The sequence below is a fragment of the Saccharothrix carnea genome, assembly GCF_003014735.1.
Taxonomy (GTDB): Bacteria; Actinomycetota; Actinomycetes; order Mycobacteriales; family Pseudonocardiaceae; genus Actinosynnema; species Actinosynnema carneum.
Window position 1 is genome coordinate 342,163 of record NZ_PYAX01000008.1, and the last position, 57,671, is coordinate 399,833.

Sequence of the window (57,671 nt, forward strand, 5' to 3'; positions counted from 1 at the left end):
ACCCGGTGGCCACCAGTTGAAACGGGTCGTTGACGTGGCGTCACCGGTAATGCGATCGTAATTCTGGGAGCGCTCCCAGTCCGTGGTTTCACAGATCACCGTCGATCTGAAGGAGAAGGTCCTTGCGACTCAAGCGCTTTGGGGCGTTGGCCGTGGCCGCGCTCGGTATCGTCGGTGTGACCAGCGTTTTCGTCCAGAGCGGCGTAGCGGTGGCGCACGGGTCGATGACGTACCCCCCAAGCCGCACCTACGCCTGCTACGAAGACGGCAGGATCGGTGGCGGCGGCGGTGACCTGAACCCGACGAACCCGGCGTGCGTCGCCGCGGTGCAGCTCGGTGGCAAGCAGCCGCTGTGGGACTGGTACGGCAACCTGATCAGCCAGGCGGCCGGCAAGCACCGCGAGATCATCGCCGACGGCGACCTGTGCGGGCCCACCACCAAGTACGACGCCTACAACCTGGCCCGCAACGACTGGCCGGTGACCACGCTGCAGGCCGGCGCGCGGATCAACTTCAAGTACAACGCCTGGGCTCCCCACCCGGGTCGCTGGGACCAGTACGTGACCCGGGACGGCTTCGACGTCACGCAGCCGCTGAAGTGGTCCGACCTGGAGCCGGTGCCGTTCGACAGCATCACCAACCCGCCGCTGGGCAGCGGCGAGTACTCCTGGACCGGCACCCTGCCCAACAAGTCCGGCCGCCACATCATCTACTCGATCTGGCAGCGCAACGACAGCCCCGAGGCGTTCTACAGCTGCTCGGACGTGGTCTTCAGCGGCGGCAACACCGGCGGTGACACCCAGGCGCCCACGGCACCGGGCACGCCCACCGCGACCGCCACGGCCACCTCGGTGTCGTTGAGCTGGGCCGCGGCTTCGGACAACACCGGCGTCAGCGGCTACACGGTCTACCGGGAGGCGGGCGCCACCGACGTGTCGGTCGCGACCTCCACCGGCACCACGGCGACCGTCACCGGGCTGACCGCGGACACCGCGTACCAGTTCTACGTGGTGGCGCGGGACGCGGCGGGCAACACCTCGGCGCCGTCCGCGGTGGTGTCGGTGCGCACCAGCACGGGTGGCGGCACGACGCCGGGCGCCTGCGCGGTGACCTACAGCGTGCCCAGCCAGTGGTCCGGCGGCTTCACCGCGAACGTGTCGGTGAAGAACACGGGCACCAGCGCGGTCAGCGCGTGGCAGCTGGCCTGGGACGTCCCCGCGGGTCAGGGGATCAGCCAGGCGTGGTCGGCCGAGGTCGCCGTCGCGGCGGGCAAGGCGACCGCGAAGGGTGCGAGCTGGAACCAGAACATCCAGCCGGGCCAGACGGTGAGCTTCGGGTTCAACGGCACGTCGCAGGGGACGCCCGCGAACCCGACGTCGTTCGCCCTCAACGGCGCAGCCTGCGCCGCGGCCTGATGTTGGGTCGAAGCGCGGCCCTGGTCGCGCTCCTGGTGGGGTCGGTCGCCTGCTCCTCGGCGGCGACCGACTCCACCGGCCTGGTCGGCTCCAACGGCCTGGGGGCCAACGCCCTCGGGCCGCCACTGGCCACCTCCGCCGAGGTCGGCGAGTGGGTCGAGGAGAAGACCGGGCAGTGCGACGACGTGGTGCCGCGGACGGCGGAGGAGTTCGCGGATTTCGTCGGCCCGTTGCGGGCGAAGCTCTACGCGCCGTACGTGGCGGAGTGGGCGACGTGCGAGGCGGGTCCGTACGAGCGGCTCGGGCTGGTGGTGTTCCAGCGGGAGAAGCTGGCGGACTTCCAGAACTCGTGGAAGGGCGCGATGTCGAGCGGCGAGGTCTCGGACAACCCGGACTTCGGGTTCGGCAACGGCTTCGCGTTGAGCGGCACGCTCGGCCTGGAGCTGCTCGGACTGCACGAACTGCGTTGCACACCGGTGGTGCCCGGTGCGGACGTGGGGCACACCCTGCCCGCGGAGGCGGAGGGGTGCACCTACGTTCAGAAGCCGGGCCACCACCACTAGAGGCGGCTCGTCAGCGCGGCGCGGCGGTGCTCTGACGCACCACCAGCGTGGTGGCAAGCTCGATTCGGCGGTGTTCGGGCTCTTCACCACGTGCCAGCGTGATGGCGAGACGGGTGCCCGCCGCGGCCATGTCCTGCAGCGGCTGCCGGACCGTGGTCAGCGGCGGGCCCACCCACTGGGCGACCGGGAGGTCGTCGAAGCCGATGACGCTGAGGTCTTCCGGGATGCGCAGACCGGCGGCGCGTGCGGCCTCGTAGACGCCGAGGGCCTGCAGGTCCGACCCGGCGAAGACGGCCGTGGGCGGGTCCGGCAGGTCGAGCAGCGGCGCGAACTGGGCGCGGCCGGACTCGACGTGGAAGTCGCCGTAGCGGACCAGGGCGGGGTCGAAGGCCAGGCCCGCGGTCTCCAGCGCGGCGCGGTAGCCGTCCACGCGGGCGCGGCTGCACAGGACCCGTTCCGGGCCGCCGATCATGGCGATGCGGCGGTGGCCGAGTTCGATGAGGTGGCGGGTGGCGGTGAGGCCGCCGTTCCAGTTGGTGGCTCCTATGGAGGGCGTCTCCAGCTGGGGCTCGCCGATCGGGTCGACCACGACGACCGGGATGTCCCGGGCGCGCAGCTTCGCCAGCTGCTGCGAGGTGAGGTCGGAGAAGACCGAGATCACGGCCAGGGGCTTGCGCGCGATGACGCCTTCGAGCCAGCCGTGGCCGGGCGTGAGCCTGCCCTGGGACTCCGAGAGCACGAGCGCGAGACCCTGCTCGGCGGCCACCTGCTCGGCGCCGCGGATGATCTCCAGCGCCCAGGCGCTCTCCAGCTCGTGGAACATCAGTTCCACCAGGTTGGACCGCCGCGACCGCTCGTCCGCCCGTCGCTGGTAGCCGTGCCGCCGGATGATCGCCTCGACCCGTTCCCGGGTGTGCGGAGCCACGTCCGCGCGACCGTTCATTACCTTCGAAACAGTCGGAACCGAGACCCCGGCCTCCGCCGCGATGGCGGCGATGGTGATCTTGCCCGAGGCTGTGCCATCCGAGGGTGACGGGTCGGCTTTGGTCGGCATGGGGGCAGTCTACGGCAGCGCAGCCCAGTTCCAGCCGCTGGACGAGGGTTCACGGCGGTGGGTTGTTCATCACTTGGGACGCGCGTAACCCGTTCGAAACAATCGCCGTTCGGGTCGAAACTGTCGAACGCCCAGTGATTGAGACGCTGCGCAACCCTAAGGTTACCGCAACGTAGTCGGCGTCCGGCGGCGAATTGAGACGTACCGGACACGTGCGCGGACGTGGGGGAGGCTCGGGCCCGCTGGGAGAGGTGTGACGGGCCCGAGCCAGGTCGGGTCAGCCCCGGCGGCGGACGCCGCCGAACGAGAGGTCCTCGCGCAACGCCCGGTGAGCGGGCTTGGGCGCGAAGTTCTCGTCGAGGATGGTGGCCGCACCGTCACCCTCGAACCACCCGGGCACCCAGGAGTACCTGTCCGTGTACCCCCAGACCGTGAACGACAGGCAGCCCGGCGTCACCAGGCAGGCCCGCAGCGCCGTGCGGTACACGTTCGCCTGGGCCTGGAGCTTGACCGGGTCGGCCGGCAGCGCCATCCGCACGTCCGCCTCCGTCACCGCCGTGCGCAGGCCCAAGGCGTCGAACCGCCCGAGGTTCTCCCGCATCGTCAGCGGCGCGTGGTCGGCCGTGAGGTGGCCCTGCAGGCCGACGCCGTGGATCGGCACGCCCTGTCGCAGGAGGTCGCGCACGAGGTCGTACACGCCGTCGCTCTTGGCGTTGACCTCTTCGACCTCGTAGTCGTTGTAGAACAGCAGCGCGTCGGGGTCGGCCTCGTGCGCCCACCGGAACGCGTCCGCGAGGTAGCCGGGACCGAGCGCCCGCAGCCAGACGGTGTCGCGCGGCGACCCGTCGTCCTCGAACACCTCGTTCACCACGTCCCACTGCCAGATCCGGCCCTTGAAGCGCCGCACGGTGGTCTGGACGTGGGTCTTCAGCACCGCGCCCAGCTCGTCCGGCGGCACGTCCGTCAGCCACGCCGGGTTCTGGTTGTGCCAGACCAGCGTGTGGCCGCGCACGCGCTGCCCGTTGGCCTGCGCGAACGCGACCAGAGCGTCCGCCGGACCCCACTCGTACCGCCCGCGGGTGGGCTCCAGCGCGTCCCACTTCATCGCGTTCTCGGCGGTGACGGTGTCGAACTGCGCCGCCACCCACGCCCGGTACTCCGCGTCCCCGGCCAAGGTCGGCAGGTCGACGGCGGTGCCGAACGCGAGTCCGTGGCGAGCCGCCAGCTCCCGCAGGGTCGGCTCCGCTGCCGCCGCGGGTGCGACGGCAGCGGAACCCGCGGCCGGAACGGGTGCGACGTCCCGCATGAACGGTCCTCCAGCCGCGAGTGGACTACTTGCCGAAACCGGCCGTGAGGCCGCTGAGCAGGAACCGCCGCCCGATCAGGTACACCACGAAGATCGGCAGCACGGACAGCGTCACGGCGGCGAGCAGCGCGGGCACGTTCGTGCCGAACTGCCCCTGGAAGTCCCACAACCCCAGGGTGAGCACCCGCGACGATTCCGACTGGGTGAGCACCAGGGGGAACAGGAACCCGTTCCACGCGTTGAGCGCCGTGTAGACGACGACCGTCATGATCGCGGGCCGGGCCAGCGGCAGGACCAGCGACACGAGCACCCGCATCGGTCCGGCACCGTCGATCGCCTGCGCCTCGTACAGCTCACGCGGCACGTCGCGCAGGCTGTTGACCAGCACCAGCATCGCCACCGGCAGCGCGAACGCCGCCGTGGGCAGGATGATCGCGGTCAACGTGTCGTACAGCTGCATCCGGGTGATCATCAGGTACACCGGGATGATCGTGGCCTGCGCGGGGATCGCCAGCCCCATCAGGAGCAGGGTGAACCCCTTCTGCACGAACGGGCTGGTGTTGCGCACCACCGCGTACGCGGCGGGCACCGTCACCAGCACCACGATCGCCACCGTCGCGACGGTCACGATCACGTTGTTCAGCAGGTACTGGCCGAAGCCGCCGGTCAGCACGGTGACGTAGTTGTCCGGCGTCAACGCGTCCGGCAGCGCCCACACGCTCTTGCCGAGGTACTCGGCACGCGTGCGCAGCGATACCGTGACCAGGTAGAGCAGCGGTCCGACGACGATCGCCAGCCACACCAGGGCGAACAGCCCGGCGGGCCAGTTGGGACGAGACTTCACGACCCCTCCTGCTGGCTGCTCATCTGGCGGAACCCGCTCCAGCGCATCACCGCGAGCGACAGCGCGGTGCCGAGCACGACCAGCACGACCGCGATCGCGCTCGCGTAGCCCATCTCGAACCCGCTGAAACCGGTGATGTACATGTGCAGCGGCAGGATGCGGGTCGCGGTGCCCGGCCCGCCGTTGGTCAGGATCAGCACGGTGTCGAACGTGGTCAGCGAGCCGACCAGCATCAGCACCGACGACGTGACGACGGTGTAGCGCAGCTGCGGCAGCGTGATGTGCAGGAACTTGCTCACCCGCGAGGCGCCGTCGATGGTGGCCGCCTCGTACAGCGACGGCGGCACCGCCCGTGCCGCGCCCTGGTAGAGCAGGGTGTGGAACGGGATGAACTGCCACGAGATCACGAGCACCACCGTGTAGAGCGCGATGTCGGGGTCGCCCAGGAACAGCGGGCCGCCGACGAACGCGCCGAAGTTCGGCTCGAGCAGCGCCTGCCACAACAACGCGATGGCGGCCGTGGACAGCAGCAGCGGCAGGAAGAAGATCGAGCTGAGCACCGCCCGGGACCGCTGCTTGCCTGCCGCCCAGACCCCGATCAGCAACGCGATCGGGGTCTGGACGAGCCACGACACGACCATCAGCACCAGGGTCCGCCACACCGAGGCACGCGCCTCGGCGTCGTCGAGCAGCCGGGACCAGTTCTCACCGCCGTTGAGCGCCGGCGTGCCCAGCCCGTCCCAAGCGGTGAAGCTCAGGTAGATCACGAGCAGCATGGGCAACGCCGCGAACAGGGCGAAGAACGTGAACGCCGGCACGGCATACCAGGCCGAAGGCCGCTGGGACGACATCAGCGCGCGGCCACCGCGTCGACGAACTGCTGCGGCGAGACCTTGCCCAGGAAGAACTCCTGGAGCTGCGTGAGCATGAACGTCGCGTCATCGGCGGGCAGGTCCTGGTCCCAGGACAGCTGGAAGTTCTTCGAGTCCAGCACCAGCTCGTAGATGAACGACGCGTACTCCGGGTTCGGCGACTTCTTCAGCTTCTCCTCGGCGCCCACCACCGGCGGGACGTCACCGGCGGCGACCAGCGCCTCGATGTAGGAGTCCTTGTGCAGCTCGGTGGTGACGAACTTCTTCGCCGCGTCCAGGCTCTTCGAGTCCTGGGTCGCCGAGTAGAAGTTGCTCACGTTGCCGACCAGGTTGCCCGGGTCGCCCTTGCCGCCGGGGATCGACGGGAACGCCACCCAGCCCAGGTCGCCGTTCTTCACGAAGTCCGGGCTCTGGTCGAGCTGGTTGGTGTACTCCCACGTGCCCATGAGGTGCATGGCGGCCTTGCCCTGCGCCAGGATGGTCGACGCGCCACCGGCGTCGTAGCCGACGGAGGCGAAGCTGCTGCCGAACGCGCCGCGGTCGATGAGCTCCTTGAGCTTGGTCATGGCCTCGACGACGGCCGGGTCCTTCCAGCCCTCCGGGCCCTTGTCCCGGATGTTCTGGAACACCTCGTGACCGGCCCAGCGGTCGAGCACGTACTCGGCCCACATCAGCTCGGTCCACGCCTGGGTGCCGGCGAGGGCGATCGGCGTGATGCCCTTGGCCTTGAAGGTGTCGACCAGCGTGAGCAGCTCGTCCCACGTGGTCGGCGGCTGGGCGCCGGCCTCGGTGAAGACCTTCTTGTTGAAGAACAGCAGCACCGGCTGCATACCGCGCATCGGCACGCCGTAGTACTTGTCACCGAGCTTCGCGCCGTTGAGGACGCTGGGGATGAACGCGTCCTTGGCGGCCTTGTTCTCCTCGAGCACGGCCGTCAGGTCGGCGACCTTGCCCGCGTCGACGTACTCCTTGAGGTTGCCGCCGCCCCAGTTGAAGAACAGATCGGGGGCCTGCGGCGACCCGATGGCGACCCGGAGCCGCTGCTTGTACGGGTCGTTGCCGAACGTCTCCAGCGAGGCGTTGCCGCCGGCCGCCTTGAACGAGTCGATCGACAGGTTCTCGATCTTGTTGAGCACCGGGTCCTCGAGCGCCCAGATCTTCAGGGCACCTGCGTTGGTCTCGCCCGGACCGGACGTGCCACACGCGGACACCACTGCTGTCACGGCGACCAGCCCCATCGCGATGAGGGGACGCACCCATGAACGGCGGGACATGCGACCGCCACCCTTCTGCCACGCTGCGGATTTGTTCGTGGCATCGAAATATTTCGAAACATCCACGACTTGCGCAGACCTTAGGCGCGTGTCCAACCGGTGTCAAGCATCACCAATCGGCGCGTCTCAGTGATGTTTCTGCACGTCAGGAGGTCACTCTTGTGTTTCGATCGAGTTTCGATACTATCGGCGCATGCGTCGAGCCACGTTGGCCACGATTGCCGCAGCAGCGGGGGTGTCTCTCCCGACGGTGTCCAAAGTCCTCAACGGGAAGGACGACGTCGGCGCGGAGACCAGGGCTCGTGTGCGGCAGCTGCTCGCCGAGTACGACTACGTGCCGGTGGGGTCCCGTCGAGCCTCCGGCCACCTGCTGGTCGACCTCGTGTTCACCGCCCTGGACAGCCCCTGGGCGGTGGAGATCATCCGTGGTGTCGTCGACACCGGACTGCACGTCGTGGTGTCGTCCACCGACAAACCCCGTCAGCACACGTCCTGGGCGGCGTCGCTGGTCGAGGCCAGGCGCGCGGGCGCGCTCCTGGTCACCTCCCAGCTGACCGCCGCGGACCGCCGGGTGCTGGCCAACTCCCGCATCCCCGTCGTGGTCATCGACCCGGTCGACCTGCCGCAGCCGAACGTGCCCAGCGTGGGCGCCACCAACTGGGCGGGCGGCCTGGCCGCCACCGAACACCTCCTGCGCCTCGGCCACCGCCGGGTCGGCGTCATCGGCGGACCAGCCGGGATGCTGTGCAGCCGCGCGCGGGTCGACGGCTACCGCGCCGCGCTGGACCGCGCGGGCATCGCGTTCAACCCCGAGCTGGTCAAGCACGGGGACTTCAAGCACGAGGGCGGGTTCCGCCGCGCGGCCGAGCTCCTGGCGCTGCCGGACCGGCCGACGGCGATCTTCGCCGGCAACGACGAGCAGGCCTTGGGCGTGATCGAGGCGGCCCGGGTCGTGGGCCTGTCCGTGCCGCACGACCTGAGCGTGGTCGGTTTCGACGACCTGCCGGTCGCGGTGTGGTCCTCGCCCGCCCTCACCACCGTGCGCCAGCCGCTCACCGAAATGGGCCGCCACGCGGGCCGCATGCTCGCCGACCTGATCGCGGGTCGCCCCGTGGAGACCGAACGGGTGGAACTGGCCACCGAACTCGTCGTCCGATCGTCAACGAAGGAGCCGCCGTGCTGAACCCCTGGGCCGATCCCGGAAGGCCGACCGGTGAGCGGGTCGCCGCCCTGCTGGCCGAGCTGACCCTGGAGGAGAAGCTGGCCCAGCTGGTGGGCGTGTGGGTGGGTATCTCGGAGGGTGAGGAGGTCGCGCCCGCGCAGCACGAGTTCGCGGAGCCGCTGCCGCCGTGGGACGAGCTGACCAAGCCCGGCCTCGGCCAGCTGACCCGCGTGTTCGGCACCGGGCCGATCGACCCGCTGGTCGGCGCGAAGGTGCTGGCCGAGACCCAGCGCAAGCTGGTCGCCAACACCCGCTTCGGCATCCCGGCCATGGCGCACGAGGAGTGCCTGGCCGGGTTCACCGCGTGGCAGGCCACCGTGTTCCCCATCCCGCTCGCGTGGGGCGCCTCGTTCGACCCGGAGACGGTCGAGCGGATGGCACGCGAGGTGGGCCTGGTGATGCGCGACGTCGGTGTGCACCAGGGCCTGGCCCCGGTGCTGGACGTGACGCGCGACCCGAGGTGGGGACGCACCGAGGAGACCATCGGCGAGGACCCGTACCTCGTCGGTCTCCTCGGTGCCGCCTACACCAAGGGCCTGGAGTCCAGCGGGATCGTGGCCACGCTCAAGCACTTCGCGGGCTACTCGGCCTCGCGCGGCGGGCGCAACCACGCGCCGGTGCACATGGGACCGCGCGAGTTCGCCGACGTGGTGCTGCCGCCGTTCGAGATGGCGCTGCGGCTGGGCGGCGCCCGTTCGGTGATGAACTCCTACGCCGAGGTCGACGGCGTGCCGGCGGGCTCGGACCCGACCCTGTTCACCGACCTGCTGCGGGACAAGTGGGGCTTCGGCGGCGTGGTGGTCGCGGACTACTTCGCGGTGTCGTTCCTGGAGACCGCGCACGGCGTGGCCGGCTCGCCGGGTGAGGCCGCGGCGCTGGCCCTGGCCGCCGGCATCGACGTCGAGCTGCCCAGCGTGCGCTGCTACGGCGAGCCGCTGGCCGAGCTGGTGCGGTCCGGGCAGGTGGACGAGGCGCTGGTGGACCGCGCGGTGGTCCGCGTGCTGACCCAGAAGTGCGAGCTGGGCCTGCTGGACGAGGGCTGGCAGCCGGAGTCGCCCGCGGTGCTGCGCGGCGAGCCGGTCGACCTCGACCCGCCCGCGCTGCGCGACCTGGCCCGCACGATGGCCGAGCGCTCCGTGGTGCTGCTGGACAACGCCGCCGACGTGCTGCCGCTGCGTGACGCGGGCAAGCTCGCCGTGGTCGGCCCGTGCGCGGACGACCTGCTGGCGCTCATGGGCTGCTACGCCTTCCCGAACCACGTGGGCGTGCAGCACCCCGACGTGCCGCTCGGCGTCGAGATGGACACGATGCTGCAGGCCGTGCGCAAGGAGTTCCCGGGCGCGGCGGTCACCAGCGCCAAGGGCTGCGAGGTCGACGGCGACGACCGGTCGGGCATCGAGGACGCCGTCGCGGTCGCGCGCGAGGCCGACGTGGTGCTGGCCGTGCTGGGTGACCGGGCCGGGCTGTTCGGCCGCGGCACGTCCGGCGAGGGCTGCGACGCCGAGGACCTGAGCCTGCCCGGCGTGCAGGGCGAGCTGCTGGAGCAGCTGCTGGCGCTGGACGTCCCGGTGGTGCTGGTGCTGCTGACCGGCCGTCCGTACGCACTGGGCTCCTACCGGCCTGCCGCGATCGTCCAGGCTTTCTTCCCGGGCGAAGAGGGTGCGGGCGCGGTCGCGGGCGTGATCAGCGGGCGCGTCAACCCGTCCGGCAAGCTGCCGGTGCAGGTGCCGCGCGGTTCCGGCGGCCAGCCGACCACCTACCTGCACCCGCCGCTGGGCGGTCCGGGCGGGGTCAGCTCGGTCGACCCGTCGCCCGCCTACCCGTTCGGGCACGGCCTGTCGTACACGTCGTTCGAGCTGTCGGGGTTCACCGCGGGCGCGGAGTTCCCGGCGGACGGCGAGGTCGAGGTGTCGTGCCTGGTGCGCAACACCGGCGACCGGTCCGGCGCCGAGGTCGTGCAGCTGTACCTGCACGACCCGGTGGCGAGCGTGACCCGTCCGGTGCGCCAGCTCGTCGGCTTCGCGCGGGTGGAGCTGGCGGCGGGCGCGGCCACCGAGGTGACGTTCCGGCTGCACGCCGACCGCACCTCGTTCACCGGGCGCGACGGCAAGCGGGTTGTCGAGACCGGTGACGTCGTGCTGCAGGTCGGCTGTTCGAGCGAGGACATCCGCTGGGAGCACAAGGTGCCGGTCACCGGCGAGCCGCGCGTGGTCGGCCACGACCGGGTGCTGGTGACCCCGGTGACCGCCACCGCGCGTTGACCCGCTGACCACCACGTCACGATGAGGTGACCATGAGGTTGGTGCCCTGGCCGGTGCCGCCGGCGCGAGGAGCGCCGGCGGCACCGGCCACGGCGACCCCGAACGGCCCGTCCGAGGGGTACGTCGTCGTGGTCCAGGAGCTGGTCGTGGACGCAGGAGGTCCCAGGTCGAGCAACCTGGGCCCCTCGGAGAGCCGCCGAGTCCACTGACCGGGCTGGGCCGTGAGAGGGCTATGGCGGTGGCCCTCTCACGGCCCGCCACTTTCAGAGGTGAGCGCGCAGGTGGCGGAGCTTGCGCTCGTCGTGCACCCGGGGCGTGGTGTGGCCGCTGAACGGGAACACCGCCATCTCCTTCGGCGCGGTGATCTCGTTGTACGCGGCGTACACAGTGGACGGTGGGCACACCTCGTCCATCAGTCCGACGCTCAGCAGCGACGTCGCGGTGATCCGCTTGGCCAGCAGCGCGCCGTCGACGTACCGCAGCGTGTCGAGCGCGGCCGGGATCAGGTCGACGTGCTGGGCCAGGAACTTGGCGATCTCCGCGTACGGCTCCGAGTCGGTGATGGTGACGGCGCGCTGGAAGTCGCACAGGAAGGGCACGTCCGCGTGGCAGACCTTCACCGCCTCGCCGTTGAGCGCCGCGGCGGCCAGCGCCAGCCCGCCGCCCTGGCTGCCGCCGGACACCGCGATCCGGGTCTCGTCCACGCCGTCCAGGGAAGCGGCCACCTCGACGGCACGCGCGGCGTCCACCATGAGCCGCGTGACGTAGTAGGTCTCGGGGGCGGCGATGCCGCGCGTCATCACGCCGGGGTACTCGGGTCCCGCGAACCCTGAATCCGGGGTGGCGCCCAGCGTCCAGCGCCCGCCCTGGCCGCGAGTGTCCATCACGAACACCGCGTAGCCGACCGAAGGCAGCAGCGCGTGCTCCGAGGGCAGGCCGCGTCCGCCGCCGTACCCGATGTAGCAGACGACGGTCGGCAATGACTCGACACCGGCGCCCGCCGGGCGGATGTACCAGCCGCGGATGCGGTCGCCGCCGTACCCGGAGAACTCGACGTCCCAGACCGCGAGCGGCCCGTAGGCGTCGGCCGCGTACGGGGTGAGGACCGGCGGCAGCGCGGCGGCGCGGGCGTCCTCGAGGCGGGTCTTCCACCACAGGTCGAGGTTGTCCGGCTCGGCGGTGTCGGTCCGGTAGAGCGCCAACTCCCGCTCGGAGAGGTCGAACCAGGGCACGGCGGTCCCCTTTCACTTATCCGTTAAGCGCTTAATTACCCTACCGGGTCGGACCGTGCGTTCGGCGGTCTAGACTCGTTGATCACCGACCGAGGAGGCGCGGGTGGTAGGTGGTAAGCGTCCGACCATCTCGGACATCGCCAAGGCCGCGGGCGTGTCCACCGGCGCGGTGTCGTACGCGCTGAACAACCGGCCGGGCGTCTCCGAGCCGACGCGCCGCCGGATCATGGACATCGCCGACCGGCTCGGGTGGGTGCCCAGCAGCGCGGCGCGGTCGTTGAGCGACGGTCGGGCCAACGCGATCGGGCTGGTGGTGGACCGGCCGGCGCGGGTGATCGGCGTCGAGCCGTACTTCATGCAGCTGATCTCCGGGATCCAGGGCGCGCTGGCCGGCGGGCCGACGTCGTTGCTGCTCCAGGTGACGGACAACTCGGCGGCCGAGCTGGCGGCGTACCGGCGGTGGTGGGGCGAGCGGCGGGTGGACGGCGTGCTGCTGGTCGACCTGGTGCAGAACGATCCCCGGGTCGAGTTGGTGCGGGAGCTGCGGCTGCCCGCCGTGGTGCTGGGTGAGCCGGTCGTGCCGGACCTGCCGTGCGTGTGGACCGACGACGAGCTGGCCGTGACGGAGGTGCTGGAGTACCTGGTGGCGCTCGGGCACCGGCGCATCGTGCGGGTCGCGGGGCCGACGAAGTTCGTGCACACGCAGACCCGTTCGCGCGCGTTCACCACCGCCGCGGCCCGGTTGAACCTGCCCGACGCGCGGGTCGTGCACGCCGACTACTCCGACGAGGCCGCCGCCCGCGTGACCCGGCGGGTGCTGACCGGCGGCACCGCGCCCACCGCCCTCGTGTTCGACAACGACGTCATGGCCGTGTCCGCCCTGGGCGTCGCCCACGAACTGGGCCTCGCCGTTCCCGACCAGCTGTCCCTGGTCGCCTGGGACGACTCGGCCCTGTGCCGCCTGGTCCGCCCGGCCCTCTCGGCGGTCCGCCGCCCGATCGCCGAACGCGGCGCCGCCGCCGTGCGCCTCCTGCTGGACGTGATCAACGGCGCCCCACCGGAACAGGTGAAGACCTCGGACCCCGAACTGGTCCCCCGCTCCAGCACCGCCCACCCCCCTGCCTGACCCGCGAGAGTCGTACCTCCACGTCGCGTGAGTCCAACGCTCAGACCTCGAGAGTCCGACGTTCGCGCCGCGTGAGTCCAACGTTCGCGACCCGTGAATTCAACGCTCAGCCACGGACCGCCGCGCCCAACGCTCCAGGTCGGCGGCGTGAGCGTTGAATTCAGGTGTCCTGAACGTTGGACTCTCGCGCGCTGAAGGTTGGACTCTCGGGTGCTGAACGTACGACTCTCGCGCGTTGGGCGTTGGACTCTCGCGGTGGGGGAAGGTTGGGAGCGGTGCCAGAGTGTTGACACTTAAGCGGTTAATTGCTTTGGTGTGGAGGCCTGCCGCGGGCAGGCGCGCTGCCCTGCGCTCGCTACGTCAACGTCGACAACAACGCGAGGTACATCCATGCGCAAGCGATTCGCCTTGGTTGGCGCCGCTATCGCCGCCTTGGTCCTGTCACTGCTGACGGTGGTGCCGGCGCAAGCCGCGGCCGGGTTCACCGTCGGCAACGGGCGTCTGCTCGACGCCAACGGCAACGACTTCGTCATGCGTGGCGTCAACCACGCCCACACCTGGTACGCCGACCGCACCACCCAGGCGCTCAAGGACATCAAGGCCACGGGCGCCAACACCGTCCGCGTGGTCCTCAGCTCCGGCGACCGGTGGACGCTCAACAACGCCGCCGACGTCACCAACGTCATCAGCCAGTGCAAGGCCAACAAGCTCATCTGCGTGCTGGAGGTGCACGACACCACCGGCTACCAGGAGCAGAGCGGCGCGGTCAGCCTGGCCCGCGCCGTGGAGTACTGGAAGAGCATCCAGAGCGCCATGGCCGGCCAGGAGAAGTACGTCATCCTCAACATCGGCAACGAGCCGTGGGGCAACACCGGCTACACCGGGTGGACCCAGGCGACCAAGGACGCCATCACGTCGCTGCGCGCGGCGGGCTTCCAGCACACGATCATGGTCGACGCGCCGAACTGGGGCCAGGACTGGGCCTTCACCATGCGCGACAACGCCGCCTCGGTGTTCGCCGCCGACCCCCAGAAGAACACGGTCTTCTCCATCCACATGTACGGCGTGTTCGACACGGCGGCGGAGATCAACGACTACCTGAACCGCTTCGTCACGGCGAAGCTGCCGATCGTGGTCGGCGAGTTCGGCAACGACCACTCCGACGGCAACCCGGACGAGGACACGATCTTCGCCACCACCCAGTCGCTCAAGCTGGGCTACCTGGCGTGGTCGTGGTCGGGCAACGGCGGCGGCGTCGAGTACCTGGACATGGTCACCGGCTTCAACGCCGCCCAGCTGACCAGCTGGGGCCAGCGCGCGATCAACGGCGCGAACGGCATCAAGGCCACCTCCCGCCAGGCCACCGTCTACGACAGCGGCACCGGTCCGGACACCACCCCGCCGTCCGCGCCGGGCACCCCGTCCGCGTCCGGCGTCACGTCCACCAGCGCCACCCTGTCGTGGACCGCGTCCACCGACAACGTCGGCGTGAGCGGCTACGACGTGGTGCGCGTCAGCGGCACGACGGAGACCGCCGCGGGCAGCTCCGCCACGACGTCGACCACCGTCACAGGCCTGTCCGCCAACACCACCTACACGTTCGCCGTCTACGCGCGGGACGCGGCGGGCAACCGCTCCACCCGCTCCGGCACGGTCAACGTGACCACCCAGTCCGGCGGCGGCGGCCCCGCGTCCTGCGCGGTCACGTACAAGGTCGCCGGCCAGTGGCAGGGCGGCTTCCAGGGCGACGTCAAGATCGCCAACACCGGCACGGCCGCGGTGAACGGCTGGACGCTGCGCTGGACCTGGGCCAACGGCCAGACGGTCAGCCAGTCCTGGGGCGCCACCACGACCCAGTCCGGCGCCACGCTGAGCGCGACCAACGTGTCCTACACCGGCGCGATCCCGGTGAACGGCTCGGTCAGCTTCGGCTTCATCGGCTCGTGGAACGGCACGAACTCGGTACCCACCGCGTTCACCCTCAACGGCGCCGCCTGCACGACGGCCTAGGAGTCCGCGATGTCGAGGAAAACCGCTGTCGCGGCGCTCTTCGCCGCTTTGGTCACGCTCGTCGGTGTGCTGGTGGCCGCGCCCGGCCAGGCGGTCGAGGCCGCCGCGCCGACGCGGATCATGGCACTGGGCGACTCGATCACCGGGTCGCCGGGCTGCTGGCGCGCCCTGCTGGACCGCGACCTGCGTGCCGCCGGGCACACGAACATCGACTTCGTGGGCACCCGCGCCGGTGACGGTTGCGGCTTCGCCTACGACGGCGAGAACGAGGGTCACGGTGGCGCGCTGGTCACCGCGGTCGCCGACCAGAACCAGCTCGTGGGGTGGCTGAACGCCACCAACCCGAACGTGGTGCTCATGCACTTCGGGACCAACGACGTGTGGAGCAACCGGTCGACCGCGACCATCCTGGCGGCCTACGGCAAGCTGGTCGACCAGATGCGGGCCAACAACGCGACCATGAAGGTGGTCGTCGCCAAGATCATCCCGATGGCGGCGAGCGCCTGCGCGGAGTGCCCCCAGCGGGTGGCCGACCTGAACGCGGCGATCCCGGGCTGGGCGGCGGGCAAGTCCACCGCGCAGTCGCCGATCACCGTGGTCGACCAGTGGACCGGGTTCGCCACCGCGAGCGACACCTACGACGGCGTTCACCCGAACGCGTCCGGTGATCGCAAGATCGCGAACCGGTGGTTCCCGGCGGTGGTCTCGGCGCTCAACGGCACCACACCCACCTCGACCACGACCACGACCACGACCACTACGACGACCACGACGACGACCACCACGACCACCACGACCACCACGACCACCGTCCCCGGCGGCTCGTGCGACGTCGAGATCAAGGTCGTCAACAAGTGGCAGGGCGGGTTCCAGGTGGAGATCACCATCCGCAACTCCGGCGGCACGCCGAGCCGGACCTGGCGGGTCGGGTTCACGTTCCTGCCCGGCATGTCCCTCAGCCAGGGCTGGAACGGCACGTTCGTCCAGAGCGGCACGTCGATGACGGTGACCAACACGTCCTGGAACGGCGCCCTCCAGCCGGCCGGGACGACCAAGGTCGGGTTCACCGGCACCGGTGACGCGACGGGCTGGACGCCGACGCCGATCTGCGCGCTGTCCTGACCGGACCTCGCGGTTGTGCCTCCTCGCGAACCGAGCGGGAGGCACAACCGCGAGCGTGACTCAGGTCACATTCCACCGTGTAGAGAACGCCGTGCCGGCTCCGTCCGGAGGTTGCACGCGCCAAGATGGGCGCGAACGAAGACCTAGGAGTCCGACATGGCGAAGTTCCTGCTCCTCATGAACTACGGCCCGGCCGCCAACTGCGACCTCCCGATGGACCAGTGGGCGCCCGGGGACATCGCCGCGCACATCGAGTTCCAGCGAGACCTGGGTCGGGAACTGGCCGACAACGGCGAGCTGGTCGACACCCAGGGCCTGGCGACCCCGGAGCTGGCCAAGACGGTGACGTTCACCGGCACGGGCGCGCCCGTCATCACCGACGGCCCGTTCCCCGAGACCAAGGAGCTGCTGGCGGGCTACTGGATGGTCGACACGACGCTGGAGCGCGCGCTGGAGATCGCGGCGAAGGCCTCGGCCGCGCCCGGTCCGAACGGCGTGCCGATCGGCCAGCCGATCGAGGTGCGCGAGGTGATGTCGGCGCCCACGACGACCTCCGACCTCTGACCCGTGGACCGCACCGTCGAGGACCTGCTGCGCGAGTGCGCGCCGCAGGTCCTCGGCACGGTCGCGCGCCGGTTCGGCGACTTCGCGCAGGCCGAGGACGCCGTGCAGGAGGCGTTGCTGGCCGCCGCACGGCACTGGCCCGTCGACGGCGTGCCGGACAACCCGCGCGGCTGGCTCGTGCAGACCGCCGTGCGCAGGATGACCGACCTGATCCGCAGCGAGGCCGCGCGCCGCCGCCGTGAGGCCGAGGTGTCCCGCGAACCGGCGACCGGCGACGTGGCGGACCGGGACGACACGCTGGTGGTGCTGTTCCTGTGCTGCCACCCGGAGCTGACGCCCGCGTCCGCGATCGCGCTGACGTTGCGCGCGGTGGGCGGGCTGACCACGGCGGAGATCGCCAACGCGTTCCTGGTGCCCGAGGCGACCATGGCCCAGCGGATCAGCCGGGCCAAGCAGAAGCTGCGCGGCGCGAACTTCGCCCTGCCCGGCCCGGACGAGTTCGCGGCCCGGCTGCGGTCCGTGCTGCACGTGCTGTACCTGATCTTCAACGAGGGCTACACCAGCAGCGTCGGCGGTTCGCTGCACCGCACCGAGCTGTCCGGCGAGGCGATCCGGCTGGCCAGGGCCGTGCACGCCCGCCTGCCGTCCGACCCGGAGGTCACGGGCCTGCTGGCGCTGATGCTGCTCACCGACGCCCGCAGGCCCGCGCGCACCGGCCCGGACGGCGCCCTCGTCCCGCTGGCCGAGCAGGACCGGTCGAAGTGGGACCAGGCGCTGATCGTGGAGGGCGTCGACCTGATCATGGCGGCGGTGGAGCGGGGCGCCATCGGCGAGTACCAGCTCCAGGCGTCGATCGCGGCCCTCCACGACGACGCGCGGCGCGCGGAGGACACCGACTGGCCGCAGATCCTGGGCCTGTACGGGCTGCTGGAGCGGATGACCGGCAACCCGGTGGTGTCGCTCAACCGGGCGATCGCGGTGGCCATGGTGCACGGCCCGGCGGAGGGCCTGGAGCTGGTCGACGCCCTGGCCGACCGCCTGCCCGGCCACTACCGCGTCGACGCCGTCCGGGCCCACCTGCACGAGATGTCCGGCGACGCACCGCGGGCCGTGGCGCACTACCGCACGGCCGCCGCCCGCACCACCAGCGTCCCCGAGCAGCGTTACCTGATGGACAAGGCCGCCCGCCTGGCCCGCTGACCGCCGGTAGCCTGGGTGGGGGGGTGGTGAGTCGTGACCCAGCGCAAACCGGCCGGTGTCGGCTTCGAGACCTGGATCGAGCGGCAGATCCGCGAGGCGCAGGACCGGGGCGAGTTCGACGACCTGCCCGGCGCGGGCAAGCCGTTGGCCGGGCTGCACGAGCCGCACGACGAGCTGTGGTGGGTGAAGGAGAAGCTGCGCCGCGAAGAGGGCACGGCGCTGCCTCCGACGTTGCTGCTCCGCAAGGAGGCAGCCGCCGCGCGCGAGGCCGCCGGGCGGGCGCGCACCGAGGCCGAGGTGCGGTCCATCCTGGCCGCGATCAACGCCCGGATCGAGGACGCCATCCGCAAGCCGATGTCCGGCCCGCCGCTGAACCTGATGCCGTTCGACGTCGAGCACGTGGTCGCGCGGTGGCGGGCCGACCGGTCCGGGGGCTGACGCCGCGGTGGGAGGAATCCATCGCCGATGCGGCGCCATCGGCAGAACGGCGCGGTGCTTATCACTCCGACAGGTCCCTAGTGCGGACGTTCGGAGCGGGAATTCTCCGTGATGAGGAAAGCGCTGATCAGATCGAATCGGCCCGAGACGGTATTGCACACCATCGAGGTACGCATTGTGCGGACCTGTCGGCTCCGACATAGGTGACCATTGGCCTGTGCATGAGAACGCAGTGTCCGGCACCGTCGCGGGTTCGGTGGTGCAGGTCGGCTCCCTGCACGGCAACGTGTACCTGAACACCAACGCCAGCCCCGGAGGCGTGCACTACCTCGCGCAGGTGGAACGCATCGCACCCGCCGACCTGATCGACCGGGACGCCGAACTCGCCGAACTCGCCGACTTCTGCACATCGCCCGCGACCGAGGGCCGGTACACGTGGTGGCGCGCCGACGCGTGGGCCGGCAAGTCGGCGCTGCTGTCGTGGTTCGTCCTGCACCCACCACCGAACGTCAACCTGGTCTCGTTCTTCATCACCGCGCGCTTGGCCGGCCAGAGCGACAGGCACGCTTTCGTCGAGAACCTGCTGGATCAACTCCTCGCACTGCTGAAGGAGCCGCTCCCGGCACAGCTGACCGAGTCGACGCGCGAGGCGCACCTCTTGGGCCTGTTGGCCGAAGTGGCGCAACGCTGCCGGAACCGGGGAGAGCACTTCGCCCTCGTGCTCGACGGGCTGGACGAGGACCACGGGGTGGACGGGACGCCGGACGCGCACAGCATCGCGGCCTTGCTCCCGGTCGTACCCCCGGCCGGTATGCGGGTCATCGTCGCGTCCCGCCCCAACCCGCCGATCCCCGACGACGTACCGGACCACCACCCGCTCCGCACGTCGGCGATCGTCCGACGACTCAGCCCTTCGCCGAAGGCACACGCGCTGCGCCACGTCATGGAGCGAGACCTCAAGCGCCTGCTCACGGGCACACCCGTCGAGCAGGACCTGCTGGGCCTCCTCACCGCGGCGGGCGGCGGCCTCACCACGTCGGACCTCGCCGAGCTGAGCGGGATCTCGCAGTGGGAGATCGAAGACCACCTGCGCACCACCGCGGGGCGCAGCTTCGTCCGCCGACCGGGGCTCCGGCCGGCCGACTCACCCGACGTCCACCTGCTCGCACACGAACAACTGCAGCTCACCGCCGTCGAGATGCTCGGACCGCGGCTGCGCGCCTACCGGTCACGGCTCCACCGCTGGGCGGAGGGCTACCGCGACCGCCGATGGCCGCTGAGCACCCCGGAGTACCTGCTGCGCAGCTACTTCACGATGTTGGCCGCCACCGGGGACGTGGACAGGATGGTCGCCTGCGCGACCGATCTCCACCGACGGAGCCGTGCGTTGGCCCTGACGGGCGGGGACGCCGCGACGCTCGCGGAGATCAGGGAGGCGCAGGACCTCGTCCTCGCCCGGCCCCGACCCGACTTGACCTCCCTGCTCCGTCTCGCGATCCACCGCAACGACATTTATCAACGCAACAGCCGCATCCCGTCGACGCTGCCGGCCGGCTGGGCGAGGGTAGGCGCGATCGACCGCGCGGAGTGCATCATCGACGCGATGCGCGACCCGGTCGACCGCATCCAGGCACTGCTGTCGACCGCGGACGCCGTCCGTGCGAGGGGTGAGGCGGAGCGCGCGGGCGGCCTGCTGCAACAGGCCGAGGTGCTGGCGCGTCCGCTCAGCCAGTTCGTCAGCGCGGCACCGCTCCGGGCGGTGGCGACCGCGTTCTCGGCCATCGGTGACCACGACCGGGCCGAGCAGATCACCCAGCTCGTGCGCAACAAACCCGAGCGGGCGCTGGCCATGGCGTCCCTGGCCGTGCGAGCCGCTGAAGCGGGCGACGTGGAACGCGCGGCGAACCTGCTCGACGCGGCACTCGCCTTGATCCGCCCGGACCAGATCGGCTGGCGGGTACCGGCACTGGCGGCCATCGCGATCGCCGCGGCGAAGATGGGGGACCTGGACCACGCGTACCGGCTGCTCGACGAGGCGGAGGCACTCCTGCTGTCGGACGAGCAACGGGTGTTCGGACTCGAAGCGGGCGAGGCCGCGAGGGGCGCGGCGATCATCGGTGACGTCGACCGCGCGCTCAGGCTGGCCCACATGGTCGGCCCGGTCGACAACCACGAACGGTGCCTGCTCTGGATCATCGAGATCATCGCGGCGACCGAGGCCGACCGCGCCGAGGCGGTGGTCCGCTCGACCGCGGACGGCCCGAGGCTCAGCGCCAGGCTGGCCGTCATGGCACGAGTCGTGGCGGCATCGGGCGACCGGATCCGCGCGAGCCGCCTGATCGCCGAAGCCGAGCGGGTCGCGCGGGACATCGCCGACGCCGCGGTGCGAAGCGACGCGATGATGGCCGTCGCCGTGGCCGTGGCCTCCGCGGGAGGGCTCGGCAGGGCGGGCGCGATCGCCCGCGCGAACGTGGTGCTCAGCCGGGACGCCGACGCGCTGGTCTCCCTCGCCGCCAGCGCCCTCGACGCGGACGACGTCGAGCAGGCGTCCGAGCTGCTGGCCCTCGCCGAGGAGGTGGCGCGAGCCGACATCGGACCGGAGGACGAGAAGCGCTCCGTGCTGTGGATCAGGACGATGGCGGACTTCAGCGACTTCCCGCGAGCCGAATCCCTCGCCCGATCGCTGAGAGATCGCACCGCGCGGTCCGCCGCGTGGGCGGCGATCGCCGAAGGCGCGATCGGGGCCGGGATGCTCGACTACGCCGAACGCGCCGTTCGCGCGATCGAGGAAGTGGCGGTGCAGCGGCGCCCGCGCCTCGAACTGATCCGCGCGGTGATGGCCACCGGCGACTTCATCCGCGCCGAGATGATCGCACGCACCGCCACCGATTCCACGCACCGGATCGACGCGCTGACGTTGGTCGCCGAAGCCGCCCGACGCGGGGACCTCATCGACCAGGTCCACGAGATCGTCGGTGCTTTCAGCGGGCCCGTCGAACGGTTGGAGATGCTGGCCGGCGTGCTGGAGGTCGCCGCGAACATCGGCGATCGCGCGCGGGCGATCGACTTGTTCCACAACATGAGAACGCTTGCGCACGCGGTGGTCGACAACGCCTCCGACCACCCGTGGGGCAACACGGTGAAAGCGCACAACGTCTTGCTGATACTGCCGCGCAGAGTGCGGAGCCTGACCGAGTTGGCGGAGGCCGCGGCACGCCTGAAGCGCAATCCCGCGTTCCTCTTCCAGGACTCGGACACCCGGGTCCTCCCGTCGCCCTCGACTTATCGGTCGGAAATCATCGACCGGCCGTCGGAGCGGGTGATCGCCCGGAACCTGACCGAGTTGCACTGGTGCCACGTCGTCGAGGATCTCGTGATGCTGTCGTCGGACTTCTACCGGGTGATCACCGAAGAACTGGATCGCCTGGCCGACCAGGGTCCACCACCCGACTACCCGTCGTCCGAGGCTGATCGCCCGTCTTCCTCGTGAGCTTCAGGACGGCCAACCGCTGGCGCTGCTCCGTGGGCCACCAGGCGCCGCAGTCGTCGCTGACGACGCACGCCAGGCAGTTCTCCAGGTCGTACACCTTCATCCGCGTGATCGGTGGTGCGTAGAAGTGCAGAGTCACGGCCGGGGTAGTGAGGGGATTGCCCATCGAGTGCACCATGCCCCGCGCGGCGAAGTAGTTCGTTCCCTCCTTCTCGACCCTGGACAGGTACTTGGCCGGGGTGTCGTCCTGGTCGAGCGTGTAGAGGTCGTGCGAGATCGTTCCCTGCACGACCGAGATCACGCCGAAGGACGACCCGTGGTCGTGCGGACTGCACTGCCTCTGCGTCGCCCAGTTCATCGCGATGATCTCGACCTCGTCGGTGGCGAGCAGCTTCTGCCGGCCATAGGGGTAGAGACCCGGTTCGCTCAAGTACGGCCGCAGCTCCGCGACCGTCACGCCGACGCGGTCGACCGCTGTTATCAGCTCGCTCGGCGTCGGCCGTTCGAGAGACTTCACCATGTCCGTCAAGCGATCAAGGAGTTCGTTCACCTGCGGTCACCTCGAATGCTCGTAGCGCCTCTGTCCGTATCTGCCAGGCGGAACGCGTGGTGCGTCCATCAAGGCCATCGGTTGCCGGCGGCGCACATCAAAAAGTCGGTCGCCGGAAGCTTGCGGAGGTGTGCTCGGAGTCAACCGCCGGCGAGTTATGTACTACCACCATTACATTCAGCTCCGCTACCGACAGACTTGGGTCGTCACCTATACGGACTATGGACAGCGCGATTGTTGGCGCTGGTAGTCTCGGTGAGTGGTACGGATGGGCTAGTGCGGGAGGGTGCCGCGGAATTCCGTTACATCAGGAATCCGGGTCGATGGCGGACGAGGTGAACGGTGTCCGGGTTGCCGCTCCGGATGTTATTTCGAAGAAAAGCCCCGCGTGATTGTCCGAATTTGCATCCATGGGAGCGTGGAACGTGCGAGTGCTGATCGGCGGGATAGTGCACGAATCGAACACGTTCGCCGTCGAGGTGATGGGGTTGACCGGCGTCGAACACTTCACCCTCACCTCGGCCGAAGACGTCCTGTCGGTGTTCTCCGGGACCAACAGCACGATGGGCGGGTACCTGGACGCGTGTCGGCAGCACGGCGTGGAGATCGTGCCGGCGCCGCACGCTCGCGCCGAGCCCGGCTCGACCGTGGACGCCGGCACCTACCACCTCCTGCTGCGCGGGCTGCTGAGTGCCATTCGCGGCGCTCAGGAGGTCGATGTGGTCCTGCTCGACCTCCACGGCGCGGGTGTCGTGTTCCCGGACCGCTCCCTCGAACTGGACCTCGCCCGCGCCGTGCGCGCGGAAGTCGGCGGCAAGGTGATCGCGGCGAGCATGGACCTGCACGCGAACATCGACGAACGCCTGCTCGACGTGGTCGACGTCGTGGTGGGTTTCCACGAATACCCCCACGTCGACATGGCCAACCGCGCCAGGCTGGCCGCCGACCTGGCGATCCGGGCGGCACGTCGCGAACTGTCGCTCGTCTCCACGATCGTGCGGCTGCCCATGCAACTGCCGCCCACGCTGACGACCAGCGGCATCGGGAAGTGGCTGCGCGAGGCCGCGCAACAGGCCGAGACCGTGAACGGTGTCCTGGCGTGCAGCCCCTTCCACGGCTTTCCCCGTGCCGACACCGATCAAGCGACCACGTCGGTCGTCGTGATCACGGACGGGCAGGAAGGGCTGGCCGTCTCGAAAGCCGACGAGTTGGCGCACATCATCTGGGAACACCGGACGGAGTTCCTGCCCGAGTTGGTGCAACCACACCTCGCCATCGAGACCGCGCTCGCGTCACCCGCCAAGCCCGCGGTGATCGGGGACGCCGGTGACAACCCCGGAGGCGGAGCGCCAGGAGACAGCACGACCCTGCTCCACGCGTTGCTCGAAGCCGGCATCAAGTCGTGCGTCGCCACCATTTGCGACCCCGAAGCGGTCCGGGTGGCCGCCACCGCCGGAGTCGGCGGTGAGGTCGACCTCGCGGTCGGTGGCAAGCACGGTGCCTACAGCGGAGCCCCCGTCCTCAGCCGGTGGACGGTCCGCGCGATCACCAACGGCAGCGTGGTGTACCGCAAGATGCGCCGCGGTGTCCGGTGCGAGTTCGGCCAGAGCGTCCGGTTGTCGTCGGGAGCCGTCGACGTCATCGTGTGCACCGAACGGCGGCAGGTGGTGGACCCGGAAATCCTCCTGCTGCACGGTGCCGATCCGGATCAGTACGACATCATCGTCGTCAAGTCGGCCGTGCACTTCCGATCCGGTTTCGCGGACACGGCGAGGGTCATGCTCACCGCGGACACGGCGGGGCTCACCACGAGGGCCATCGCCACGTTGCCCGGGCGAAAGGTGTCCGCGACCCGGTGGCCGATGCGACTCGACACCGTGCTGGGCTGATCGCCGGGGTCGCGACGGGTACGCCGCCGCGACACCGGACGTCAACCGAGGTCGGGCAGCGGTGCTGCGCCGACCCGATCGTCACCGCCGGAGTTCCGCCATCCACTTCCGGACGACCTCCCGGTAGTGCTCCGCCTTCTCCTCGTAGTTCCGGTACCGGTCGAAGCTGGGTGCCCCGGGCGACAGCAGGACCGTGCCGCCCGAACGGGCCAGCAGGCCGGCGGCAAGAGGCACGGCCTGTTCCAGCCCGTCCGCGGTGAGGCGCCTCTCCGGGAAGTCGGCGGCGAACTCCTGGGTCGCTTCGCGACCGTTCTCGGGCATCGCGACGACGTACACGCGATCTGACCGCGCACGGAGGTAGTCGTTCAGCGGTCGGTACGAAATGCCACGACTCTGGCCGCCCGCGATGACCACCACCGGTTTCGCCGGGTCGGCCGATTCGACGGCGGCGATCACGCTTTCCGGAGCGGTCGACAGGCAATCGTCGATCCAGGTGATGCCGTCGTGCTCGGCGATCGTCTCCAGGCGGTGCGGCAGGCCTTCGAACGACTCGACCGCCTCGGCCAGGTCGGGGGAGAGCCGACCCGGTCCGGCGTAGAGCTCGGCGGCCACCGCCGCGACCTTGAGGTTCCGCAGGCTGTGCGGGGCTCGCATCGCCGGAGGAAGTCGCTCGACACCCGTTGCACCGCCGAAGAACCCGTCCGCGGGGCCGGTGTGCTCGTCGACCAGGTGGACTTCGCCGGTGAACTCGTCAGCGACACCGAGACCGCGCACCTTGTCGAACGTCGCGTGGTCGCACACGAGGTGCTCGGCACCACGGGTGAAGACCTTCGCCTTGTCCCGCCAGTACTGCTCGCGCGATCCGTGCCACGGCAGGTGCTCCTCGAAGAGGTTGGTCACCACGGCGATGCGCGGAGATCGGGTCAGCCAGGCGCACTGGTAGCTGGACAGCTCGGCGACGACCGCGTCGGTGCCGTCCGGCAGTTCGAGCAGGGCGGTGCCGATGTTGCCGGCGAGCACGGAGTCCACGCCCGAGCGGTCCAACAAGTGGTGGATCAGCTTGGCGGTCGAACTCTTCCCCTTGGTTCCGGTCACCCCGATCGTGCGGGCCCAGTTCCCGACCATCCACCACCCGCTGCCGGAGACCAGCCGGACCGATGCCTCGGCCAGCCGTCCGATGTACTCGTGCCGCATCGGAACCCCGGGACTCACGAACACCGTGTCGCAGGACTCCAGAGCCGCCAACTCGGACCCGGCGACGTGCACGGTGGAGACGATGTCGGACGGGAGTGCGAGCCCGCCGCCGCCCTCGTCGACGATGGTCACCTCGCGCGCGTGGCCGTCCACGTACGCCAGCGCGGCCTTGCCCTCCCGGCCGAAGCCCCAGATTCCGACATGGCGCCCCGCCAGGTCAGCCGATCGCATCCAGTGCCTCCTGGAACAGGGCGGGAATCGCGTGGACGCGCGACACGCCCATCAGCCGTGAGACCTCCGCCTCGTGCGCAGACGGAGTGGTCCGCACCTCGTCCAGGAGGCCCTTGACGATCACGGTCTCACGCCAGTCGGCCTGCTCCGCGGCGATCCGGAAGGCCGCCCCGGCCTCGTCGTAGTCTCCGACGCACTCGAACGGCTTGTGCCCCTTCAGGCCGAGGATCTCCTCGTAGGCGGGCAAGTTCTCCAGGTTGTCCAGGAGGTTGCTGCCGAAGATCGACTTCAGCACGTCGGCCGGGATGAAGGGTGCCAGGATGAGGAAGACGAACTGGCACTTCGGGCAGGTGCCGCACCACGACTTGCGCCGTGCGTCGGGGTCCAGCGCGAAGAGTCGATTGCAACTGGTGAAGACCGGGAAGTACTGCGGCAGGCCCGCGAACCGCTTGGCGATGGAGATCTCGGACAACGGGCGCAGCAGCGAGAAGTACCGGTCCTCGGCGAGTCCGGCGGCGCTCAAGGTGCCGCGCAGCAGCAGTTCGAACTCCATGCTCTTGGACCACTGGTGGTTGACCTCGATGTCCTCCCACCGCAGGTTCCCGTAGTCGGCCGAACCCTCGTTCGACATGACCACCGCGCCGAGTCCCAACCGGTCCGCGGAGATGAGTGCCACCAGGCTGTTGATGGCGGTCACCGGCACGTGCCCGTTGTACGCGCCGGCCTTGTTGAGCTCGATCAACGTGCGGTCGACCTTGCGCGTCGCGCGCACCTGGGAAAGGCCGCTCACCCGGACGCAGGCGTCGATCGGGTCGAACTGGTTCACCGAGAACGCCACCGGGACGTGTCCGGCGGCCTTGAGCGACTCGAGCGAGACGACCGAATCCTTGCCACCGCCCACAGGCACCAGTGGAGGTCGGGAGAGGTCCCAATCGGAGTCCGCCGTTGCCAGGACGATGTCCTCGGCTTCGATCGTGGGCCGCAGCGCGCCGGGCAACTGGTTCCGGTACGCGAATTCACCCAGACCGTGGCGGATCAACTCGGTCAGGAAACGGCGTTCCGCCTCGGTCAGTCCCGTGTCGACCCGGATCACCGGCGGTGCGGCCGCCTTGTAGTAACTGAGGCCGCACGCCAGGAACAGCAGCCGGTGCAGGGCGGTGGTATCCACCGCCCGGTCCGACGGGGGCAATTCGATGATCTCCTGGAAGCTGACGCTGGGTTCTCGGCCGGAGAGCTGGTAATGTCCGGTGAAGATCGTGCCGTCACTCGACACCGAGTAGGAGACGTACTCGAATGTCGTGTAACTGCTCGGCCTGAACGTGTTCGTCAATGAAATTCCCTATTGAGGCGGCGCCTGTGTGCGCTCGATTATATCACGGCGATTCTTCCGGGCGGTTTTCCTCTCGTCGGCCGGCCTCGCTCCGTTCTCGCGGTCGCTAGGACTGCGCCAATTCCGCCAACTGGGCGAGAATGCCGGTGTAGCGTTCCTGGTCGAGGCCGTCGACGGTCGGACTCGGGTGCTGCAGGACTCCGTCCACGGCGGTCCGGGTCGAAGTCAGCGCGGTCAAGGCCCCGATCGACCAGTTCGGGTCGAGGAGGCTCGCCACTGCGCTGTTCCTCGACGCGGACACGATTTGTGTCGCCGCGACCAGGCCGGCTGCGCCCCAGTTCGACGTTCCGGCGACGATGAGCGACTCGCACCCCACTCTGCAGTGGATCGTCGATCCGTGGCGTACGTGCTGGGACACCAGTTCGGCGGGCAGCACGCCCATTCCGATCTCGTTTCCGCCGTCGCCGATTCCGATCGTGGTCCACGGCCCGTGTTCGAAGACCCGGTGCAGTGGCGCGGTGTAGCCCGAGATGTCGATGGCCCGCATGTTGTAGACGTTGCCATCGGCTGCCGGGCCGGCCCGTTCGACGGATACCATGCAGGTGACGGGCGACGTCGGCGATGTGTACGTCGCCAGGAGCTCTTCCTCCCATTCCAGGTAGGCTTTCTCGCCGGCTTCGCCGGGAATGGGAGCGATGTCCACGGGTAGTGACAGACCGGCGTAGCGCAGGACGGTCTCGATGGCCGGCGCGCTGAGCGAGTCGGTCAGGATGCGGGCGGTTCCGCCCAGGGCGACGACCGCGGAAGCGATCTGGACCGCGCCGAGCGGACCATCGGTCTCCGGCAGTGGCGGGGTTGCCGTGGGAATGTAGAACCCGGTGAGCACGACGACGTGCGACGGTCGAACGGTCGTCAACGTGAGGGCGGCCTGGTGTAACGACCCTCTTGTGTGCGGGGCGAGTTCGCCCGAGCCCCGGCCGATGTCGGTGGCGACCCGACTCTCGATGGCGCTGATCGTGTCTGCCGCGCGGTCCGTCACGTGTCCTCCTCTTGAAGGCGGTGAAGCTGCTGGTAGGGAGCCTCACACGGTGACACCGTATACGTGGTCGACGGCGACTTACATCCTCACGTCCGCTCTTCCGATCGGCAGAGGGCTTGCCCCGACAGGGGTATCCGGGTCGACTGGAAGCGTGGGTCGTACGTCAACCGATCGGGGCATTGAACGGCTCGGTTCGCCGGGGCGGCCTCTTGCTCGTCTCCTCGTACTCGCGTCAACCGGGATGCGCTCGTTCACGCAGACCGCCCTATTCGGGTGAGCTGTGGATTCGATCCGCCAACAGGCTGATCGGCATCGACAGGCAGCCTGTGCGAGGACTACGGTGACCAACGTCGAGGCGCCTGTCGAAGCCAGCCATGACGAGACCGTCCTTTGTGGGCACGTTGCAGCTCTGAGGTACTCGGTCCGGCCAGCGAAAGGTGCGGAAGTGGGCTCGGAACCAGAACCCGGGATAGTCGCCGTCGAGCTTCGCCATATCCGGTTGCCGATGAAGGACGTCTTCCGCTCCGCGATTGGCGTCCGGGACGTCAAGGAAGCGCTGATCATCGGCGTGGTGGGCGAAGACGGCACGATCGGGTACGGCGAGTGCTCGGCGCGGACCGATCCCTACTATTCCTATGAGTACGTGGATTCGATCCGGCTCACGCTGCAACGGTTCTTCTCCGACGAGATGATCGGATCGACCGCCGGTGAGGCGTTGCGCGGATTGGCGCGCAGCAGGGTGCGTGGCTGGCCCTTCGCCCGTGCGGCCCTTGAAGAGGCCGTGTGCGACTGGAACGCGCGTGCCCTCGGGGAAAACGGGGACGAAGCGTCCGGCCTTCACCTCGCCGTGGGGGCGACCTTGAGCGTGCCGACTGATGTCTCGACGTTGGCCGAGTCGATGGAGAGCCGTTTCGAGGCGGGGTACGAGCGGGTGCGGATCAAGGCCCACGTCGACGTCGACTGGCCGGGCATCCTCGCGGTGCTGCGGGTGTTCTCGGAGAATCGGCGATGCATCGCCATGGACTTCAACGGGAGCCTGGACCCCACGTCCGATCGTTGTGACGAGGTTCTGGACCAGATAGCCGAGGCTCTCGACCCGGCTTTCGTGTTCATCGAGCAGCCGTACGCGCCGGAAAGCCTGCTGGCCACCGCGCGGCTTCGGAGACGTGGATACCCGATCCCGATCAGCCTTGACGAGAGCATCGACACGATCGACACCCTTGAGGTCGCCCTGGAGCTGGGGGCGATCGACGTGTGCAACATCAAGGTCGGACGTGTGGGCGGGCCGGCTCGTGCTGCCGCCATGGCGCGGTGGTGTGTGGACCACGGCCTGCGTGCGCATGTGGGCGGCATGTTCGAGACCGGCATCGGGCGGTGGTCCACCGCGCGCCAGGCCGGGGCGCTGCTGCCCGGGTCGTGCCACGACTTCACCGTCCCGGGCGATTACCTGGAACACGACGTCGTCCACGACAGCCTGCTCTTGGACAAGGCAGCCCGAGCGGTTCGCCTCGACGACCGTCCGGTGAGGGTCGACGCCGAGGCACTGGCGGGTGCGACGATGCGGGAGTGGTCGTCGGCCGGGAGTTCGGAGGCGGATCGGGTATGAAGGTAGAGGTTCGGCGTGGAACTGTGATGGATGCCCGTGAGATGGCCAGGATCTACAACTTCCACGTGCGGCTGGGCGGCCGGACCTTGGATACCGTGGAACTGCCCGACGAGTACTTCCTGGAGATACTCGCCGACGACAAGCAGACCGTCATCGTCGCGGCGGACGGTCACAACATGGTCGGCTGGGGCCGGCTCTTCCCCTGGAGCAAGAAGTTCGGGTACCGGCAGACGGCCGAGACGTCGATCTACGTCGACGTGAGCTCCTACCGCAGTCGCATCGGCTCCCGGATCAAGTCCGCGCTGATCGAGAACGCCCGCAGTCAGGGCCTGCACGCCTTGATCGCCAGGGTGATCTCCTCCAACACGGGTGGCATGGAGATCAACAAGGCGTTCGGCTACCGCCTGGTCGGCATCCAGCGGGAAGTGGGCATAGTCGGACTGCACTACGTGGACGTCGCGATCTTCGAACTGCTGCTGTAGACGTCGTCGGGAGCGGCGGGCGTCACGCCTGTCGGCCACGCCTGCGGGTGCGCCGGGCGATCGCCGCGGCCTGCTCCAGTTCCTGCTGGGGCGTGTCGAGGACGCGGCCGTTCGGGCAGACCGCTGACGCAACAGGGAAAGTGGTCTGGTCCGGTTCACGGTAGGAGGAGTGGGCTCGACCAGTCCGCTGTGAATGCTCCGGCCTCCGGGACGGCGCCGGCCGCGCGCATCATCCGGGTGACGGCGCGGTGGCCCGCCAGGTGGGTGGCGGTGAACCGGTCGAACCCGTTGGAACGGGCGAGGGACGCGAGCGTCGACATAGGTCAGCAGCGCGGGCGTCACCGGCGGCGCCGCGCCGCAGAACCGCTGGAACAGCGTGTCCACGTCCGCGGGCGGCCACGTCGTCGGAGCTGCTGGTGGGGGAGGGGCGCGAGGGGTGCGCGCCGTGACCGGCCACCGGCCCGGATCCGCCGCGGTCGGACGGGCGATCGCCCGGGGCCTCGCGGAACGCGATCACCCCTCGATTCCGGCCCCACCGCGGGCGTCGGCGCAGGGGGCCGGTGCGCACCCCTGACGGCGGCTCCCGCCGGGGTCACGCCGGTGTCACCCTGGGTACCCCGCAGCCACATGCCTGCTGGATCCCCTCCACCGCTCTAGTGGAATTGCGAGGTGCGGCGATGGCAGAACCTCAGCACGTCCCGGCACACATCGGGGTCGAGGACGTGGAGCGCTTGGAAGCCGAGACCGAACGCCTGCGCGGCTTGGACTACCGGGAGGGCGGCCGGGCGTGCCGTGACGCGGCGGTCGGCTGCGCGGCGTCGCACGACCGGTTCCTCGACGCCGCGAGCACCGGCCCGGTGCACCGACGCCTGCTGGTGGCGTTGGCCGACCTGCACAACCTGGCCGCGTGGACGTGCTTCGACACCGGCCGGGAGGGTGCCGCCGCACGGCACTGGGACCGGGCGCTGGGGTTGGCGGTCGAAGCCGGGCACCACGACCTGCGGGCGAACATCCACTACCGCGTCGGCCGGATGCGGCTGCACGGCGGCAAGCGGCGCGCGGCGCTGCGGGAGTTCGGGTTCGGTCTGGTCGCGGCTCGGCGGGCCGGGTCACGGCGTGCCGCGGCGATGCTGCGCGCCAATCAGGCGTGGGCGTACGCGGGGCTGGGCGACCGGGGCGAGGCGGTGCGGCTGCTGAACCTGGCGCACGACGAGTACTCCGGCGCGTCCGGCCCGGTTCCGGGGTGGGCCCGGTTCTTCGACGAGACGGACCTGCGCGGGTTGAGCGGAGTGGTGTTGACCGAACTGGCCCGGACGGTCGACCGGGCGCACACCTCGGCCGCGATCGACTCGCTCGACGCGGCCGTGGCGGGCTACCCGGAGGGCATGACGCGCAGCCGCGCGTTCAGCCTGATGGCGTTGGCCGCGAACCACTTGGTGGACGGGGACTTCGACCACGCGGCCGAGGTGGGCGACCGGGCGCTGGCGGTGGCGGGCGCGGTCGGCTCGACCCGCGTCGCCGACCGGCTGCGACCGCTGCGCCGGCTGGCCGACCGCTATCCGGCCAACGCCCACGCCCGGACGCTGTCGGCGCGGATCGCCGCCTTCACGCCACCGGTCTGAGAGCCCTCCCCGGAACCGGTCCCGGGGTTCGCGCCGCCTCCGGCCCACCAGGGCCGGGGCGGCGTCGCGCTGTGGTGAGGCCTGTGGTGGGCCGGTCGCGCGATCGAATTCGACTCGAATTCGACGATCCGTCGAACGGTGTGGTCGAACGGCAATCGAACAAAGTTACGTCGTTGACGTGTGGCGGATACTTTCGCAATACTCTGTTCGCACTTCTGGAACGTGTTCACACTTATGAACAAATTCGCCGGGGAAGGCCCCTCGTCATGCGGATACTCAGTACTGCGCTCGTGCTCTCCTGCGCCCTTGGTGTGATCGCGGCGGCACCCGCGCACGCAGGCCATGACCTGGGGAGACAGGTTCTCCAACCCGGTGACGGCTGGGGTTCGAGCGGCACCGGGACCACCGGTGGATCGGCTGCGACCACCGAACACGTCGTGCGCACGGCGGCGGAACTGCGGGCCGCCCTGGCAGCGCCCGCACCGCGCCTCATCAAAGTGCGCGGCGTGATCGACGTCAGGGCTGATTGCGCAACATATGCCACCGGCGGCTACACGCTCGCGGGCTATCTGGCGGCATACGACCCCGCCGTTTGGGGGCGTGACACCGAGCCGAGCGGTCCGCTGGAAGACGCGCGGGCGGCGTCCGCGCGCAACCAGGCGGCGGCCATCGCGTTCAACGTCGGCTCCGACACCACGATCGTCGGCGACGGCAAGGGCGCGGGCATCACCGGCGCGAACGTCCGCGTCCACGGCGCGAGCAACGTGATCATCCGCAACCTCACGTTCCGCGACACCCGGGACTGCTTCCCCCAGTGGGACCCGACCGACGGCGCCGAGGGCAACTGGAACTCCGACTACGACGCGGTGTCCCTCCAGCGCGCCACGAACGTGTGGGTCGACCACAACACGTTCACCGACCAGCCGCACCCGGACAGCGCGGCGCCGACCTACTTCGGCCGCCCCTACCAGCAGCACGACGGCTCGCTCGACATGACCAGCGGCACCGACCTGGTCACCGCGTCGTACAACCTGTTCGAAGACCACGGCAAGACGATGCTCATCGGCTCGTCCAACACCTCGACCACCGACCCGGGCAAGCTGCGGATCTCCGTGCACCACAACGTGTTCCGCAACGTCGAGGAACGCCTGCCGCGGGTGCGGTTCGGCAAGGTCCACGTCTACAACAACCTCTACGAGCCCGGCCCCACCTTCACCTACGCCTGGGGCGTCGGCGTGCAGTCCGCGCTGTACGTGGAGAACAACTACGTCAAGCTCGGCAACGGCGGCGCGGTCGAGGACCTGATCTACAACTGGGGCGGCACCGCCATCACCGAGGTCGGCACGCTCGTCGACGGGCGGCCGGTCGACGTGCTCGACGCGTTCAACGCCGCCAACCCGACCGCCCAGCTCGCCGGTGACGCCGGGTGGACACCCGAGTTCACCCTCGGCCTGGAGGCCACCTCCCGGATCAAGAACCTCAAGGCGGGCGCCCAGCAGCGCGAGCGCTACCACGTGGCCAAGGGCACCGACTTCGACACCGTCCAGGCCGCGATCGACGCCGCGCCGCCGGGCACCACCATCACCATCGGCAAGGGCGTGTACCGCGAGGTCATCCGGGTGCCCGCGACCAAGCCGGACCTGACCCTCAAGGGCTCCACCGGCACCGCGCGCGACGTCGTCATCGACTACGACAACGCCAACGGCACCAAGAAGCCGGACGGCACGACCCACGGCACCACCGGCTCGGCCACCGCGACGATCGAGGCGGACGGCTTCACCGCCCGCGACCTGACGTTCAGCAACTCGTTCGACCGGGCCGCGCACCCCGAGATCACCAACACCCAGGCGGTCGCGGTGAAGGCCACGGGCGACCGCCAGTACTACGACCGCGTCCGGTTCCTCGGCCACCAGGACACCCTGTACGCCGACACGCGGGCCGCCGGCACCAAGGCCCGCCAGTACTACCGGGGCAGCGAGATCGTCGGCGACGTCGACTTCATCTTCGGCCGCGCCACGGCGGTGTTCGACCAGGTCACGATCCGCGCCCTGGACCGCGGCGGTGACCCGAACGGCTACATCACCGCCGCCAGCACCCGCCGCGACAACCCGCACGGCTTCCTGATCATGAACTCCACCGTCCTCAGCGACGCACCGGCGGGCACCTTCTACCTCGGCCGGCCCTGGCACCCCGGCGGCGACCCCGACGCCGTCGCCTCGGTCGTCATCCGCGACACCAAGCTGCCCGCCGCGGTCAAGACCGCGCCGTGGACCGACATGTCCGGCTTCTCCTGGCGTGACGCCCGGTTCGCCGAGTTCCGCAACTCCGGCCCGGGCGCGACCGCCGGCCCCGACCGGCCGCAGCTCACCCACGACCAGGCCTCGCAGCACACCCTCCGCGCGTACCTCGGCGACTGGAACCCCGCATGAGGACACGCACGTGGGCGCCCTACGCCCTGATCGCACCGACGCTGGTGCTGATGGCGGTCTTCCTGGTCTACCCGATCGGGAGCGTCGTCTACTACAGCCTCCAGCGGTACAACGTCACGCAGCCGTGGAAGAACGGCTTCGCGGGGCTGGACAACTTCAAGCAGATGCTGTTCGACGACCCGCTGTTCTGGCAGAGCCTCGCGTTCAGCGCCAAGTGGGTGGTCGTCGAAGTCGGCCTGCAACTGCTGCTCGGCCTGGTGCTGGCGCTGATCGTGAACGAGACGTTCATCGGCCGGGGCATGGCACGGGCACTGGTGTTCTCGCCGTGGGCGGTGTCCGGCGTGCTCACCACCGGCATCTGGATCCTGCTGCTCAACCCGTCCACCGGCATCTTCCAGCAGCTGTCGCAGTGGGGCATCGGCTCGCCGGGCACCTCCGTGCTCGGCAACCCCGACACGGTGTTCGAGGCCCTCGTGGTGACCGAGCTGTGGCGCGGCGTGCCGTTCTTCGCGATCCTGCTGCTCGCCGACCTCCAGAGCATCCCCAAGGACCTCTACGAGGCGGCGTCGGTCGACGGCGCGAGCCGGTGGCGGCGCTTCACCAGCGTCACCCTGCCCCACCTCAAGGACGCGATCATCCTGTCGACGCTGCTGCGCGCGGTGTGGGAGTTCAACAACGTCGACCTCATCTACACCCTGACCGGCGGCGGCCCCGCGAACCAGACCACGACCCTGCCGCTGTACGTGGCCAGGCAGGCCGTCGACTCGCACAACTTCGGGTACGGCTCGGCGCTCACCGTCGCCGGGTTCCTGATCCTGCTGTTCTTCTCGATCGCCTACCTGAGGCTGTCGAAGTTCGGGAGTCGCGCATGACCGAGACGTTGACCCGGCCACCGGTGGACGCCACGCCGCCGCCCCGGCAGCCGACGAAGCGGCGTCGCCGGGCGGTGGCCGAGGAACCGGGCAAGCGCTGGATGATCCACGTGCCGCTGGTGCTGTACCTGCTGTTCACGCTCATCCCGTTCTACTGGATGATCGTGTTCGCGGTGCGGCCCACCGGCTCGACGCAGCTGGTGCCGTGGCCGATCACGTTCGAGCACTTCGACACGGTGTGGAACGACATCGGCTTCGGGATCTTCTTCTACAACAGCGTCGTCATGGGCCTGGGCGTGCTCGTGTTCGTGACCATCCTGTCGGTGATGGGCGGGTACGCGCTGGCGCGGTTCCGGTTCCGCGGCCAGCGGGTGTTCCTGCTGGCGATGCTGTGCAGCCAGTTCATCCCCGGCGCGATGATGCTGATCCCGCTGTTCGTGATCTTCAAGGGCCTGGGGCTGCTCAACAGCATCACGGGCCTGATCATCGCCGAGGTGGCGTTCCAGCTGCCGCTGTCGCTCATCCTCATGAGCGGCTTCATCCGCAACATCTCGGTCGAGCTCGAAGAAGCCGCCATGGTGGACGGCTGCTCGCGGCTGCGCGCGTTCTTCGCCGTCGTGCTGCCGCAGCTCAAGCCCGCGCTGGTGGCGGTCGGGTCGTTCGCGTTCATCGGCGCCTGGAACCAGTTCCTGTTCGCCCTGATGTTCGCCACGCGGCAGGACAAGTTCACCCTGCCCGTCGGCCTGAGCTTCACGCTGGGTGAGTTCAACACCGACTTCGGCGCCCTCGCCGCGGGTGGTGTCGTCGCGGCCGTTCCGGTCGTCCTCGTTTTCGCCGTCGTGCAGCGGTTCCTGGTGCAGGGGCTCAGCGCCGGGGCTGTCAAGGGATAGGGAGCATCATGAGAAAACTGCTGGTCGCCGTGGCCGCCGCCGCGCTGGCGCTGTCCGCCTGCTCGTCGGGGGGAGGTGCGGGCGGCGACGGGAACGTCACCATCACGTTCTGGGACAACAACGGCGGTCCCGCCCGTGAGCCGATCTACAAGGAGCTGATCTCGCGCTTCGAAGCCGCGAACCCGACCATCAAGGTCGAGTACGTCGGCATCCCCAGCGCGTCGGTGCAGCAGAAGTACGACACCGCCATCGCCGGCGGCGAGACGCCCGACGTCGGCGGCGTCACCACCTCGTACCTCGCGCACCTCGTCGGCCAGGAGGCGCTGGCACCGCTGGACGACCGGATCAACGGCGGAGCGCTGAAGGACAAGCTCCTGCCGTCGCTGGTGGAGACGGTCCGGCAGACCGCGCCGGACGGCAAGCTCTACATCGTGCCGTCGTCGGCCAACATGGACATCATCTGGTACCGCGTCGACTGGTTCAAGGACGCCGGCATCGAGCCGCCGAAGACCTGGGACGAGTTCATCACCGCCGCCACGAAGCTGACCGACACGGCCGCGAACAAGTACGGCTACACCATCCGCGGTGGTGCCGGCTCGGTGTTCCAGCTGATCACCGAGGCGTACGCGTACTCCGGCGTGGACACGTTCTTCAAGGACGGCAAGAGCACGCTCGCCGACCAGGCCAACGCCGAGCTGGTCGACAAGATCGCCGACCTGTACAAGAAGGCCACCCCCGAGGCCGACGTCAACAACAGCTTCACCCAGATGATCGCGCAGTTCACCGGCGGCTCCGTCGCGATGATGCACCACAACCTCGGCTCCTACAGCGACGTGACCAAGGCGCTGGGCGACAAGGTCGCCGCCATCCCGCTGCCCGTGGGCCCGAGCGGCAAGCGGACCGTCGTGCCCAACCCGACCGATGGCTTCGCGGTGTTCAAGAACAGCGAGAACCAGGACGCGGCGTGGAAGTTCGCCGAGTTCCTGACCTCCGCCGAGTCCAACAGCTACTGGAACGAGAAGGTCGGCCAGATCCCGGCCAACACCGACGTGCGCAGCGCCGCGTGGATCGACAAGGCGGCTCACGTGAAGATGGCGCTCGGCGTGCTGGAGGACTCGGCCACGGTGCTCGTCCCCGCCCCGGTCTACCTGCCGCAGTACTCGTCCATCACCAAGACCGACAGCGAGCCCCAGTACCAGAAGGTGCTCCTCGGCGAACTCTCCGCCCAGCAGTTCCTCGACGACATGGCGAAGAAGCTCACCGAGGCCCAGAAGGAATGGGAGGACCGGAAGTGATCGAGCGCGTCGAGGTGTCGGTGTTCACGACCACCGCGTGGACCGCGGTGGACCCGCACGGGCACCGGCACCCGAGCGCCGAGCACGAGGTCCGCGAGGCGCTGCTGGAGATCACCGACTCGGACGGTGTCGTCGGACGCGTCCAGGTGCACCCCGACCAGTTGCGGCCCGCCGTGCTCGACTCGATCGTGAAGCCCGTGCTGATCGGCGCGGACCCGTGGGACCGGGAAGGCCTGTGGCGCAAGATGGCGCGCAAGCAGCGCGGCTCCCACGGCCGGTTCACCGACCGGGCACTGGGTTACGTCGACACCGCGCTGTGGGACCTGGTGGGCAAGAAGGTCGGTCAGCCGGTGTGGAAGCTGATCGGCGGCGCGCGGGAACGCGTCCCGGCCTACGCCAGCACCATGTGCGGTGACGAGATCCCCGGCGGGCTGAGCACGCCCGGCGACTACGCGTCGTTCGCGAAGCAGTTGGTCGAGCGCGGTTACCGGGCGATCAAGCTGCACACGTGGATGCCGCCGGTGCCCGGCGCGCCCAGCGTGCGGGCGGACATCGCGGCGTGCGAGGCGGTGCGCGAGGCGGTCGGACCCGGGGTCGAGCTGATGCTCGACGCCAACCACTGGTACTCGCGCACCGAGGCGCTGGAGCTGGGCCGGGCCTTGGAAGCGCTGGACTTCTACTGGTTCGAGGAGCCGATGGAGGAGGCGTCGATCAGCTCCTACCGGTGGCTGGCCGAACAGCTGTCCATCCCGGTGATCGGGCCCGAAGTGGCGTGGGGCAAGCACCTGAGCCGCGCCGAGTGGATCACGGCGGGCGCGTGCGACATCCTGCGCGCCGGGCCGACCGACGTCGGCGGCATCTCGCCGACGCTGAAGGCGCTGCACCTGGCCGAGGCGTTCAACATGGACTGCGAGATCCACGGCGACGGCTCGGCGAGCCTGGCCGTGCTCGGCGGCACCGACAACGGCCGCTGGTACGAGCGCGGCCTGCTGCACCCGCTGCACGACTTCGACCGCGTGCCGCCGCACCGGCTCGCGATCGCCGACCCCCTCGACGCGGACGGGCACGTCACCCTGACGTCCTCTCCCGGTCTCGGTGACGAGTTCGACGTCGAGCACATCCGCGAGCACACCGTGGAGAGGTGGTGAGTCCGGTGTAAGCCTTCGGTCGCCGCCACGTGGTCTCCGCCGCCGGTTCCCTTTTCATCCACAGTCGTATGGAGGAAACCGCATGTCCCGCAAGATTTCCCGTGCGCTGCTCGCGGCCACGGCCCTGGTCGCGACCGCGGCCATGGCACCCTCGGCCAGCGCCGCGTCGTTCAACCTCGAAGGCTGGGGTACGCAGTGCGGTGGCACGACGGGTGGTGGCAGCGCCTCCCCGGTGACCGTCACCACCGCCTCGGCGTTCATCTCCGCCGTCGGGTCGTCGAGCGCGTCGGTGGTCCGGGTCTCCGGCACCATCACGTTGTCCAGCATGACCAAGGTCGCCTCGAACAAGACGATCATCGGTGTCGGTTCCGGCGCCACCATCACCGGGCACGGCCTGAACGTCTCCAACGCGTCCAACGTCATCATCCGGAACCTGAACTTCACCGGGTGGAAGGACGACGCGATCAACGTCCAGTACTCGACCCGGGTCTGGATCGACCACAACAGCCTGCGCAGCGGCTACGACGGCGCGATCGACATCAAGCGCGCGTCCGACTGCGTGACCGTGTCGTGGAACAAGATCAGCTCGCACGACAAGACCATGTTGCTGGGCCACAGCGACGACAACGGCAGCGAGGACCGCGGCAAGCTGCGGGTCAGCTACCACCACAACTGGTTCGACGGCACCGGCCAGCGCCACCCGCGGGTCCGCTTCGGCAACCCCGTGCACGTCTACAACAACTACTACGGCGGCGTGACGTCGTACGGTGTCGCTTCCACGGAGGAGGCGGGCGTGCTCGTGGAAGGCAACTACTTCGAGAACACCGAGGACCCGTTCCACCGCGGTGAGGGCAGCTCCGACCCCGCCAACCTGGTGGCGCGCAACAACCACTTCGTCAACTCGGGCTCGGGTGACCAGGGTGGCAGCGTCAAGTCCATTCCGTACTCCTACGCGCTGGACAGCGCGAGCGGCGTGAAGTCGATCGTGCAGAGCGGCGCGGGCGTGGGCAAGGTCGGCTGACCTGCAAGTTTGATGTGATCCAAGCGTTGACGGGCGGCCCCTGGCTTCGTCTCCCAGCCAGGGACCGCCCTTTCACGCACCTACCACCGTGCCGCCGCTGATCACTCGAATGAGCGAATCAAACGTGAATGGAAGATTCACCTGCAACTTTTCCCGCACCATTGACGTTGCCGGGAAAGAAGGAGGCGGCACCCCCGGGCGGCGTCACGGTCCACGAGGCCCACAACGGGCCCACCCAACCTCACCCTCGCCACCACTGCCCACCGCACTGGGCCACGAGCACCACCACTGGCCGCTAGCGACCCTGGCCGAGCGCCCGCGCGGCCACTCGCACGCGGACCCGCGCACCACCCGCGGACCCGTCGCGCCGTGCCCGGACCCGCGGACCCGTCGCGCCCTGCCCGGACGTGCGGCGCCACGCGCGGACCCGCCGCGCAATGCCCGGACGTGCGGATCACGGCCGGCCCCAGGACGCCCTGCCCGACTCGACCCGACCCGCCACGACCAGCGCATCACGGCCGGACTCGCGCGTCGCGGCGCGTGGGCTCACGCATCGCCACGCGCGGACCCCGCCCACCAAACGCCCGTGTCCGCGCACCTCCCGCGCTTGCTGGGCTTGCGGAACGCCGCGGGATGCGCACAGCGTGCTCGCCCTCTCGCCCGACTCCCTCGTACCGCCCGCCCTCGCGGGCACGCCTACCCGTGGGTAGGGGCCATCGGAGCGGTTGGCGGCGGTGCGCGGCCGCCTGTGCGGCGGGGAGGGCCGTGTGAGGGTGTGAGCCGGGCGGCCGTGTGGGCGGACGGCTGGCCGGTGGGTGGTGGTGGTCAGGTGGCTGCGGGCGGGCGGGCGGGTGGGGAGGTGGAGGGTGGAGCCCGCCCGCAGCGGGCCTGGTGGTGGGGTCAGGCGCGGCGCCATTTTTGGTTGGTGCCGCCTGTGCACTCCCACTGTTGCAGCGGTGTGCCGGTGCCGCCCCATGAGGTGACGTCGACGCACTTGTTCGCCTGGGGGTTGACGAGGTCGCCGGCGGCGCTGAGGACGAATTGCTGGGCCGGGTTGCCCGAGCAGCGGGCCAGTTGGATGGCCGCGCCGTTGTCGCGGGAGCCCCAGGCGACGTCCATGCACAGGCCGAATGCGCGGATGGTGCCGTCGCCGGCGAAGGTCCAGTTCTGGGCGGCCGTTCCGTTGCAGTCCCAGAGTTGCAGGCGTTGGCCCTCGGCGCCGTTCGAGTTCGGCACGTCGATGCACTTGTCCTGCCAGCCGACGATCCGGCTCGTGCTGCCGCCGCCCGTGGTGGTGAGCTGGAGGCCGTAGACGTTCAGGATCTCGTTCAGCGGCTGGAACAGCGTCGTTCCACCGGACGAGCAGTTGCCCGAACCGCCCGAGGTGACGCCTTGGGCCTGGTTGCCGGCCAGCCACGCGCCACCGGAGTCGCCGCCCTCGGCGCACGCGGTGGTGGAGGTGAGGCCGTGGACCAGCCGGCCCGAGTAGTTCACGGTGACGTTCTTCGCCTGGACGGTGCCGCAGCGCCAGCCCGTGGTCCGGCCCGAACGGCACACCGACGCGCCGACGCCGGCCTCCTGCGACCCGGCGACCGCGACGCTGCCGCCCGAGTAGTTGTTCACGTACGGCGTGGGCGTCCAGTTGCTGTTGGTGCGCACCCACGCGTAGTCGTTCTCCGGGAACGACGATCCGGCGAACGTGCCCTGGGCGACGTTGTTGTGGCCCAACGTCGGGCTACCGGTGCCACCGCAGTGCCCGGCCGTGACGAAACCGCCGTTGTTCACCGAGAACCCGACCGAGCACAGCGTGTTGCCGTTGATCACGTACTGGTCGCCGCCCCTGATGTCGTACAGCGGGCGCGGTGCCTCGGACACCACCGGCACGGCGTCCACACCGGCCCGCCCGGCGAAGGCGCGGGCCGCCGAGGTGGTGCGGGCCTGGACGACCACGGAGTTGGACGTCGGGTCCACGTACCAGGAGTGGACGTCCGGGCTCGCGGCGGTCCGGTCGAGCCGGGCCTTGCCCTCGGCCAGCGACTTCTCGCTCCTGGTCACCTCCACGGGTGACGCGCCGGCGGCCCGGACCACGTTCGCGTCGGCCGGGTCCACGATGCCGACCTTGAGCCCGGAGTCGTACCAGGCGCCGCCGAAGCGGTCACCCAACCTGGCCCGCAAGGCGTGTTCGACCGGGACGGACGCGGCCTCGGCGGCTTGGTGCACGGCGGCCCGCGCCGGGTCCCAGCCGAGGTCGCGGGCCAGGGCGGCGTGCAGGGCGTCGCCGGGGGCGGCCTGGGCCGGTGCGGGCAGGACGATGAGCGCGGCGGTGGCCACCGCCGCGCAACACTGCGCGATGAGTCTCACGACAGCTCCTTGTGCAGGGGGAGGAGAGGTGTGAGAGCGCTCTCGCGGGGAAGCTTCGCAGGTGGTCCAGACCGCGTCAATAGAGGAGGCGCCGCCCCGGGGGACGGGGCGGCGCCCGCTATCAGGGGTTGACGGTGATGGTGAACGTGGACGTCCGGTTGCGGATGTTCTCGTTGTTGTTGCTGAACCGCAGGTTGTTGAACGTGACCGAGCCGACCGCCGGACCCTGGCCCGCCTCCGGCAGCTCGTTCGCCCACACGCCGATACCGGACTTGTGCTCGAACTGGTCACCGCTGAGCCGGGCGCCGGAGATGGAGACGTTCGTCAGCACCGTGTCCTGGATCGGGTTCTCCGGCGCGGACCCGGTGTACTTGGTCTGGAACATGATCCCGGCGTACGTCGGGTCGATGATGTCGACGTCGTTGACCCGGATGCCGCGGAACGGCTTGGAGGCCGAGAACATCCAGATCCCCGGGAACGTCTGCCCGTTCCAGAAGTGCCCGCCGGTGCGCACCAGCGTGATCCCGCTGAACGTCGTCGGCTCCGGCCCGAACCCGTTCATGGGATACCCGAAGTCCAACGAGCTGATGGTGACACCGGAGTAGGTCAACGTGTCCGCGATGTAGATGTTGCGGAACGTGTTGAGGAACCCGCCGTACACCGCCAGCCCCGCCGCGCGCCAGGTCGTCAACGACGACAGGTTCTCGTACACGTTGTTCTTCTCGTCCGCACCACCGGCGTCGATCGCCGAGAACAACGCGAAGCTGTCGTCACCGGTCGAGCGCGCCTCGATGTTGGCCACCCGGTTGTCCGTGCTGCCGTTGGTCATGTTGATGCCATCGGCGAACATGTTGCGGATCCGGGAGTCCTTGATGGTCATGAAGTCGGTGTTCGCGCCCCAGTAGAGGCACACCATGTGCTCGGCCCAGATGTTCTCGATGGTGATGTTCGAGACGTTGGCGAAGTCGAACACCTTGCCCGGGCCGTCGATGCGGGAGACGTAGTTGCCGAAGAACGCGAACCCGCTGAACGTCGAGCCGTTCACCGACTGCTCGGCCCGGAAGCCCGCGTCGGTGTTCTCCTGCGTGGTCGGCACGACGAACTTGGTGAACCACGGTCCCGCGCCGATCACCCGGATCGGCTTGCCGTACACCTGGAACTTCTGCGACGTGGTGTAAGTACCGGCCGGCAGGTACACGCCGAGCAGGTTGCCGCTGGTGTCCATGCGGAACCGGTCCAGCGCGTTCTGCACGTCCTGGTGGCCGAACCCGGTCGGCGTGAGGTACCGGGCCGGGTCGGGGTTGGCCCGCGCCACCGCGTGCTCGAAGTTCACGAAGTCGATGGCGTAGTTCGTGGTGTTGGCCGCGTCCTTCTGCAGCTTGATCTTCGTGCCGGGCGGGAACGTGCCGTTCAGCATCACGCTCGCCTCGTCGTAGATGTGCCGCGGCCCGCCCGCGCCCGGCGAGTTGCCCGGCTGGGCCTCGTTGCCGTAGAGCCAGATGTGCCGCGACGTCAGGTCGACCGCCTTGTGGAACGACCCGTTGACGTAGACGTTCAGCGTGGCGTTGATGCCGCCGCCGCCCACCGAGTCCGGGATGGAGAAGCGGGTGACGAGGGTGTTGGTCGAGCCGGTGGTGGTGAACTCGACCGACGAGCCGGTGCTGTTGAGCGTCACCGCGCGCCGACCGGACGCCTCACCGGCGAGGTCGCCGATGGTGCGGTTCGGGCCGATCTTCTGCGCGCCGCCCGCGGTGACGGCGTCCTCGGCCTCGATGTGCTCCCACGGCACGTTCGCGCCGCGGCCGACGAACAGCGACTGCGTGCTGACGTTGTTCGCCTGGCGTGCCGCGATCTCGTTGGCGTCCACCGCGACCTCGGTGCGCAGCGTGTACTTGCCGTTCGCGGCGGGCCAGGTGCCCAGGGTGACCGGCGGCGCCGACTGGCCCGGTTGGATCGCTCCAGTGTGGCTGCCGGTGAACGTGCGCACGGTCGCGCCCGTGGTGGCGTTGACGAGCGTGAGCGTGACGCCGTGCGCACCGGCGGCCGTGGCGATCGAGCCTTCGTTGCGCAGCACCACGCTGAACGTGGTGTTCTGGCCGTTGGCCGGGTTGTTCGGCGACCAGCTCAGCGCGCCGACCAGGTCCGAGCTGGGCACCGGGGTGACGACGAGCGCGCTCGGGTGCACGCGGGCGTTGTTCGCCTCGTTCTGCTCGACGACCTTCTTCGTCTCGTCCACCTTCGCGGTGTAGGAGTAGGAACCCGAGCCTCGCGGGCCGATGTTCGCCGTGACGGTGGCCGACGCGCCGGCCGCCAGGGTGCCGACCTGCGCCGTGCCCACGGCGTCGTTGCCGAGGAAGAACGTCACGTCGGTCGCGCCGGACGCCGCGGTGCCCGCGTTGCGCACGGTGGCGGACAGGGTGATCGGGTTCGTCTCGACCGGGCTGGTCGGGGTGAACGACGTGGCGGTCACGGTCAGGTCCGGGTTGGGCGCGGCGACGCCGAAGACCTGGAACTCGGCGACCTGGCCGCCGGGCGCGCCGGTGTTGGACGTGATGCGCAGCTGCACGTCCGCGACCCGCCCGGTCAACGGGATGGTGACCGTGTTGCCGGTGGCCGGGTTGAACGCGTAGTCGCGCGCGGCCACCAGGCTGGTGAAGCCGGTGGCGCTCTGCTCGCGGCCCAGCACCTGGATGTTCTGCGTGCGGGCGGCCCACGCCGACGCCGGGTTGAGCTTGAGCACGACCGAGCTGAGGTCGGCGTTCGAGCCGAGCTGCGTGGTCAGCGTGCTCGGGTAGGTCGCGCCTTCCCAGTACGTGTTCACGTCGTCGTCGTTGGCGTTGCCGGCCACGAAGGTGAAGACGTGGGAGCTGGCCGTGATCGGCCTGCCCTTGGCCAGGTTCGCGCCCGTGGCCCCGGCCCGGGTGACGGAGTTGCTCGGCGGCGACTGGTTGCCCGCCGCGTCCTTGGCGATCACGTGGTAGGTGACCGCGAGGCCGTCCGGCTGGGAGTCGGTGTAGGTCAGCACGGTGCCCGCGACGCTCGTGCGCAGCGCGCCGTTGGCGTACACGTCGTACCCGGTGACGCCGGTGTTGTCGGTGGACGCCGACCAGGTCAGCCGGATCTGGCCGGACTGCGGCGAGGTGTGGGCGAGGTTCGTGGGCGCCGAGGGTGCCTGCGTGTCGCCGGTGGTCGGGCCGTGCACCTCGAACTCCGAGACCTGACCGGCGGGCCAGGCCGTGTTGCCGCTGATCAGCAGCCGCACGTACCGCGTGGTGGCGGCGGTGAACTGGATCGTCACGGTGTTGTTCGCGGTCGGGTTGAACGCGTACTGCGCGGACGGCACGAGGTCGCCGAAGTTCTGGCCGTCGGTGCTGTGCTGCACGGCCAACGTCTGCGTGCGCGCGCCCCAGCCCGCTGTCGGCAGCTTGAGCACGACCCGGTCCACCTTGAGCGCCGCGCCCAGGTCGGCCCGCAGCCACTGCGGGAACGCGTTGTTGGCGCTCTCCCAGTAGGTGGCCTGGTTGCCGTCACCGGCGTTGGCCGGCTGGTAGACGTCGGCGTGGCTGCTCGCGGTGTACGTGGCGGCGAGCTGGGCGGCCGCGGCGGCTTCGCGGACGTCGATGTCCTCCACCGGCGCGCCGTCCACGCGCACGTAGCGCACCAGCGTGGGGTCGACGTCGAACGTCTGGCGGTCGCCCTCGCGCGGTGCGGACGGCACGAGGGTGGCGAACCCCTTGCCGTCGAGGCTGGTCTGGACGGAGAACGTGGCCTCGTCGTCAGGCAGTGCGAGGCGGACCTGGTCGATGCGGGTCGGTGCGCCGAGGTCGAGCACCCCGGCGGACGGCGCGGCCTGGGCGGCAGGGGGGCTCAGGGTGAACGCGGTGAGGGACAGGGCGATCAGGGAGGCGGCGAGGCGTGGTCGTGTCGTCGTTGACATCGTCGTGCTGGCCCTTCTCGTTAGGGCATTCCGGGATCTTGTCGCAAAGTTCCGCACAGTTGTCGATTTCTTGCGTAACCGGATCGCAGCGTTGCAGAGCCCTCTCCGGAAAGTCAACGGTCCGCGCCTCGTCGCCCCGACCGTTGCGCCAACCGGCCGAACGCGACGAAGGCCGCCCCGGAAGCGGGGCGGCCTTCGTCGTCGTGCGGCGTAGTGGGTGTCAGGACGCCTTGCGCCGGGCGGCGAGCAGGCCCACCAGGCCCGCGATCGCGAGCGGTGCGCCGACCAGCGGCAGCAACGGGATCCCGGCCACCAGGCCGATGCCGTTCACCAGCACCCCCAGGAGCAGCAGCACCCTCCACACCACCGCACCGTTCCCGTTCTGTCCCGTCACGTCCGCTCCTTCCGCTCGACTGCGGTCGCACGCTAGCCGCGCCGCCGGCCCCGCTGACCGGCCCGCGAGCGTTCACGCAGGTGGGAAGCGGTGCGCAGATCCCCGTTCCGGGCCGCTGCGGGGATCGGGTGCCGGTCGGCGAGCACTAGACTGCGTGATCATCTGGAGGTGGCGGTGAGCGACCCGAAAGCGGCGCTCGCGCAGGCGCTGGCGCGGTTGCGGGAACGGTTACCCGACGTGTCGGACGAGGCGTTGGCCCGGCGGGCGAGCGCGGTCGTGCTGCCGTCCGGCAGGCGGGTGGCGGTGAACGCCCGGCGGCTGGGGGAGTGGGTCGGCGGCCAGTCCGTGCCCCGGGACTTCGACGTGGTGCTGGCGGTGGCCATGGCGACCGGCGGCGTGCCGAAGCTGACCGAGCTGCGCGACCTGTGGCGTGCCGCCCACCGGGACCGCCGCGCCACGCCGAAATCGGGGCGCGTGGTCGTCGGCCGGCCACCGAGCGACGCGGCGGCGTTGCGCGACCGGCCGGACCTGGCCGACGCGATCGACACCGCGTTGCGGGAGCCCGACCTCCGCCAGGTGCTGCTCACCGGACCGGGCGGTGTCGGCAAGTCCCAGCTGGCCACCGCCGCGTTCCACCGCGCCGGCGCCGACGTGCTGGTCTGGGTGGGTGCCCGCACGAGGCAGTCCGTGCTCACCGGCTACGCCCGCGCCTGGCGCGCCCTGGCCAAGGCCGCCGACGCCGACGAGGAGACGCAGGCCGACCTGTTCCTCGCCTGGCTGCGCTCCACCACCACGTCCTGGCTCGTGGTGCTGGACGACGTGCACGACCCGACCGAGCTGTCCGGCCTCTGGCCCGCGGGTGACGGCCGGACCCTGATCACCACGCAACGCCGTGACGCGTCCCTCCTGCGCCCGGACGCCCGGGTGGTCACCGTCGGCATGTTCACCGCGGCCGAGGCCACCGGCTACCTGTCGGCCCGCCTCTCCGTCGACCCGCGCCACGACCCCGCCGACCTGGCCGCCCTCGCCGACGCCCTGGGCCGCTTCCCGCTGGCGCTCTCGCAGGCCGCCGCGTTCCTCATCGACAGCGGCACCGACGTCCCCACCTACCTGGACCTCCTGGCCGACCGCCGCCGGCGCGTGGCCGACCTGTTCCCGCCCACCTCGCCCGCCGACGACCACCACGACACGGTCGCGGGCACCGTCCGGCTGGCCGTGGAACGGGCCGGGGCGCTGGCCGCCGACGCGAGGGACGTGCTCGGCCTGATCTCCGTGCTGGCCCCGGACGGCATCCCCGAGTCACTGCTCGCCGGCCACCTCCCCGCACTGCGCGCGCTGCACCGGCTGAACCTCGTCACCCACCACGGCCGGGTCGAGGCGCACGCCCTCGTCCAACGGGCCGCCCGCGACCTGCTCCCCGACCTGGCCCCACCGGCCGTCAAGGCCGCCGACGCGATCGCACGCGAGTGGTCGACCGCCGACCCGGACACCGCCGCCGCCCTCTACCGCAACGCCGAGGTGCTCCGGACCGTCGCCGGCGAGCACCTGTGGACCGGCGGCATGCACCCCGTCCTGCGCCGCCTGGGCCAGTACCTGGCCGAGGTCGGCCGCCCCGCCGCCGCCCGCGAGGTGGCCGCGGAGCTGCTCGCCCTGGCCACCGATCCGCGTGACGTCATCGCACTGCGCACCCAGGTGGCCAAGGCGATCGGGGACCTCGGCGATCCCCGGACCGCGCTCACCCACTTCACCGAGATCCGCGCCACCGCCGAACGAACCCTCGGCCCCGCCGACGAGGACACCCTCTGGGCACGGTTCCACCAGGCCACCTACCGCCTGGAGACCGGCCTCATCGAGCAGGCCCTCGCCGAGCTGACCTCCCTGATCGACTCCTGCGACCTGCCCGCCGCCCACCCGCTCCGCGTCGTCGCCGAGGACGACCGGGTCCTCTGCCTCGGCCTGTCCGGCGACCTCACCGCCGCCCGTGCCGCCGCGGAGGACCTGGTCGGCACCTTGAGCCGGGAACTCGGCCCGCGCCACAAGCAGACCCTGCGCGCCCTGCTGGGCCTGGGCCGCTGGATCGGCGAGACCGGCGACGCGCCCACCGCCGTGGCCACCTTCCAGCAGGCCGTCGACGGCCTGGAAGCCGTCGCCGGCCGAGGTCACCACGACACGTTCATCGCCCGCCACAACCTCGCCTACTGGCGTGCCGAGGCCGGCGACCTGCCCCGGGCCATCACCGAGTTCGCCACCGCCACGGCCGACGCCGAACGAGCCCTGGGCGAAACCCACCCGACCACCCTGACCTACCGCTCGAACCTGGTGTTCTGGCAGGGGATGGCGGGCGACCCGGAGGCACTGCACGACCTGACCGCGCTGCGCCACGAGGTGGAGCGGACCTTCGGACCCCACCACCCCCGCGCACTGCGGACCAGACAGCAACGAGCCCACCTGCTCCACCGCGCCGGCCACACCGACGAGGCCGTCGAGGAACTGCGCGCGGTCCTCGCGGAGATGTCCGCCGTGCAGGGCGCCAACCACCCGCGCACGAGGGAAGCCGCCGACCTGCTGGCCGGCTGGGAAACCACCTGACAGACGCCGAGGGCCCGGCGGGTGCTCGCCCCGCCGGGCCCTGGGACTCGAAAGTGCTCTACGTCCGCCGCACGATGATCCGCTGCAACGCGATGAACGCCAGCAGCAGCGCACCGATCACGATCTTCGTCCACCACGACGACAGCGTGCCCTCGAACGAGATCAGCGTCTGGATGGTGCCCAGCACCAGCACGCCCACCACCGACCCGATCACGAACCCGACGCCGCCGGACAGCAGGCTGCCGCCCACCACGACCGCCGCGATCGCGTCCAGTTCCATGCCGACCGCGTGCAGGCTGTAGCCGGACAGCATGTAGAGGCTGAACAGCAACCCGCCCAACGCCGAGCAGAACCCGCTGATCACGTACACGCCGATCTTCACCCGCGTGGTCGCCAGGCCCATCAGCCGCGCCGACGTCTCGCTGCCGCCCACGGCGTACACCGTGCGCCCGAACCGGGTCAGGTGCAGCACGTACACCGCCGCCAGCACCGCGACCAGCGCGATCACGACGCCGTAGGTGATGGTCACCCCGCCCGGCAGTTCGATCGAGCCGGTGGCCAGGTCGCGGAAGGTCGGGTCCTTGATGGACACCGACTCGACGCTGATCACGAAGCACAGGCCGCGGGCCAGGAACATGCCCGCCAGGGTCACGATGAACGGCTGCACGCCGAACCGGTGGATCACCCACCCCATCGCCAGCCCCAGCCCGGACCCGGTGGCCAGCACCGTGATCACGACCAGCCAGGCGGGCCACCCGGCTTGCAGCGCGGCGGCGGCGATCATCGTGGACAGCGCGACGACCGATCCGACCGACAGGTCGATGCCGCCGGTGAGGATCACGAACGTCATCCCGACCGCGAGCACGATCAGGAACGCGTTGTCGATGAACAGGTTCGCCATCACCTGCCCGGACGCGAACCCCTCGTAGCGCACCGAGCCGACGCCGAACGTCGCCACGAACACCACGAACGTCGCGATCACCGGCAGGAACCGCTTGGGCACGTTCACCCGGCCACGCGACCGGGCCGACCGCGACGCGGACCCCGGCGACTTCGCGGGCACCGCCCCGACCTCAGGCGCGACCACCACTGTCTCCTTCACGCGGGCACCCCTTGCTTCCCACGAACCCGACCACCGACACGGACCCGGACGGGTGCCTGCATCAGGCACACCGCGATCACCACGACCGCCTTGAACACCAGCGTGATCTCCGGCTTGATGCCGATCGTGTAGACCGTCGTGGTCAACGTCTGGATGATCAACGCGCCGAGCAGGGTGCCGGTCAGCGAGTACCGGCCGCCGGCCAGCGACGTGCCGCCGATGACGACGGCCAGGATCGCGTCCATCTCGATCCACAGGCCGGCGTTGTTGGCGTCCGCCGCGCTCACGTTCGAGCTGATCATCAACCCGGCCACGGCCGCGCACAGCGCCGCGAACACGTACACCGTCCAGATGATCGTGCGCGCCCGCACCCCGGCCAGCCGCGACGCCGACGGGTTGACGCCGACCGACTCGATCAGCAGCCCCAGCGCGGTCCGCCGGGTCACCAGCGCGACCAGCCCGAGCACCGCCAGGCTGATCAGGATCGCGATGGGCAGCACCAGGAACCCGGCGCCCACCTGCCGGTAGACCGGCGAGTCGACCGTGACGATCTGGCCCTCGGTGATCAGCATCGCGATACCGCGACCGGCCGTCATCAGCACCAGCGTGGCGATGATCGGCTGGATGCCCAGCACCGACACCAGGAACCCGTTCCACAGCCCGAGCACCGCGCACAGCGCCAGCGCCAGGCCCATCGCCACCCACGGGTTGCCGCCGGCGGCGATGTGCGTGCACGTCACCGCGCCCGCGATCGCCGCCACCGCGCCGACCGACAGGTCGATGCCCCGGGTCGCGATCACCAGCGTCATGCCCAACGCGATCAGCAGCGTCGGGGCGCCGTTGCGCAGGATGTCGATCAGGCTGCCGTACAGGTGCCCGTCCTGCAGCCGCAGGGAGAAGAACGTCGGCGTCACCACCACGTTCAGGATCAGCAGCGCGACCAGTGCCAGCACCGGCCAGAGCAGTCGGTTCTTCACGACGCCACCGCCTTCTCCACACCGTGGTCGACACCGTGGTCCCCGCCGCCGGCGATGAGCGCCATCACGTCGTCCACGCCCACGTCACCGTCCAACTCGGCCACCTTCTGCCGGTCGCGCATCACCACGACGCGGTCGGACACGCGCACCACCTCCTCCAGTTCGGCGGAGATGAACAGCACCGCCATGCCCTCCGCGGCCAGGTCGGCGACGACCTTCTGGATCTGGGCCTTCGCGCCCACGTCGATGCCGCGGGTCGGCTCGTCCAGGATCAACAGCTTCGGCTGGGTCACCAGCCACCGCGCCAGCAGCACCTTCTGCTGGTTGCCGCCCGACAGGTTGCCCACCGCCCGGTCCGGGTCGGCGGGCCGGATGTCGAGCAGCTCGATGTACTTGGCCACCAGCTCGTCGGCGAGCTTGCGCGGCACCGGCCGCGCCCAGCCGCGCGCCGCCTGCATGGCCAGGATCAGGTTGTCCCGCACGCTCAGGTCGGCCACGATGCCCTCGGCCTTGCGGTCCTCCGAGGAGAACGCGACCCCGGCCTCGATCGCCGCCCGCGGCCCGGTCAGCCGCAGCGGCTTGCCGTTGACCAGGATTCGGCCCGAGTCGGCCTTGTCCGCGCCGAACAGCAACCGCGCCACCTCCGTGCGGCCGGAGCCGAGCAGCCCGGCCAGGCCGACGACCTCACCGGACCGGATCTCCAGGTCGAACGGCGCGACCGAGCCCTTGCGGCCCACCCCCTCGGCGACGAGGAACGCCTGGCCCGGCGTGCCGGAGCGGCGTTCGATCTCCTCCAGCAGGCCCATCTCACGCCCGAGCATCGCCGACACGAGGTCGATCCGGCTCAACGCGGCGGTCGGGTGCTCGGCGACCAGGCGGCCGTTGCGCAGCACCGTGATCCGGTCGGAGATCTCGTAGACCTGCTCCAGGAAGTGCGTCACGAACAGCACCGCGACACCCTCGTCGCGCAGCACCCGGATGATCCGGAACAGCTCCGCGACCTCGTCGGCGTCCAGGCTGGAAGTCGGCTCGTCCAGCACCAGCACCCGCGCGTCCACCGCCACCGCCCGCGCGATCGCGACCAGCTGCTGCACGGCGATCGGGTGGCTCTCCAGCACCGAACCCGGGTCGATGTGCAACCCGATCCGGGCGAGCAGCTCCGCGGCCCGCGCGCGCATCCGCCGGCCGTCGATGCGGCCGAACTTGCGCGGCTCGCGGCCGAGCAGGATGTTCTCCGCCACGGTCAGGTTCGCGCACAGGTTGACCTCTTGGTACACCGTGCTGATCCCGGCGGCCTGCGCCTGCGCGGGAGCGGTGAACGCCACCGGCTCGCCCGCGTAGCGGATCTCGCCCGCCGCGAGCGGGTGCACGCCGGTCAGCGCCTTGATGAGCGTGGACTTGCCCGCTCCGTTCTCGCCCATCAACGCGTGGACCTCGCCGGGGAACAGCCGGAAATCCACCTCCTGCAGGGCTTTGACTCCGGGGAACTCCACCGAGATGCCCCGCATGTCCACGACCGGCACGGTCACCGGACAACTCCCCTCACACGCTGGGCGCGGCCCCCGCCACCACACCCGGAGGGGTGGCGGGGACCGCGGTCTGTGATCACTACCGGCGGTATCAGTACTTGCGGTTGGGCAGCTCGGTCTTGGCCTGCTCGGTGGTGAAGGTGCCCTCCTCGGTCACCACGCGCGGCGGGACCTCCTCGCCCGCGACGACCTTCTTGGCCAGCTCCATCAGCTGCTTGCCCAGCAGCGGGTTGCACTCGACGATGAAGTTGATCTCACCGGCGGCCAGGGCGGTCATGCCGTCCTTCACCGCGTCCACCGTGATGATCTTGATGTCCTTGCCGGGCACCTTGCCCGCGGCCTTGATCGCCTCGATCGCGCCCAGGCCCATGTCGTCGTTGTGCGCGTAGACCACGTCGATCTGCGGCACCGACTTCAGGAACGCCTCCATGACCTGCTTGCCGCCCGACCGCGTGAAGTCACCGGTCTGCGTGGCCACGATCTTCAGGTCCGTGCCCGCGATGGCGTCCTCGAAGCCCTTCTTGCGGTCGATCGCCGGCGCGGCGCCGGTCGTGCCCTGCAGTTCCACGACGTTCTTCGCGCCGCCCGCGTTGGCCTTCAGCCACTCGCCGGCCTTCTTGCCCTCTTCCACGAAGTCCGAGCCGAGGAACGTCTTGTACAGCGACGTGTCGTCCGAGTCGACCGCGCGGTCGGTCAGGATGACCGGGATGTTCGCGCGCTTGGCCTCCAGCAGCACGGCGTCCCAGCCGGTCTCCACCACCGGGCTGAAGGCGATGACGTCCACCTTCTGCTGGATGTAGGACCGGATCGCCTTGATCTGGTTCTCCTGCTTCTGCTGCGCGTCGGAGAACTTCAGGTCGACCCCGGCGGCAGCGGCCTCCTCCTGGATCGACTTGGTGTTGGCGGTGCGCCAGCCGCTCTCGGCACCCACCTGGGCGAAGCCCATCGTGATCTTGCCGTCGTCGTTGGCCTTGGGGGCGCCCGACGAACCCGCGTCCCCGGACCCACCGGAACCGCACGCGGTCAACGCGGCCAACAGGACCGCGGCGGCGGCGGTCGTGATCTTCTTCAACACTGGTCTTCCTCCGTGGGAACCCGAGACACTGACGGGGCGGCGAACCGCGTGACGGTGGTCACCTGGGCCACAAGAGTGAACGCTCACAATCGGCTCGTCAACCCCTCGGAAACGTCAACTTTGCATCCTTGACACGTTTGTTAGCACCGACATATGTTAGCGCTCACTTTGCTGACTGTGACTCAGCACACCCACCACCCCGATGCCTGTACAGCCGCGGTCCCGCGCCGCGCGCCAGACGAGAGCGACGCCCAATGGTCACCCTTCGTCATCGCCCACGCACCCTCGTCGCCTGCCTCGTCGCGGTGGTGGCCGCCGCGACTCTGAGCGCACCACCGGCGTCGGCCGCCGACGGCCTCGTGCTGCACTACCCCCTCACCGAAACCGAAGGTGCCGTCGCAGCCGACACCTCGGGCGGAGGTCGCAACGCAACCGTTATCGGCGACGCCACCCCGGGCGGTGCTGAAGGGCTCCAGTTGGGCGGCGTGAACGGTCACGTCAAACTGCCCGACAACGTCCTGCGGGGACTGACCGAGGTCAGTGTTTCGATTCAGGTGCGCATCGCGCCCGACCAGGCGACTCCGTACTTCGTGTACGGCCTCGGCAACTCCTCGGGCACCGCGGGCAACGGCTACCTGTTCACCACCGGCAACGCCTACCGGTCGTCCATCGCGACCGGCAACTGGTCGACGGAGCAGACCGTCACCGCGGGCCGCGACCTCGCCAGGGGCGTCTGGAAGACGCTGACCTACACGCTCGGCGGCGGCACGGCCGTGCTGTACGAGGACGGCGTCGAGGTCGCCCGCCGCACCGGCGTGACGATCACCCCGGCCCTGATCGGCGGCGGCACGACGACGGCCAACCACATCGGCCGCTCGGTCTACAGCGGCGACCGCCACCTCAAGGGCTCGGTCCGCGACTTCCGCCTCTACGACCGCGCGCTCACCGCGGCCGAGGCGCACGCGCTCGGCTTCGTCGCCGACGACGAGAAGGGCCGACGCGACCTGGCCTCGATCGACCTCGGCGACACCTCCGCCGTCACCGGCGACCTCACCCTGCCGACCACCGGCCCGTACGGCTCCGCGATCACCTGGCGGTCCGGTGACCCGGCGGTCGTGTCCACCACGGGTGCCGTCACCCGTCCCGCACCCGGCAGCGCGTCCGCGACGGTGACGCTCACCGCGACCGCGTTCGGGCAGACCCGCGACTTCGAGGTCACCGTGCGACCGCAGCTCACCGACGACGAGAAGGTCGCCGAAGCCGACGCCGCGCTGGTCGTCTGGGACGAGGACGACATCCGCGGCAACATCACCCTGCCCGCCACGGGCCCGCACGGCACCACGATCACGTGGAAGAGCAACAAGCCCGAGGTCGTCACGCCCACCGGCGAGGTCACGCGGCCCGCGTTCGGCGAGAAGCCGGTGAAGGTGCAGCTCACCGCCGAGATCCGGGCGGGCGAGGAGGCCACCCGCAAGAAGTTCAAGGTCACCGTCACGCCGCGGCCCGAGCAGCAGGCCTACGAGGGCTACCTGTTCGGCTACTTCACCGGCGAGGGTTCGGCCACCGGCGAACAGGTCCACTTCGCCGCCAGCCGCGGTGACGACGCGCTCAAGTGGGACGAGCTGAACCAGGGCAACCCGGTGCTCACGTCGTCCTCGGGTGACAAGGGTGTGCGCGACCCGTTCATCATCCGGTCGCCGGAGGGCGACAAGTTCTACCTCATCGCCACCGACCTCAAGATGCACGGAAACGGCAACTGGGACCTGGTGCAGCGCAAGGGCAGCCGTTACATCGAGGTGTGGGAGTCCACCGACCTCGTCGACTGGGGGCAACAGCGGCACGTGCTCGTCTCGCCGGAGACGGCGGGCAACACGTGGGCGCCCGAGGCGTACTACGACGAGTCGATCGGCGCGTACGTGGTGTTCTGGGCCTCGAAGCTCTACGCCGAGGACGACCCGGACCACGCGGGCAACACCTACAACAAGATGCTGTACGCGACCACGCGCGACTTCCGCACGTTCAGCGAGCCGCAGGTGTGGGTCGACCCGGGCTACTCGGTGATCGACTCGACCGTGATCAAGCACGGCGACGAGTACTACCGGTTCACCAAGGACGAGCGGAACAACACGTCCACCACGCCGTGCAGCAAGTTCATCCTCGCCGAGAAGTCGACGCAGCTGCGGGACACGTCGTACGACTTCGTCGCCGACTGCATCGGCAAGGGCTCCATCCGCCAGGGTGAGGGGCCGACGGTGTTCAAGTCCAACACCGAGGACCGCTGGTACCTGTTCATCGACGAGTTCGGCGGCCGCGGCTACGTGCCGTTCGAGACGACCGACCTCGCGTCCGGCCGGTGGACCCTGGCCACCGGTTACGAGCTGCCCAGCCGACCCCGGCACGGCACCGTGCTGCCGGTGACCAAGGCCGAGCTGGACCGCGTGCGGGCGGCGTTCCCGTGACGGCGGCGCCCGCCGCGCGACATTCCGGGTGGTCGGACCGCGTCCCTGCGCTGGTGGGAACGGTCCCTGGTGGACAATGGGTCTTGAGCACCTCAGCGGTGATCAGGGTGTGTTATCGCTAACATCGAGTTCGCAGGCTGCAGTGTCGACAGGGGAGATGGGGCGGTAGTGGAGCACAAGACCTCGCGCGATCCCGCGATGACGGACGTCGCCCGGCTCGCCGGGGTCTCGCACCAGACGGTGTCGAGGGTGCTCAACGGGCACCCGAACGTCCGGGAGCAGACCCGGCTGCGGGTGCGCGCGGCCATCGCGGAGTTGGGCTACCGGCCCAACAAGGCGGCCCGGGCGCTGGTGACCGGCCGGTCCCAGCTGATCGGGGTGGTGGCGCAGAACTCGACGCTCTACGGCCCCGCGTCGCTGCTGGCCGCGTTCGAGGCGGCGGCGGCCGAGGCCGGGTTCGCGGTGAGCGTCGGCCGGGTCAACGTGCTGGACCGCAACTCCATCTCCGACGCCGTGGAACGCCACCGCGACCAGCGGGTCGCCGGGATAGTGGTCATCGCGCCGACCGCGTCGGCCAACGACGCGGTCGGCGACGTGTCCGCCGGCATCCCGCTGGTGACCGTGGACGGCGACCCGGAGCGCTCCACCCCGCTGGTGACGGTCGACCAGGCGGCGGGCGCGTTCGCGGCGACCACCCACCTGCTCGAAGCGGGCCACCGCACGGTGTGGCACGTGTCCGGCCCGTCCGACTGGTTCGACAGCCTCGGCCGCATAAGGGGTTGGCGGTCGGCGCTGGAGACGGCGGGCCTGGAGGTGCCGCCGGTCGTGCCCGCGGACTGGAGCGCGGCCTCGGGCTACCGGGCCGGTCAGATGCTGGCCCGCATGCCGGAGGTCACCGCGATCTTCGCGGCGAACGACCACCTGGCGCTCGGCATCCTGCGCGCGATGAGCGAGCGCGGCCGCCGCGTGCCGCACGACGTGAGCATCGTGGGCTTCGACGACGTGCCGGAGGCGGCCTACTTCATCCCGCCGCTGACGACCATCAGGCCCGACTTCCACGCGGTCGCCAAGGAGACGCTGGAACTGCTGCTGGCCCAGGTCGGCGACGGCGACGTGGGCGCCCCGCAGCGCAACGTCCCGCCGGCCCTGGTGAAGCGGGACAGCGTCGCGCCGCCCGCGGCCTGACGACGGGCACGTGGCACAGCGCCGTGCCGCCTCCCGCGCCGGGGCCGTCGAAGGACCCCGCAACATTTTCGTGCCGTCTCCGCGCATCTGCGGTCCCGCGCACGCCCCGAAGACGCCTAGGCTAGGTGTGCGACCGCGAGGTGCGCGCACGCCGCTGAACACCAGGTTTTGTGCACGCTCACTAACGACTTAAGACCACGTTGCGGGCAGGTCTTGACGCCGTGAATGTTAGCGATAACACTGCTCACCATGGCGAGCGATCCATTGGTGGTGGGTGTCGACTTCGGCACGTTGTCCGGCCGCGCGGTGGTCGTGCGGGTGCGCGACGGCCTCGAACTCGGCACCGCGGTGCACGACTACCGGCACGGGGTGCTGGACCGGGCCCTGCCGGACGGGCGCCCGTTGCCCCCGGACTGGGCGTTGCAGGTGCCGCAGGACTACGTCGACGTGCTCAGGCACGCGGTGCCCGCGG

At 70.1% G+C, this 57,671-nt stretch carries 42 protein-coding genes (1 of these 42 running past the window's edge); 25 read left to right on the top strand and 17 right to left on the bottom strand.

Annotation, left to right across the window (positions count from 1 at the left end):
* Positions 1 to 122 precede the first annotated feature (122 nt).
* Both B0I31_RS25215 and B0I31_RS25220 read left to right on the top strand, forming a co-directional pair.
* Positions 123 to 1,415 carry a lytic polysaccharide monooxygenase gene (locus B0I31_RS25215; protein ID WP_106617837.1) on the top strand — a complete coding sequence of 431 codons (1,293 nt, stop codon included), beginning with the start codon at positions 123 to 125 and terminating at the stop codon, positions 1,413 to 1,415.
* Complete coding sequence (locus B0I31_RS25220; protein ID WP_106617838.1) at positions 1,415 to 1,978, top strand: hypothetical protein; 564 nt, start codon at positions 1,415 to 1,417, stop codon at positions 1,976 to 1,978. The genes B0I31_RS25215 and B0I31_RS25220 overlap by 1 nt, the downstream gene beginning before the upstream one ends.
* Before the next feature lie 10 nt (positions 1,979 to 1,988).
* On the opposite strand, the gene B0I31_RS25225 is transcribed toward B0I31_RS25220, so the two are convergent.
* From B0I31_RS25225 to B0I31_RS25245, 5 genes are all read right to left on the bottom strand, one after another.
* Entirely contained in the window at positions 1,989 to 3,032 is a 1,044-nt protein-coding gene (locus B0I31_RS25225; RefSeq protein WP_073892561.1) for a LacI family DNA-binding transcriptional regulator, read from the bottom strand.
* Between the two features lie 277 nt (positions 3,033 to 3,309).
* Positions 3,310 to 4,338 carry an endo-1,4-beta-xylanase gene (locus B0I31_RS25230; protein ID WP_106617839.1) on the bottom strand — a complete coding sequence of 343 codons (1,029 nt, stop codon included), beginning with the start codon at positions 4,336 to 4,338 and terminating at the stop codon, positions 3,310 to 3,312.
* A gap of 25 nt (positions 4,339 to 4,363) precedes the next feature.
* Positions 4,364 to 5,182 (bottom strand): carbohydrate ABC transporter permease, encoded by an 819-nt coding sequence (locus B0I31_RS25235; protein ID WP_106617840.1) that lies wholly within the window; start codon positions 5,180 to 5,182, stop codon positions 4,364 to 4,366.
* Positions 5,179 to 6,033, bottom strand: coding sequence for a carbohydrate ABC transporter permease (locus tag B0I31_RS25240; protein WP_106617841.1), 855 nt, complete (start codon positions 6,031 to 6,033; stop codon positions 5,179 to 5,181). Before B0I31_RS25240 ends, B0I31_RS25235 begins: the two co-directional genes overlap by 4 nt.
* On the bottom strand, positions 6,033 to 7,328 hold the full coding sequence (locus B0I31_RS25245) for an extracellular solute-binding protein (RefSeq protein WP_219910774.1): 1,296 nt from the start codon (positions 7,326 to 7,328) through the stop codon (positions 6,033 to 6,035). Before B0I31_RS25245 ends, B0I31_RS25240 begins: the two co-directional genes overlap by 1 nt.
* A 193-nt stretch (positions 7,329 to 7,521) precedes the next feature.
* Here B0I31_RS25245 and B0I31_RS25250 point away from each other — a divergent pair, with 193 nt between their 5' ends.
* Both B0I31_RS25250 and B0I31_RS25255 read left to right on the top strand, forming a co-directional pair.
* Positions 7,522 to 8,511, top strand: a complete 990-nt coding sequence (locus B0I31_RS25250) for a LacI family DNA-binding transcriptional regulator (RefSeq protein ID WP_053716050.1) — start codon at positions 7,522 to 7,524, stop codon at positions 8,509 to 8,511.
* Entirely contained in the window at positions 8,505 to 10,811 is a 2,307-nt protein-coding gene (locus tag B0I31_RS25255) for a beta-xylosidase/alpha-l-arabinosidase (RefSeq protein ID WP_106617843.1), read from the top strand. The genes B0I31_RS25250 and B0I31_RS25255 overlap by 7 nt, the downstream gene beginning before the upstream one ends.
* 263 nt (positions 10,812 to 11,074) lie before the next feature.
* Here B0I31_RS25255 and B0I31_RS25260 read toward each other — a convergent pair whose 3' ends face one another.
* Complete coding sequence (locus B0I31_RS25260; RefSeq protein ID WP_106617844.1) at positions 11,075 to 12,043, bottom strand: acetylxylan esterase; 969 nt, start codon at positions 12,041 to 12,043, stop codon at positions 11,075 to 11,077.
* Between the two features lie 103 nt (positions 12,044 to 12,146).
* Here B0I31_RS25260 and B0I31_RS25265 point away from each other — a divergent pair, with 103 nt between their 5' ends.
* From B0I31_RS25265 to B0I31_RS25295, 7 genes are all read left to right on the top strand, one after another.
* The gene (locus tag B0I31_RS25265) at positions 12,147 to 13,169 is read left to right on the top strand and encodes a LacI family DNA-binding transcriptional regulator (protein ID WP_106617845.1); all 1,023 of its coding nucleotides are present in this window, start codon (positions 12,147 to 12,149) and stop codon (positions 13,167 to 13,169) included.
* A gap of 390 nt (positions 13,170 to 13,559) precedes the next feature.
* Positions 13,560 to 15,179, top strand: a complete 1,620-nt coding sequence (locus tag B0I31_RS25270; protein ID WP_106617846.1) for a cellulase family glycosylhydrolase — start codon at positions 13,560 to 13,562, stop codon at positions 15,177 to 15,179.
* 9 nt (positions 15,180 to 15,188) lie between these two features.
* A complete protein-coding gene (locus B0I31_RS25275) occupies positions 15,189 to 16,301 on the top strand; it encodes a cellulose binding domain-containing protein (RefSeq protein ID WP_106617847.1) in 1,113 nt (370 codons plus the stop codon).
* Positions 16,302 to 16,457: 156 nt separating this feature from the next.
* Positions 16,458 to 16,865: a YciI family protein gene (locus tag B0I31_RS25280; RefSeq protein WP_106617848.1), complete on the top strand. Its 408-nt coding sequence runs from the start codon at positions 16,458 to 16,460 to the stop codon at positions 16,863 to 16,865.
* A gap of 3 nt (positions 16,866 to 16,868) precedes the next feature.
* A complete protein-coding gene (locus B0I31_RS25285) occupies positions 16,869 to 18,065 on the top strand; it encodes an RNA polymerase sigma factor (RefSeq protein WP_106617849.1) in 1,197 nt (398 codons plus the stop codon).
* A 33-nt stretch (positions 18,066 to 18,098) separates the two neighbouring features.
* On the top strand, positions 18,099 to 18,503 hold the full coding sequence (locus B0I31_RS25290; RefSeq protein ID WP_106617850.1) for a DnaJ family domain-containing protein: 405 nt from the start codon (positions 18,099 to 18,101) through the stop codon (positions 18,501 to 18,503).
* Between the two features lie 217 nt (positions 18,504 to 18,720).
* The gene (locus tag B0I31_RS25295; RefSeq protein WP_146173927.1) at positions 18,721 to 21,993 is read left to right on the top strand and encodes a hypothetical protein; all 3,273 of its coding nucleotides are present in this window, start codon (positions 18,721 to 18,723) and stop codon (positions 21,991 to 21,993) included.
* On the opposite strand, the gene B0I31_RS25300 is transcribed toward B0I31_RS25295, so the two are convergent.
* Positions 21,908 to 22,513 carry a cysteine dioxygenase gene (locus B0I31_RS25300; RefSeq protein ID WP_146173928.1) on the bottom strand — a complete coding sequence of 202 codons (606 nt, stop codon included), beginning with the start codon at positions 22,511 to 22,513 and terminating at the stop codon, positions 21,908 to 21,910. The genes B0I31_RS25295 and B0I31_RS25300 overlap by 86 nt on opposite strands.
* Positions 22,514 to 22,953: 440 nt before the next feature.
* On the opposite strand from B0I31_RS25300, the gene B0I31_RS25305 reads away from it, so the two are divergent.
* On the top strand, positions 22,954 to 24,432 hold the full coding sequence (locus tag B0I31_RS25305) for a M81 family metallopeptidase (RefSeq protein ID WP_106617853.1): 1,479 nt from the start codon (positions 22,954 to 22,956) through the stop codon (positions 24,430 to 24,432).
* A gap of 81 nt (positions 24,433 to 24,513) precedes the next feature.
* On the opposite strand, the gene murD is transcribed toward B0I31_RS25305, so the two are convergent.
* From murD to B0I31_RS25320, 3 genes are all read right to left on the bottom strand, one after another.
* On the bottom strand, positions 24,514 to 25,857 hold the full coding sequence (murD, locus tag B0I31_RS25310) for a UDP-N-acetylmuramoyl-L-alanine--D-glutamate ligase (RefSeq protein WP_106617854.1): 1,344 nt from the start codon (positions 25,855 to 25,857) through the stop codon (positions 24,514 to 24,516).
* Positions 25,844 to 27,187, bottom strand: coding sequence for a MurL-like N-terminal domain-containing (locus B0I31_RS25315; RefSeq protein ID WP_106617855.1), 1,344 nt, complete (start codon positions 27,185 to 27,187; stop codon positions 25,844 to 25,846). Before B0I31_RS25315 ends, murD begins: the two co-directional genes overlap by 14 nt.
* 106 nt (positions 27,188 to 27,293) lie before the next feature.
* Entirely contained in the window at positions 27,294 to 28,226 is a 933-nt protein-coding gene (locus B0I31_RS25320) for a glutamate cyclase domain-containing protein (protein WP_219910775.1), read from the bottom strand.
* A gap of 340 nt (positions 28,227 to 28,566) precedes the next feature.
* Here B0I31_RS25320 and B0I31_RS25325 point away from each other — a divergent pair, with 340 nt between their 5' ends.
* From B0I31_RS25325 to B0I31_RS25370, 9 genes are all read left to right on the top strand, one after another.
* A complete protein-coding gene (locus tag B0I31_RS25325) occupies positions 28,567 to 29,832 on the top strand; it encodes an enolase C-terminal domain-like protein (protein ID WP_146173929.1) in 1,266 nt (421 codons plus the stop codon).
* Between the two features lie 26 nt (positions 29,833 to 29,858).
* Positions 29,859 to 30,314, top strand: a complete 456-nt coding sequence (locus B0I31_RS25330; RefSeq protein ID WP_181320348.1) for a GNAT family N-acetyltransferase — start codon at positions 29,859 to 29,861, stop codon at positions 30,312 to 30,314.
* Positions 30,315 to 30,970: 656 nt separating this feature from the next.
* Positions 30,971 to 31,936: an NsdA family TPR-like regulatory protein gene (locus tag B0I31_RS25335; protein ID WP_483880262.1), complete on the top strand. Its 966-nt coding sequence runs from the start codon at positions 30,971 to 30,973 to the stop codon at positions 31,934 to 31,936.
* A gap of 437 nt (positions 31,937 to 32,373) precedes the next feature.
* Complete coding sequence (locus B0I31_RS41225; protein ID WP_219910776.1) at positions 32,374 to 34,365, top strand: pectinesterase family protein; 1,992 nt, start codon at positions 32,374 to 32,376, stop codon at positions 34,363 to 34,365.
* Positions 34,362 to 35,237 (top strand): carbohydrate ABC transporter permease, encoded by an 876-nt coding sequence (locus B0I31_RS25350; RefSeq protein ID WP_106617859.1) that lies wholly within the window; start codon positions 34,362 to 34,364, stop codon positions 35,235 to 35,237. The genes B0I31_RS41225 and B0I31_RS25350 overlap by 4 nt, the downstream gene beginning before the upstream one ends.
* On the top strand, positions 35,234 to 36,127 hold the full coding sequence (locus B0I31_RS25355; protein ID WP_106617860.1) for a carbohydrate ABC transporter permease: 894 nt from the start codon (positions 35,234 to 35,236) through the stop codon (positions 36,125 to 36,127). Before B0I31_RS25350 ends, B0I31_RS25355 begins: the two co-directional genes overlap by 4 nt.
* 8 nt (positions 36,128 to 36,135) lie before the next feature.
* On the top strand, positions 36,136 to 37,422 hold the full coding sequence (locus B0I31_RS25360) for an ABC transporter substrate-binding protein (RefSeq protein ID WP_106617861.1): 1,287 nt from the start codon (positions 36,136 to 36,138) through the stop codon (positions 37,420 to 37,422).
* The gene (locus tag B0I31_RS25365; protein WP_219910777.1) at positions 37,419 to 38,570 is read left to right on the top strand and encodes an enolase C-terminal domain-like protein; all 1,152 of its coding nucleotides are present in this window, start codon (positions 37,419 to 37,421) and stop codon (positions 38,568 to 38,570) included. Before B0I31_RS25360 ends, B0I31_RS25365 begins: the two co-directional genes overlap by 4 nt.
* Positions 38,571 to 38,652: 82 nt before the next feature.
* Positions 38,653 to 39,591, top strand: a complete 939-nt coding sequence (locus B0I31_RS25370; protein ID WP_106617863.1) for a pectate lyase family protein — start codon at positions 38,653 to 38,655, stop codon at positions 39,589 to 39,591.
* A 900-nt stretch (positions 39,592 to 40,491) separates the two neighbouring features.
* Here the strand turns inward: B0I31_RS25370 and B0I31_RS25375 are convergent.
* The 3 genes from B0I31_RS25375 to B0I31_RS40795 all read right to left on the bottom strand — a co-directional run bounded on the left by B0I31_RS25375 (position 40,492) and on the right by B0I31_RS40795 (position 46,283).
* A complete protein-coding gene (locus tag B0I31_RS25375) occupies positions 40,492 to 41,952 on the bottom strand; it encodes a ricin-type beta-trefoil lectin domain protein (protein WP_106617864.1) in 1,461 nt (486 codons plus the stop codon).
* Positions 41,953 to 42,073: 121 nt separating this feature from the next.
* Entirely contained in the window at positions 42,074 to 45,889 is a 3,816-nt protein-coding gene (locus tag B0I31_RS25380; RefSeq protein WP_106617865.1) for a galactose-binding domain-containing protein, read from the bottom strand.
* Positions 45,890 to 46,109: 220 nt separating this feature from the next.
* Positions 46,110 to 46,283 carry a hypothetical protein gene (locus B0I31_RS40795; RefSeq protein WP_181320371.1) on the bottom strand — a complete coding sequence of 58 codons (174 nt, stop codon included), beginning with the start codon at positions 46,281 to 46,283 and terminating at the stop codon, positions 46,110 to 46,112.
* A gap of 174 nt (positions 46,284 to 46,457) precedes the next feature.
* Between B0I31_RS40795 and B0I31_RS25385 the strand changes: the two genes are divergently transcribed.
* Positions 46,458 to 48,872, top strand: a complete 2,415-nt coding sequence (locus tag B0I31_RS25385; RefSeq protein WP_146173930.1) for a tetratricopeptide repeat protein — start codon at positions 46,458 to 46,460, stop codon at positions 48,870 to 48,872.
* A gap of 58 nt (positions 48,873 to 48,930) precedes the next feature.
* On the opposite strand, the gene yjfF is transcribed toward B0I31_RS25385, so the two are convergent.
* The 4 genes from yjfF to B0I31_RS25405 all read right to left on the bottom strand — a co-directional run bounded on the left by yjfF (position 48,931) and on the right by B0I31_RS25405 (position 53,555).
* Positions 48,931 to 49,881, bottom strand: a complete 951-nt coding sequence (gene yjfF / locus B0I31_RS25390; protein ID WP_106617948.1) for a galactofuranose ABC transporter, permease protein YjfF — start codon at positions 49,879 to 49,881, stop codon at positions 48,931 to 48,933.
* Positions 49,882 to 49,970: 89 nt separating this feature from the next.
* Positions 49,971 to 50,951 (bottom strand): ABC transporter permease, encoded by a 981-nt coding sequence (locus B0I31_RS25395; protein ID WP_106617867.1) that lies wholly within the window; start codon positions 50,949 to 50,951, stop codon positions 49,971 to 49,973.
* Positions 50,948 to 52,459, bottom strand: coding sequence for a sugar ABC transporter ATP-binding protein (locus B0I31_RS25400; RefSeq protein WP_106617949.1), 1,512 nt, complete (start codon positions 52,457 to 52,459; stop codon positions 50,948 to 50,950). Before B0I31_RS25400 ends, B0I31_RS25395 begins: the two co-directional genes overlap by 4 nt.
* Positions 52,460 to 52,571: 112 nt before the next feature.
* Positions 52,572 to 53,555 (bottom strand): ABC transporter substrate-binding protein, encoded by a 984-nt coding sequence (locus B0I31_RS25405; protein ID WP_106617868.1) that lies wholly within the window; start codon positions 53,553 to 53,555, stop codon positions 52,572 to 52,574.
* Positions 53,556 to 54,040: 485 nt separating this feature from the next.
* Between B0I31_RS25405 and B0I31_RS25410 the strand changes: the two genes are divergently transcribed.
* The 3 genes from B0I31_RS25410 to araB all read left to right on the top strand — a co-directional run.
* Complete coding sequence (locus B0I31_RS25410) at positions 54,041 to 56,014, top strand: immunoglobulin-like domain-containing protein (RefSeq protein WP_342751502.1); 1,974 nt, start codon at positions 54,041 to 54,043, stop codon at positions 56,012 to 56,014.
* 198 nt (positions 56,015 to 56,212) lie between these two features.
* Positions 56,213 to 57,199 carry a LacI family DNA-binding transcriptional regulator gene (locus tag B0I31_RS25415; protein WP_106617950.1) on the top strand — a complete coding sequence of 329 codons (987 nt, stop codon included), beginning with the start codon at positions 56,213 to 56,215 and terminating at the stop codon, positions 57,197 to 57,199.
* Positions 57,200 to 57,448: 249 nt separating this feature from the next.
* Positions 57,449 to 57,671 carry the beginning of a ribulokinase gene (gene araB / locus B0I31_RS25420; RefSeq protein ID WP_106617870.1) on the top strand. Its footprint extends 1,433 nt past the window's final position, so 223 of the gene's 1,656 nt are visible here — the first part of the coding sequence; its start codon is at positions 57,449 to 57,451; its stop codon lies off the right edge, out of view.

What these genes read in the sequence shown, in the direction of transcription:
- B0I31_RS25250 (WP_053716050.1), top strand. Translation starts at nt 7,522, where the DNA reads ATGCGTCGAGCCACGTTGGCCACGATTGCCGCAGCAGCGGGGGTGTCT.
- B0I31_RS25275 (WP_106617847.1), top strand. Translation starts at nt 15,189, where the DNA reads ATGTCGAGGAAAACCGCTGTCGCGGCGCTCTTCGCCGCTTTGGTCACG.
- B0I31_RS25230 (WP_106617839.1), bottom strand. Translation starts at nt 4,338, where the DNA reads ATGCGGGACGTCGCACCCGTTCCGGCCGCGGGTTCCGCTGCCGTCGCA.
- B0I31_RS25225 (WP_073892561.1), bottom strand. Translation starts at nt 3,032, where the DNA reads ATGCCGACCAAAGCCGACCCGTCACCCTCGGATGGCACAGCCTCGGGC.
- B0I31_RS25400 (WP_106617949.1), bottom strand. Translation starts at nt 52,459, where the DNA reads ATGCGGGGCATCTCGGTGGAGTTCCCCGGAGTCAAAGCCCTGCAGGAG.
- B0I31_RS25300 (WP_146173928.1), bottom strand. Translation starts at nt 22,513, where the DNA reads ATGGTGAAGTCTCTCGAACGGCCGACGCCGAGCGAGCTGATAACAGCG.
- B0I31_RS25360 (WP_106617861.1), top strand. Translation starts at nt 36,136, where the DNA reads ATGAGAAAACTGCTGGTCGCCGTGGCCGCCGCCGCGCTGGCGCTGTCC.
- murD (WP_106617854.1), bottom strand. Translation starts at nt 25,857, where the DNA reads ATGCGATCGGCTGACCTGGCGGGGCGCCATGTCGGAATCTGGGGCTTC.
- B0I31_RS25415 (WP_106617950.1), top strand. Translation starts at nt 56,213, where the DNA reads ATGACGGACGTCGCCCGGCTCGCCGGGGTCTCGCACCAGACGGTGTCG.
- B0I31_RS25220 (WP_106617838.1), top strand. Translation starts at nt 1,415, where the DNA reads ATGTTGGGTCGAAGCGCGGCCCTGGTCGCGCTCCTGGTGGGGTCGGTC.
- B0I31_RS25305 (WP_106617853.1), top strand. Translation starts at nt 22,954, where the DNA reads ATGGGAGCGTGGAACGTGCGAGTGCTGATCGGCGGGATAGTGCACGAA.
- B0I31_RS25330 (WP_181320348.1), top strand. Translation starts at nt 29,859, where the DNA reads ATGGATGCCCGTGAGATGGCCAGGATCTACAACTTCCACGTGCGGCTG.
- B0I31_RS25245 (WP_219910774.1), bottom strand. Translation starts at nt 7,328, where the DNA reads ATGTCCCGCCGTTCATGGGTGCGTCCCCTCATCGCGATGGGGCTGGTC.
- B0I31_RS25280 (WP_106617848.1), top strand. Translation starts at nt 16,458, where the DNA reads ATGGCGAAGTTCCTGCTCCTCATGAACTACGGCCCGGCCGCCAACTGC.
- B0I31_RS25240 (WP_106617841.1), bottom strand. Translation starts at nt 6,033, where the DNA reads ATGTCGTCCCAGCGGCCTTCGGCCTGGTATGCCGTGCCGGCGTTCACG.
- B0I31_RS25370 (WP_106617863.1), top strand. Translation starts at nt 38,653, where the DNA reads ATGTCCCGCAAGATTTCCCGTGCGCTGCTCGCGGCCACGGCCCTGGTC.
- B0I31_RS25355 (WP_106617860.1), top strand. Translation starts at nt 35,234, where the DNA reads ATGACCGAGACGTTGACCCGGCCACCGGTGGACGCCACGCCGCCGCCC.
- B0I31_RS25270 (WP_106617846.1), top strand. Translation starts at nt 13,560, where the DNA reads ATGCGCAAGCGATTCGCCTTGGTTGGCGCCGCTATCGCCGCCTTGGTC.
- B0I31_RS25380 (WP_106617865.1), bottom strand. Translation starts at nt 45,889, where the DNA reads ATGTCAACGACGACACGACCACGCCTCGCCGCCTCCCTGATCGCCCTG.
- B0I31_RS25350 (WP_106617859.1), top strand. Translation starts at nt 34,362, where the DNA reads ATGAGGACACGCACGTGGGCGCCCTACGCCCTGATCGCACCGACGCTG.